55 protein-coding genes and 5 pseudogenes are annotated in these 56,335 nt (G+C 55.5%); 23 read left to right on the plus strand and 37 right to left on the minus strand.

Annotated features, from left to right (window positions below; all coding sequences use genetic code 11):
* Window positions 1-79 (minus strand): annotated as a pseudogene (locus IFT53_RS23760) (carboxymuconolactone decarboxylase family protein); the annotation flags it as partial.
* Between the two features lie 107 nt (window positions 80-186).
* Here IFT53_RS23760 and tnpA point away from each other — a divergent pair.
* From tnpA to IFT53_RS16655, 3 genes and pseudogenes are all read left to right on the plus strand, one after another.
* Complete coding sequence (gene tnpA / locus IFT53_RS16645; protein ID WP_192067624.1) at window positions 187-549, plus strand: IS66-like element accessory protein TnpA; 363 nt, start codon at window positions 187-189, stop codon at window positions 547-549.
* A gap of 36 nt (window positions 550-585) precedes the next feature.
* Entirely contained in the window at window positions 586-1,605 is a 1,020-nt protein-coding gene (locus IFT53_RS16650; RefSeq protein ID WP_192067625.1) for a putative bifunctional diguanylate cyclase/phosphodiesterase, read from the plus strand.
* Window positions 1,606-1,704: 99 nt separating this feature from the next.
* Window positions 1,705-1,899: pseudogene (locus IFT53_RS16655) on the plus strand (Na+/H+ antiporter); the annotation flags it as partial.
* Between the two features lie 53 nt (window positions 1,900-1,952).
* Here IFT53_RS16655 and ligD read toward each other — a convergent pair.
* Complete coding sequence (gene ligD / locus IFT53_RS16660; protein ID WP_192067627.1) at window positions 1,953-3,002, minus strand: non-homologous end-joining DNA ligase; 1,050 nt, start codon at window positions 3,000-3,002, stop codon at window positions 1,953-1,955.
* A gap of 170 nt (window positions 3,003-3,172) precedes the next feature.
* On the minus strand, window positions 3,173-6,778 hold the full coding sequence (traA, locus tag IFT53_RS16665; RefSeq protein ID WP_192067629.1) for a Ti-type conjugative transfer relaxase TraA: 3,606 nt from the start codon (window positions 6,776-6,778) through the stop codon (window positions 3,173-3,175).
* A gap of 573 nt (window positions 6,779-7,351) precedes the next feature.
* On the opposite strand from traA, the gene IFT53_RS16670 reads away from it, so the two are divergent.
* From IFT53_RS16670 to IFT53_RS16685, 4 genes are read left to right on the plus strand one after another with little or no spacing between them, the layout of a single operon-like run.
* On the plus strand, window positions 7,352-8,170 hold the full coding sequence (locus IFT53_RS16670) for an NYN domain-containing protein (protein ID WP_192067630.1): 819 nt from the start codon (window positions 7,352-7,354) through the stop codon (window positions 8,168-8,170).
* 11 nt (window positions 8,171-8,181) lie between these two features.
* Complete coding sequence (locus IFT53_RS16675) at window positions 8,182-8,487, plus strand: mobilization protein (protein WP_192067632.1); 306 nt, start codon at window positions 8,182-8,184, stop codon at window positions 8,485-8,487.
* A complete protein-coding gene (locus IFT53_RS16680; protein ID WP_192067634.1) occupies window positions 8,487-10,151 on the plus strand; it encodes a type IV secretory system conjugative DNA transfer family protein in 1,665 nt (554 codons plus the stop codon). Before IFT53_RS16675 ends, IFT53_RS16680 begins: the two co-directional genes overlap by 1 nt.
* Window positions 10,148-10,507 carry a hypothetical protein gene (locus tag IFT53_RS16685; protein WP_192067635.1) on the plus strand — a complete coding sequence of 120 codons (360 nt, stop codon included), beginning with the start codon at window positions 10,148-10,150 and terminating at the stop codon, window positions 10,505-10,507. Before IFT53_RS16680 ends, IFT53_RS16685 begins: the two co-directional genes overlap by 4 nt.
* Before the next feature lie 45 nt (window positions 10,508-10,552).
* Here the strand turns inward: IFT53_RS16685 and IFT53_RS16690 are convergent, their stop codons facing one another.
* Complete coding sequence (locus tag IFT53_RS16690; RefSeq protein WP_192067743.1) at window positions 10,553-10,792, minus strand: helix-turn-helix domain-containing protein; 240 nt, start codon at window positions 10,790-10,792, stop codon at window positions 10,553-10,555.
* A 136-nt stretch (window positions 10,793-10,928) separates the two neighbouring features.
* Between IFT53_RS16690 and IFT53_RS16695 the strand changes: the two genes are divergently transcribed.
* Window positions 10,929-11,648, plus strand: a complete 720-nt coding sequence (locus IFT53_RS16695; protein ID WP_192067637.1) for a hypothetical protein — start codon at window positions 10,929-10,931, stop codon at window positions 11,646-11,648.
* 1,176 nt (window positions 11,649-12,824) lie between these two features.
* Here IFT53_RS16695 and IFT53_RS16700 read toward each other — a convergent pair.
* The 6 genes and pseudogenes from IFT53_RS16700 to IFT53_RS16725 form a co-directional block, all read right to left on the minus strand.
* On the minus strand, window positions 12,825-13,088 hold the full coding sequence (locus tag IFT53_RS16700) for a sunset domain-containing protein (RefSeq protein ID WP_192067639.1): 264 nt from the start codon (window positions 13,086-13,088) through the stop codon (window positions 12,825-12,827).
* A gap of 226 nt (window positions 13,089-13,314) precedes the next feature.
* On the minus strand, window positions 13,315-13,884 hold the full coding sequence (locus tag IFT53_RS16705) for an adenylate kinase family protein (RefSeq protein WP_244656428.1): 570 nt from the start codon (window positions 13,882-13,884) through the stop codon (window positions 13,315-13,317).
* 62 nt (window positions 13,885-13,946) lie between these two features.
* Window positions 13,947-15,053: pseudogene (locus tag IFT53_RS16710) on the minus strand (transposase); the annotation flags it as partial.
* A 73-nt stretch (window positions 15,054-15,126) separates the two neighbouring features.
* Window positions 15,127-15,564, minus strand: a complete 438-nt coding sequence (locus IFT53_RS16715; RefSeq protein ID WP_192067642.1) for a DUF6678 family protein — start codon at window positions 15,562-15,564, stop codon at window positions 15,127-15,129.
* A gap of 150 nt (window positions 15,565-15,714) precedes the next feature.
* Window positions 15,715-16,446, minus strand: coding sequence for a hypothetical protein (locus tag IFT53_RS16720; protein ID WP_192067644.1), 732 nt, complete (start codon window positions 16,444-16,446; stop codon window positions 15,715-15,717).
* Between the two features lie 81 nt (window positions 16,447-16,527).
* Window positions 16,528-16,779: a hypothetical protein gene (locus tag IFT53_RS16725; protein ID WP_192067645.1), complete on the minus strand. Its 252-nt coding sequence runs from the start codon at window positions 16,777-16,779 to the stop codon at window positions 16,528-16,530.
* 506 nt (window positions 16,780-17,285) lie between these two features.
* On the opposite strand from IFT53_RS16725, the gene IFT53_RS16730 reads away from it, so the two are divergent.
* The 3 genes from IFT53_RS16730 to IFT53_RS16740 all read left to right on the plus strand — a co-directional run bounded on the left by IFT53_RS16730 (window position 17,286) and on the right by IFT53_RS16740 (window position 19,394).
* A complete protein-coding gene (locus IFT53_RS16730; RefSeq protein ID WP_192067647.1) occupies window positions 17,286-17,993 on the plus strand; it encodes a DUF6088 family protein in 708 nt (235 codons plus the stop codon).
* The gene (locus tag IFT53_RS16735) at window positions 17,974-19,065 is read left to right on the plus strand and encodes a nucleotidyl transferase AbiEii/AbiGii toxin family protein (protein WP_192067648.1); all 1,092 of its coding nucleotides are present in this window, start codon (window positions 17,974-17,976) and stop codon (window positions 19,063-19,065) included. The genes IFT53_RS16730 and IFT53_RS16735 overlap by 20 nt, the downstream gene beginning before the upstream one ends.
* A 125-nt stretch (window positions 19,066-19,190) precedes the next feature.
* On the plus strand, window positions 19,191-19,394 hold the full coding sequence (locus IFT53_RS16740; RefSeq protein WP_067653483.1) for a cold-shock protein: 204 nt from the start codon (window positions 19,191-19,193) through the stop codon (window positions 19,392-19,394).
* A 541-nt stretch (window positions 19,395-19,935) separates the two neighbouring features.
* On the opposite strand, the gene IFT53_RS16745 is transcribed toward IFT53_RS16740, so the two are convergent.
* The gene (locus IFT53_RS16745) at window positions 19,936-20,379 is read right to left on the minus strand and encodes a type II toxin-antitoxin system VapC family toxin (RefSeq protein ID WP_192067650.1); all 444 of its coding nucleotides are present in this window, start codon (window positions 20,377-20,379) and stop codon (window positions 19,936-19,938) included.
* On the minus strand, window positions 20,379-20,618 hold the full coding sequence (locus IFT53_RS16750; protein WP_192067652.1) for a type II toxin-antitoxin system VapB family antitoxin: 240 nt from the start codon (window positions 20,616-20,618) through the stop codon (window positions 20,379-20,381). The genes IFT53_RS16745 and IFT53_RS16750 overlap by 1 nt, the downstream gene beginning before the upstream one ends.
* 226 nt (window positions 20,619-20,844) lie before the next feature.
* Here IFT53_RS16750 and IFT53_RS16755 point away from each other — a divergent pair, with 226 nt between their 5' ends.
* Together IFT53_RS16755 and IFT53_RS16760 are read left to right on the plus strand one after the other, a co-directional pair.
* On the plus strand, window positions 20,845-21,123 hold the full coding sequence (locus IFT53_RS16755; protein ID WP_192067653.1) for a type II toxin-antitoxin system prevent-host-death family antitoxin: 279 nt from the start codon (window positions 20,845-20,847) through the stop codon (window positions 21,121-21,123).
* A pseudogene (locus tag IFT53_RS16760) lies at window positions 21,110-21,540 on the plus strand (plasmid maintenance toxin (PemK-like)). Before IFT53_RS16755 ends, IFT53_RS16760 begins: the two are co-directional and overlap by 14 nt.
* Before the next feature lie 635 nt (window positions 21,541-22,175).
* Here the strand turns inward: IFT53_RS16760 and IFT53_RS16765 are convergent.
* The 7 genes from IFT53_RS16765 to repA form a co-directional block, all read right to left on the minus strand.
* On the minus strand, window positions 22,176-22,388 hold the full coding sequence (locus tag IFT53_RS16765; RefSeq protein ID WP_192067655.1) for a hypothetical protein: 213 nt from the start codon (window positions 22,386-22,388) through the stop codon (window positions 22,176-22,178).
* Window positions 22,389-22,611: 223 nt separating this feature from the next.
* Window positions 22,612-23,559: a YiiG family protein gene (locus tag IFT53_RS16770; RefSeq protein WP_192067657.1), complete on the minus strand. Its 948-nt coding sequence runs from the start codon at window positions 23,557-23,559 to the stop codon at window positions 22,612-22,614.
* 225 nt (window positions 23,560-23,784) lie between these two features.
* On the minus strand, window positions 23,785-24,090 hold the full coding sequence (locus IFT53_RS16775) for a helix-turn-helix domain-containing protein (RefSeq protein ID WP_192067659.1): 306 nt from the start codon (window positions 24,088-24,090) through the stop codon (window positions 23,785-23,787).
* On the minus strand, window positions 24,087-24,404 hold the full coding sequence (locus IFT53_RS16780) for an addiction module toxin RelE (RefSeq protein ID WP_197980282.1): 318 nt from the start codon (window positions 24,402-24,404) through the stop codon (window positions 24,087-24,089). The genes IFT53_RS16775 and IFT53_RS16780 overlap by 4 nt, the downstream gene beginning before the upstream one ends.
* An 80-nt stretch (window positions 24,405-24,484) precedes the next feature.
* A complete protein-coding gene (gene repC, locus IFT53_RS16785; protein ID WP_192067661.1) occupies window positions 24,485-25,699 on the minus strand; it encodes a plasmid replication protein RepC in 1,215 nt (404 codons plus the stop codon).
* 152 nt (window positions 25,700-25,851) lie between these two features.
* Window positions 25,852-26,895, minus strand: a complete 1,044-nt coding sequence (gene repB / locus IFT53_RS16790) for a plasmid partitioning protein RepB (protein WP_192067662.1) — start codon at window positions 26,893-26,895, stop codon at window positions 25,852-25,854.
* A 45-nt stretch (window positions 26,896-26,940) separates the two neighbouring features.
* On the minus strand, window positions 26,941-28,155 hold the full coding sequence (repA, locus tag IFT53_RS16795; protein ID WP_192067747.1) for a plasmid partitioning protein RepA: 1,215 nt from the start codon (window positions 28,153-28,155) through the stop codon (window positions 26,941-26,943).
* A 499-nt stretch (window positions 28,156-28,654) separates the two neighbouring features.
* On the opposite strand from repA, the gene IFT53_RS16800 reads away from it, so the two are divergent.
* Window positions 28,655-28,798 carry a helix-turn-helix domain-containing protein gene (locus IFT53_RS16800; protein WP_236728024.1) on the plus strand — a complete coding sequence of 48 codons (144 nt, stop codon included), beginning with the start codon at window positions 28,655-28,657 and terminating at the stop codon, window positions 28,796-28,798.
* 793 nt (window positions 28,799-29,591) lie between these two features.
* Here IFT53_RS16800 and IFT53_RS16805 read toward each other — a convergent pair.
* From IFT53_RS16805 to tssI, 5 genes are all read right to left on the minus strand, one after another.
* On the minus strand, window positions 29,592-30,002 hold the full coding sequence (locus IFT53_RS16805) for a hypothetical protein (protein WP_042619980.1): 411 nt from the start codon (window positions 30,000-30,002) through the stop codon (window positions 29,592-29,594).
* Window positions 30,003-30,007: 5 nt separating this feature from the next.
* Window positions 30,008-34,615, minus strand: a complete 4,608-nt coding sequence (locus tag IFT53_RS16810) for an RHS repeat-associated core domain-containing protein (RefSeq protein ID WP_192067666.1) — start codon at window positions 34,613-34,615, stop codon at window positions 30,008-30,010.
* 88 nt (window positions 34,616-34,703) lie between these two features.
* On the minus strand, window positions 34,704-35,117 hold the full coding sequence (locus IFT53_RS24160) for a PAAR-like domain-containing protein (protein WP_192067668.1): 414 nt from the start codon (window positions 35,115-35,117) through the stop codon (window positions 34,704-34,706).
* Between the two features lie 22 nt (window positions 35,118-35,139).
* Window positions 35,140-36,246 carry a DUF2169 family type VI secretion system accessory protein gene (locus IFT53_RS16820; RefSeq protein WP_192067669.1) on the minus strand — a complete coding sequence of 369 codons (1,107 nt, stop codon included), beginning with the start codon at window positions 36,244-36,246 and terminating at the stop codon, window positions 35,140-35,142.
* A 7-nt stretch (window positions 36,247-36,253) separates the two neighbouring features.
* Window positions 36,254-38,668 (minus strand): type VI secretion system tip protein TssI/VgrG, encoded by a 2,415-nt coding sequence (gene tssI / locus IFT53_RS16825; protein ID WP_192067671.1) that lies wholly within the window; start codon window positions 38,666-38,668, stop codon window positions 36,254-36,256.
* Window positions 38,669-38,865: 197 nt separating this feature from the next.
* Here tssI and IFT53_RS16830 point away from each other — a divergent pair, with 197 nt between their 5' ends.
* Window positions 38,866-39,819, plus strand: a complete 954-nt coding sequence (locus IFT53_RS16830; RefSeq protein WP_244656426.1) for a hypothetical protein — start codon at window positions 38,866-38,868, stop codon at window positions 39,817-39,819.
* 292 nt (window positions 39,820-40,111) lie between these two features.
* Here IFT53_RS16830 and IFT53_RS16835 read toward each other — a convergent pair whose 3' ends face one another.
* Window positions 40,112-40,570: an Rrf2 family transcriptional regulator gene (locus tag IFT53_RS16835; RefSeq protein ID WP_192067673.1), complete on the minus strand. Its 459-nt coding sequence runs from the start codon at window positions 40,568-40,570 to the stop codon at window positions 40,112-40,114.
* Between the two features lie 131 nt (window positions 40,571-40,701).
* Between IFT53_RS16835 and IFT53_RS16840 the strand changes: the two genes are divergently transcribed.
* Entirely contained in the window at window positions 40,702-41,625 is a 924-nt protein-coding gene (locus IFT53_RS16840) for an NAD(P)/FAD-dependent oxidoreductase (RefSeq protein ID WP_192067674.1), read from the plus strand.
* On the plus strand, window positions 41,618-42,283 hold the full coding sequence (locus tag IFT53_RS16845) for a class I SAM-dependent methyltransferase (RefSeq protein ID WP_244656427.1): 666 nt from the start codon (window positions 41,618-41,620) through the stop codon (window positions 42,281-42,283). The genes IFT53_RS16840 and IFT53_RS16845 overlap by 8 nt, the downstream gene beginning before the upstream one ends.
* Before the next feature lie 52 nt (window positions 42,284-42,335).
* On the opposite strand, the gene IFT53_RS16850 is transcribed toward IFT53_RS16845, so the two are convergent.
* The gene (locus tag IFT53_RS16850; RefSeq protein WP_192067676.1) at window positions 42,336-43,544 is read right to left on the minus strand and encodes an MFS transporter; all 1,209 of its coding nucleotides are present in this window, start codon (window positions 43,542-43,544) and stop codon (window positions 42,336-42,338) included.
* A gap of 60 nt (window positions 43,545-43,604) precedes the next feature.
* Window positions 43,605-44,594, minus strand: a complete 990-nt coding sequence (locus IFT53_RS16855) for an AraC family transcriptional regulator (protein WP_192067678.1) — start codon at window positions 44,592-44,594, stop codon at window positions 43,605-43,607.
* Window positions 44,595-44,892: 298 nt separating this feature from the next.
* Between IFT53_RS16855 and IFT53_RS16860 the strand changes: the two are divergent.
* Window positions 44,893-45,086, plus strand: a pseudogene (locus IFT53_RS16860) (DDE-type integrase/transposase/recombinase); the annotation flags it as partial.
* Between the two features lie 311 nt (window positions 45,087-45,397).
* Here IFT53_RS16860 and IFT53_RS16865 read toward each other — a convergent pair.
* The 4 genes from IFT53_RS16865 to IFT53_RS16880 all read right to left on the minus strand — a co-directional run bounded on the left by IFT53_RS16865 (window position 45,398) and on the right by IFT53_RS16880 (window position 48,942).
* On the minus strand, window positions 45,398-46,501 hold the full coding sequence (locus tag IFT53_RS16865; RefSeq protein WP_192067680.1) for a hypothetical protein: 1,104 nt from the start codon (window positions 46,499-46,501) through the stop codon (window positions 45,398-45,400).
* Window positions 46,502-46,506: 5 nt separating this feature from the next.
* Entirely contained in the window at window positions 46,507-47,367 is an 861-nt protein-coding gene (locus tag IFT53_RS16870) for a hypothetical protein (RefSeq protein WP_192067681.1), read from the minus strand.
* Window positions 47,368-47,582: 215 nt separating this feature from the next.
* Window positions 47,583-47,765: a hypothetical protein gene (locus IFT53_RS16875; protein ID WP_192067683.1), complete on the minus strand. Its 183-nt coding sequence runs from the start codon at window positions 47,763-47,765 to the stop codon at window positions 47,583-47,585.
* Between the two features lie 283 nt (window positions 47,766-48,048).
* Window positions 48,049-48,942, minus strand: a complete 894-nt coding sequence (locus IFT53_RS16880) for a hypothetical protein (protein ID WP_192067756.1) — start codon at window positions 48,940-48,942, stop codon at window positions 48,049-48,051.
* 50 nt (window positions 48,943-48,992) lie between these two features.
* Between IFT53_RS16880 and IFT53_RS16885 the strand changes: the two genes are divergently transcribed.
* The gene (locus IFT53_RS16885) at window positions 48,993-49,631 is read left to right on the plus strand and encodes a hypothetical protein (protein ID WP_192067685.1); all 639 of its coding nucleotides are present in this window, start codon (window positions 48,993-48,995) and stop codon (window positions 49,629-49,631) included.
* A 219-nt stretch (window positions 49,632-49,850) separates the two neighbouring features.
* Here IFT53_RS16885 and IFT53_RS16890 read toward each other — a convergent pair whose 3' ends face one another.
* The 6 genes from IFT53_RS16890 to IFT53_RS16915 form a co-directional block, all read right to left on the minus strand.
* The gene (locus tag IFT53_RS16890) at window positions 49,851-50,297 is read right to left on the minus strand and encodes a hypothetical protein (RefSeq protein ID WP_192067687.1); all 447 of its coding nucleotides are present in this window, start codon (window positions 50,295-50,297) and stop codon (window positions 49,851-49,853) included.
* Between the two features lie 23 nt (window positions 50,298-50,320).
* Window positions 50,321-51,448 (minus strand): site-specific integrase, encoded by a 1,128-nt coding sequence (locus IFT53_RS16895; protein WP_192067689.1) that lies wholly within the window; start codon window positions 51,446-51,448, stop codon window positions 50,321-50,323.
* The gene (locus IFT53_RS16900; protein WP_192067691.1) at window positions 51,445-51,693 is read right to left on the minus strand and encodes a type II toxin-antitoxin system Phd/YefM family antitoxin; all 249 of its coding nucleotides are present in this window, start codon (window positions 51,691-51,693) and stop codon (window positions 51,445-51,447) included. Before IFT53_RS16900 ends, IFT53_RS16895 begins: the two co-directional genes overlap by 4 nt.
* Window positions 51,694-51,700: 7 nt before the next feature.
* Window positions 51,701-52,078 carry a type II toxin-antitoxin system VapC family toxin gene (locus IFT53_RS16905; RefSeq protein WP_192067693.1) on the minus strand — a complete coding sequence of 126 codons (378 nt, stop codon included), beginning with the start codon at window positions 52,076-52,078 and terminating at the stop codon, window positions 51,701-51,703.
* Window positions 52,075-52,362 (minus strand): type II toxin-antitoxin system Phd/YefM family antitoxin, encoded by a 288-nt coding sequence (locus IFT53_RS16910; RefSeq protein WP_192067694.1) that lies wholly within the window; start codon window positions 52,360-52,362, stop codon window positions 52,075-52,077. The genes IFT53_RS16905 and IFT53_RS16910 overlap by 4 nt, the downstream gene beginning before the upstream one ends.
* A 347-nt stretch (window positions 52,363-52,709) precedes the next feature.
* Window positions 52,710-53,843 carry a site-specific integrase gene (locus IFT53_RS16915; RefSeq protein ID WP_192067696.1) on the minus strand — a complete coding sequence of 378 codons (1,134 nt, stop codon included), beginning with the start codon at window positions 53,841-53,843 and terminating at the stop codon, window positions 52,710-52,712.
* A 123-nt stretch (window positions 53,844-53,966) separates the two neighbouring features.
* Between IFT53_RS16915 and IFT53_RS16920 the strand changes: the two genes are divergently transcribed.
* Genes IFT53_RS16920 through IFT53_RS16935 form a run of 4 tightly spaced genes read left to right on the plus strand, consistent with a single transcriptional unit; the run spans window position 53,967 to window position 56,293 of the window.
* On the plus strand, window positions 53,967-54,920 hold the full coding sequence (locus tag IFT53_RS16920) for a DUF1403 family protein (protein ID WP_062450658.1): 954 nt from the start codon (window positions 53,967-53,969) through the stop codon (window positions 54,918-54,920).
* Between the two features lie 2 nt (window positions 54,921-54,922).
* Complete coding sequence (gene scpB / locus IFT53_RS16925) at window positions 54,923-55,609, plus strand: SMC-Scp complex subunit ScpB (RefSeq protein ID WP_062450609.1); 687 nt, start codon at window positions 54,923-54,925, stop codon at window positions 55,607-55,609.
* Window positions 55,610-55,664: 55 nt separating this feature from the next.
* Window positions 55,665-55,859 carry a fluoride efflux transporter FluC gene (locus IFT53_RS16930; RefSeq protein ID WP_052496826.1) on the plus strand — a complete coding sequence of 65 codons (195 nt, stop codon included), beginning with the start codon at window positions 55,665-55,667 and terminating at the stop codon, window positions 55,857-55,859.
* Window positions 55,856-56,293 carry an EamA family transporter gene (locus tag IFT53_RS16935; RefSeq protein ID WP_065700825.1) on the plus strand — a complete coding sequence of 146 codons (438 nt, stop codon included), beginning with the start codon at window positions 55,856-55,858 and terminating at the stop codon, window positions 56,291-56,293. The genes IFT53_RS16930 and IFT53_RS16935 overlap by 4 nt, the downstream gene beginning before the upstream one ends.
* Window positions 56,294-56,335: the final 42 nt, after the last annotated feature.

Consider the following 56,335-nt stretch of genomic DNA (forward strand, 5'->3'; position numbering starts at 1 on the left):
CACGGGCTGAATAGGTCAGTGCCCCGCCAGCGTTGAGAGCAATTGCCGTTCCCAAGGCTTCAGCGATTTCTTCTCGAGTAACGTGAGCGTCCGGTGAACTGTTTTTGCTGATCGGGAAAATCAGGCGATGTTCTGGCATTAGAACCAGCATTAGTGCTGACATTAATACCAGAGCAAAGAGGTTTCATGGCCCGCATGGAGATCATGTCCGGTACCGAGCGCAGACGGCGCTGGTCGGATGAGGCGAAGCTGAGGATACTGGCGGAAGCTGATGAGCCGGGTGCTCGCATTGGTGACGTGGCGCGCCGGCATGACGTTCATCCTGGCCAGATCCGCTGGTGGCGGAAGTCGTTCAACTATGTTGATCGACCGACGGTGTTCCTTCCAGTGGAAATCATGGGGGAGTTTGGCGTAGGTCAGGCGTCTACCACGGCAACGAGGCCGGCGATCGTCGAGATCTTGCTTCGAAACGGTCGGAGTTTGAAGGTTCCTGTTGACGTCGAGTTGAAACTGCTCGGCCCGCTCGTCGCTTGCGTGGAGGCGGCATGATCGGGCCGTCAGGGACCCGACCAGATCGCTGATCAGTTGATAGCGGCGATTGGCCAGCCTTTTAAAGGATTCGATGCCGGTCGTGTTGGTGTTAGTATAGGTATTCACCAGACGCGAGATCGCATCGGCTTTTCTGAAATGATGATTTGTGCAGATAGTGCTCTCTATGCTGCCAAAAGCGCTGGTCGCAATCGACATTACATATTCGACGAACAGCTCCATAACCGCTTGAAAATGAAGCGCGACGTCGAGCGTGACCTGCCCAACGCTCTGGCAAATGAGCAACTGTATATGGCATTCCAGCCGATCATGGGCCAGGGCGGTCGCCGACTAACAAATTTCGAGGCGTTGCTGCGATGGGATCATGGCAAACACGGCCCGGTTCCACCAGTAGATATCGTTGAATCCGCAGCTATACTCGGCCTTTCGGAAGCTCTCATGCAGTTTGTGCTAAAACAAGCTGGACTTCTGATCCAGCAACTCAAGGGGCTTGGGCAAGATGACCTTTGGGTGGCTATTAATGTTTCCCCGCGCGAAATGTCACGCGTTCCCGTCGACGATCTTGTGCTTCAAGCCTTGAAGCAATGGAACGTTCCAAGCTCAATGCTGGAAATCGAGATCACGGAAGAAACCGCCATCGATATGAGCGCGGTGCAAGGCAAGCTCACCGTGTTGAGACAGGCTGGGGTTCGTCTCGCAATCGACGACTTCGGCGTAGGCTATTCATCACTATCATCCTTGCGACATCTCCAGGTGGACCGTATCAAAATCGATAAATCCTTTGTCACCGGCCTCACGGATTCGGCAGCCGATCAGGTCATGGTACAGGCCATTATCAATCTAGGCCGCTCGCTGAAATTGGACGTCGTTGCAGAAGGCGTGGAAAGCGAGGAAATACAGCTCATGCTACAAGCCTTAGGCTGCAACACCATGCAGGGCTACCACCTTGGGCTACCATGCTCCCTTCGACAGGTCGTCGAGCTCATCACAAATGCGAGGACCGGGCCTGCGCGAGAAGTTGATATCGGGTACTTGGCAGAGCAGACCAGCAAGTAGAGGAAGTTGTGCCATTTTATCAATAGGCATGAGCGCCTCCCAACAGCATGTCGTAGCGGGCACAATTGGCGAGAGGCTCAATGGTCAGGCGTAATCGGTCGTTACGCCAAGCGCACGGAACATTCTTCGCCGCTGCTTCACGCCCATTTCGACGTCGTTTTGGAAGCCGTTGCTGCGGGCAGGCGGGAGCTCATCAGGCTCCACCGTGCCGGACAGATCGATGATGAATCGCTCCGGGAACTCGAACATGATCTCGATCTTGAAGAACTGAGCGCGATATCGGCGAAGTCTTGACCGGCTCTAGTCTTTGGGAAGTACCGCCCGAGCCGGGCGGGTGGGTTCGGACTTTAAGCAAGGTTGAACACGTCAGCATTGTCTTGCCGTTCCCGCAGGCCTTTATACGCAGCATGACGCAGCTTGCCATCGGCGGTCCACGCCCTGAACTCGATTTCTGCAATCAAGGTCGGATGAACCCAGACGATATCGCTCTTTCCAACGTCATCCACTGGTGGACGTTTCTGTTTCCACCGGAGCATGTCGAGCGTCTTTCGAAGCTTGAGGGCCTGGGTTTCTTTGAAACCCGTGCCGACGTTGCCAACATAGACAAGTCGGTCACCGTTGTATGCGGCCAGCGCCAAAGATGCGAGGCCACCAGAATCTGTTGAGGTCTCATAGCCCGCGATGAAAAATGCTTCACTCTGGACGCATTTGAGTTTCACCCAGTCCCCGGTTCGTCCTGATCGATAAGGTTGTTCGAGATCCTTGCCGACGATGCCTTCGAGACCAAGGCTGCGCGCGTGCTTAAGTAGGGCGACGGGTTCAGCGTCGATCGTTTCCGAGAGCCGGATGGCGCCGTTCTGGTCCTTCAGGGTGTCCTCTAGCAGATGCCGACGCGATCGGTATTCGATACCGCGCAGATCATGCCCATCGAGGTAAAGAAGATCAAACGCGTAGAGGATGGCATTCGAGGCCCGATTGCCCGCGGCTTTGCCTGAGGCACCAAGCGATTGCTGCAGCAGCCCGAAATCCGAGCGACCTTCCGCGTCGAGTATGACGGCCTCGCCGTCGATGATCATCGTCGCCGGTCCAAGCGCTCGTGCCGCTTGTTCAATGGCTGGGAACCGGTGTGTCCAGTCATGGCCACCGCGTGTCAGAATTCGCACGCCCTGCGGTTCGATATGAACGGCAAGGCGGTATCCGTCCCATTTTACCTCCCAGGACCAGTCGGGCCCTTGAGGTGGCTTTGCCTTTAATTGCGCGAGTGTCGGCTCAACGCGGTCGGGCATGGGATCGAAAAGCAACTGCGGCTGAGCCGGGTTACGCTTGCGGCGCGGCTTTGAGCGGATCGAGGCTTCTGTCTCACGAAGGAGCGGCTTTGATCTGGGAGGCTTCGTCATCGCGACAGTTCACCAGAAAAACCTTAACAACATTGTGACGACGGGCATGTTGTCCCCCCTATTCACCGACCAAGGGCCACGCGCACGGCAACAACACCATGCTGTTCAGCCAACTCTTTAATCCGCGCTCTGGTCGCTCCCTTGGAGCTGTTCATGGACATGATGCCCTCCTATCGGCTCAACCCAAGCCCCTGCGACCGGGTGAGCTGCTGTTTCAGCGTGTGGTCACGGTTCAGCTCGGCCATGCGGGTGCGCTCGACGGCACGGGCCACAGACTTGATCTGCTCGGCCAGCTTCGCAAGCTCTGGACGCTTATCAAGCTCCTTGGCAAAGTTACGAGGATCCGAATGGCCGAAACGCTGCTGGAGAGCGTTTGCGACCAGTTTGGCTTCCTCGAGTGCGGCCTGACCATCGGGGGTCGATCGCAGCTCATCGATGAGCTGATGCCGCTCATTCATTGACACCTTGTCGACGCGATCAAGAATCTCGGCGCTGCGCGGGGTGAGGCCGGGAACCTCGACGGCATCTCGTTTTTCGCGCTGCCATTGCTCCGACTTCCGTTCCTCACCAAGCCGGCGTTCCCAGTGGTCGGACGCATAACCGATATGGGAGGCGACAACCCTGGCATAATGCAGCGCCGCCTTCCGTTCCTTGTTGTCACCGAACAGGCCGGATTTGCCGCGCAGCTCCCCAAACTGCTCAGGCCGCTCGACCATCGCCTTCGCCATCACCTTGCCATTACCCTCCTTCTCAGTGATCGCTGCGCGCAATCGGTCCGCCACCTCGGCCGGATCGCGGAAGACGTGCCGGGCCACCGACTCCACCGCTTCAAATCCATGATCGATTGCCGGCATGGCCTTTTCGCGGGCCACGTCCTCAATGCTACGGTCATGCCGTGTGATCGCCGGCACAAGCGGTGCGGGCTTCTCGGCTGGCCGCAGGCGCTGATCGCCGCCAATCTCCTGCATGAGATCCTGCTTGGTATCCTCGCGGCGAACAGGACCGGCCAGATCGCCGGCACGTTCCTCGTAAACCCGCTGGCGATCGAATGGCCGGTCCTGTTGCTCCCGTACCGGAGGGGCCGCACGGGACAAAATCTTCTGACGCTGCTTTTGGGCAGGAGCAAGATCGATCTCACTTTTGACCCCGAATTGTTCCGCAATCCCTCGCCGTTCGGCAAAGTCCCTGACATAATCCAGCGTCGTTTCCTTGGCGCCGGAACGCGACAGGCGGTGTTCAAGCTGACTATAGGCCAGTTCCCCACCCTCGACCACACGCCACGCATTGCGCTGCGTCTGCGTGCCATCAGGAAGGGTGACAGGGGTGGCCCCTTCATGCTGCAAGGCGATCCTGTCACCGATCTGCGGCGAGGCTTCCTGCAGGGCGCGCTTGAGATCGACGCCCCAGACCGTGCGCTGCTCTCCCTTGTCGTTTTCCAGCATCACGAAATAGCTCTCACGCGCTTTCGGATTATGCTCGTAGGGCGCGGCCCCATGGTCGACCAACCGCCCCGCATTGGTGAATTCCTGGCTGTCGGCATAAAGCTGCACGCCGTCGCGATGCCGGGTCATGGCGACATAGGTCAGATGCTGGTCCATGCTGGTGGAGGCCAGCACGAAGGCACGGTCGACCGTCGCTCCCTGATTTTTATGGACGGTGGTCGCATAGCCGTGGTCGATCGCCTGGTAGCTGTCCATCGGAATGCTGACGCTATCCCCGGCTCCCTTGCCGCCTGGGCCGTCGAGCTGCGCGATGATCATGGGGCCGGCACCCGATGTTCCCGCCTCGACATGCTCGACGGTGGCTAACATGCCGTTCTTCACACCCAGCTCGCGGCTGTTCTCAAGGAATACGATCCGGTCGCCCGGCGCGAATTCTCTGGCGCCGTCATTGGTCTGGAACGTAAGTTCCCCGCCCTCTTCTCCACGCGCCAATTCCCCTCTTTGCTGAAGGCCGGACCGGATGTCTTGATTGATCGCCCGCACATCGGCACGGCGATGTGCCATGGCGACCCGGGTGCCGTCCGGACGCTGCTCGCGGTCGGCAAGGTAATCCTGCACGATCGCGGCCCGCGCCTCATCGCCGCTCGTGCTGAAACTGATGTTCCCGTTATCGCGATAGGCGGCCAGCCCCTCGGCTGTGCGATGCGTGGCAAAGGCGACCGACGCCTCCCGCTGCCAGCCCTCGCGCTGCCGGCGGATCTCGGACAGTTCGACATGGCCGAGACGTTCGGCAAGGATGCGGAACGGTGCGCCGGCAGAAATCGCCTGGAGCTGCTGATGGTCGCCGACAAGCACGATCTTCGCCCCGCGCTGTTCGGCCTCGCCAATGAAGTGGGCAAGCTGGCGGCTTCCCACCATGCCGGCCTCGTCGATGACGAACACATCGCTGCGGCCGATCGTGTCCCTATTGTTCTCCCAGCTGCGGGACCACGACGCCAATGTGCGGCTCTGGATGCCAGAGCTTTCCTCCAGCCCCTCGGCCGCCTTGCCCGCAAGTGCTGCGCCATGAACCTTATACCCTTGAGCCTCCCACGCCTCACGGGCGGCGGCTAACATGGTCGACTTGCCAGCACCGGCAAAGCCGACGACTGCGGCGATGCGCTCGCGACCCGTGACATACGCGATTGCCTGTCGCTGCTCGTCTGAAAGACGGGCCGAAACATCGCTGGAACTTTTTTGAATTGTCTCGTCCTGCCGTGCGATGGCGCGGGCAACATATCGCCGATCGACGCCATGGTTCCGCGCCTGGTGCAGCCGCTCGGCCGCCTGCATCATACCGCTCTCGGTATCGACCATTTCCCGCGTCGAATAGCGCGCCTTCAAAACCTCCCCGGTCTCCTGATCCTTGCGCTCGGCCTGAAGCTGCACCAGTGCCGGCGAGGCCATGACGGACGCAAACGCATTCTGGTAGGCCTGCGCGTCATCGTTGATGTAGCGATGCAGTGTACGGGCAATGTCATGCCGATCGAACACGCTCTTTTCGGCGGTGATCAATGTCAGAACCTGCTCGGGTTTTTCCCGGATCAACTCGGCATTGCGTTTGGCTGCATCCTCGTCCAGCCGCGCCCGCTCGACATCCATGCCCTGCCGCTGCATCTGCGTGGTATGAACGCCCATATGCTCGGTCGGCTCGATCTCAAGTCCACGTTCGGAATGCGAACGATGGTCGATGCGAATATCCAGTCCCTCGCGCATCAACTGCCTGTTGGCGATCTGCTCCCACGACTGGCGAATGTCGCGAAGCTGCATGTCGGTCGTGGCAATCCCCTCCCCCAGCAGCCAACTGTTCTTGCGCTCAAGATTGGTCTTGTCGCCCAAACCATCTTCGGTCACCGCCCGCGTCGTTGTCATCAAATGCGCGTGGATGTTGCGAACGTCGCCCTTCTCATGCGGCGCATGGATCGCGAAATCCACCGCGACGCCATAGCGGTTTGCCAGATGCTGCGCGAACTCTCGTGTTGCCTCAAGTCGCGCCCCGACCGAAAGCTCATGCGGAAGCGCAATCTCGAATTCGCGGGCGACACGCGAATTGATCTGCCGCTCCGCTCGCTCGGCTGCATTCCACAAGGCCGAGCGATCCTTGGCCCAATCGGCGGATACGCCTTCCGGCAAGACAATCTCGCAATGCTCAACGCCCTGCTTGCGTGTGAAGTCATGCGTCAGCCCATCGCGCTCATTGGTCAGGCGAACGGCACAGCGGTAAGCCGCCGATGCAACAGCGCTACGGCCGGAAGAGCGCGAGATAGGCTTCAAACTCAGATGGTAGATCGCCAATTCGCAAACCTCCTTTCCGCTTCCATTGCCGCGCAGATCGCATTGACCTTGCGCAGCAAGGTCGTAAGTGCGCCCTTAGTAACCTCAATCGCTTCGCTCAATCGGCCACGGGATAGCCTCTGCGTTTGATGTCTGAGTGAAATGATTGAGCGTCAAAGAACCACAAATCGGCACGATTTTCAATATCGCAGGTTGCATTTCCACTTGAGCAATCACACCGTTTTGGTATGCTGGGTCGATTGCATGGCTTCGGACACGAGCATGTTAAAGGAGATCACTCCGATGAAAGCCTACCTTCCGTTTATAACCGGTTGTTTCATCGGGGCTCTTATCGCCTTCGCCGCCACAATCATTTTCGATATAAGGGGGCCTGTAACCGCATTGATCTTCGCTTTCACAACGCCATTGGCGGGAGGCGTGACTGAGCGCCTTTGGCGGCGAAGGTGAACCAATAGTTCATCGGTTCGATATTCGAGAAATTCGATCAAGCATGACAGTCATCAACCGGAAGCAAAGTTACTGATCGCATCGACTGCGGACAACAATGCGTTCACCAGATGAAAGAATTTCGCTATGAGTTCCGATACCCTCGCTCTGCTGATAGACGGTGACAACGCCACGCCCAGGATTGTCAAAGGGCTTCTGGCCGAGATTGCCAACTATGGGACATCAAGTGTTAAACGCATCTATGGCGACTGGACCAAACCCAATCTGAATGGATGGAAAGAATGCCTTCTCGAACACTCCATCCAGCCGGTCCAGCAGTTCGCCTATACAACCGGTAAGAATGCCACGGATGGCGCGATGATCATCGACGCCATGGACCTGCTTTACACCGGGCGTTTCTCCGGATTTTGCATCGTGTCCAGCGACAGCGACTTTGCTAGACTGGCGGCCCGCATCCGCGAACAGGGCGTCACAGTCTACGGTTTTGGAGAACGAAAGACCCCTCGCCCTTTCATCACGGCCTGCGACAAATTCGTCTATTTCGACGTCCTTAATGCGTCGGTCGAAGAACCTGCAACCGCCGAACCAACTTCGGCACGAGGGGTAATCGAGAAAACCGCCACGAAGGAAATTTCAGGTCTGGCCACAAGGGCAGCAACCGTCGAGCCGACCGTACCCCAGAAGAGCAAAATCGACAAAGCCCTGATCGGCATGCTGAGCAAAGCAGTCATCGCGACCGCTGACGAAGACGGCTGGGTCAATCTCGGCGCGGTCGGCTCTCATGTTGCAAAGCAATCGCCGGAATTCGATTCCAGAAACTACGGCTTTGCCCGTCTCAGCGATCTCGTCGAGGCCACGGAGAAATTTGACATCGACCGATCCGGCAAGACGCAGAAAGGCGTCCTCATCCATCTCAAGACGGTGCCCACCGCGACGAAAAAGTGAAAGGATCAACCGTGGCAAGAAAATCGATCGAGCAGCGCCTGGCTGAGTTGGAGGCTCAGCGCTCGGCCCTCAAGGCACGCCTTTCGAAACAGGACCGCGCAAACGATACCCGTCGCAAGGTTTTGCTCGGTGCGCTCGTCCTGCATCGGTTGGAAAACGCCAATGATCCGGAGTTCACCAAACGCCTGGGCGACTGGTTGCGCCGCGAGCTGCCCGGTTTTCTCACCCGCGACAATGACAAGGCGCTCTTTGCCGATTTGCTCGGACCAGGGCCGGTCAAAGCGACAGAGAACAGCAACGGCACGGAGGCTGGCTGATGAGCCGAGCGACGCTTGCATGGGCCGCGTTCAAGAATATGTTGCGCGCCGCTGCGCGCGATCCGCTTTGGGCGTTCGCCTCGCTGTTGACAGCTCCGTTCAGAATCTGGAAGCCGCTACTGGGCGTTCTCTTTCTCCTCGCAATAGTGCTATTCGTCGTCGGCGTCGGTGGCCGCTTTGCGCTTGCGCAAATGGGCTTTGGCGTCGGCAGCTTTCCGCTCATCGCGCTCGATCTTGTGACGCTGCTGGTTCTTGTCTGGATCGTTTTCCGCGTCATTACCAATCCGCTGATTATCCACTTCGGGGATATGGCCAACGATACCCACGGCTCGGCGCGCTTCGCTACAACCAAGGAAATGGCTCCCCTCACCCGATCCGATACCGGCTTGCTCATTGGTCGCGATCCGAAGTCGAAAAACCTCATCCGTTATGATGGCCCCGCGCATCTCCTGACCATGGCCCCGACGAGAACCGGCAAGGGTGTCGGAACCATCATTCCAAATCTGCTGACCACTGAGCGCTCCGTGATCTGCATCGATCCCAAAGGGGAGAATGCAAAAATCGCCGGCCGCGCGCGTGAACAGTTCGGACCGGTCCATGTTCTCGATCCCTTTGGCGTCACCGGCATGCGCTCGGCCGCGTTCAATCCGCTCGATACGCTCGATCCCGCCAGCCTCGATGTTGCGGAAGACGCCAGCACGCTTGCCGACGCCCTCGTGTTCGATGAGCCGGGCATGGCAGGTGAGGCGCATTGGAATGAGGAAGCCAAGGCCCTCATATCTGGTCTGTTGCTAAAGATCGTCGCGGTGGAATCTCCTGGCCGTCGTCACCTCGGCACGCTGCGCGAATATCTCACTGTCGCTCCAGAAACGTTTGCTGCCCTGCTCAAGCGGATGCAGGAATGCGATGAGGCGGGTGGCCTGATCGCCCGTGCCGCAAACCGTCACCTCGGCAAGTCCGATCGCGAGGCCGCAGGCGTTCTCTCGGCCGCGCAGCGCCACACCCATTTCCTCGACAGCCCGCGCATGACGACGGTTCTCGGTCGATCGGATTTCCGGTTTGCCGATCTCAAGCACGGCAACGTGACGGTGTTCCTCGTCCTGCCGCCCGATCGCCTGTCCACATATTCACGCTGGCTCCGCCTGCTTGTCAGCCAGAGCCTGCTCGATATGGCACGCGATTCCGCAAAGCCAGCCATGCCAGTCCTCTACCTGCTCGATGAGTTCGCCGCCCTTGGCCATCTGGCTCCCATAGAGCGCGCCATGGGCCTGATGGCAGGCTATGGCGTCCAGCTCTGGCCGATCTTGCAAGATGTCCACCAGCTACGCGCTACGTACGGACAACGCGCCGGCACCTTCCTGTCGAATGCTGGCGTGCTTCAGGTCTTCGGCGTCAACGATCATGATAGCGCACGCCTCGTCTCCGATCTGCTTGGACAGGAAACGGTCGTCTTCCAGACCATGGCCCGCGCGCTCGATTCCGAAAAGTCCGGGATCTCCTTCAGCCAGCACCATACCGCCAGGCCCCTGCTCACCCCCGACGAGGTGCGCAATCTGCCGCCTCACGGACAACTGCTGTTCCTCGCGGGACAACGGCCTATCATCGCTGGCAAGCTCAGCTATTACGCCGATCCCGAGTTCAAGGGAGCATTCGATCCGGTATGAGTGACGATGCCATCAAAGAAGCCGAAGCCATGTTCAAAACGTTCGAATGGACCATCGGCATGATAACCCAAAGCGGTCCGGAAGAACGTCGACACATAGCCGATGCCTACCAGGAGGCACAAAAACTAATTGCCAGTATTCCAAAGGACGCTGGCGATGCACGTCCCCGGATCGTGGCCTGTTTCGAGCGCTCTGATCGCTATCGAGCAGTGAATGACAGCGCTTGCGTCGGCTGGGCGCTATCTGCGATCCAGGAAAGGGTGAATGAGAAGGATTTGCCCGACTGGAGAAAGTTTCAGAAGCTGGTCAGAATGGCGGTCAAAATGCTGGCGGTTTCGAAACCAACGCTGCATTGAACATATTGATTAAAGTTCCAACGCGTCAACGGGCCGATAGTGGGGTCAAACGTCACGGCGCCTGTTCTTTAGGCGGATCCCAACGCCGCCATCGCGGTTTTCTGGAATGAACTCTATCCCAGAATCCTCAAGCACTTTTCGAATGCTGTCTAAAGTACCAACACGAAGTTGCTCGCCGGCCTCAAGACGACTGATAGTCTGGGTCGAAACATTGGCTGCAAGCGCGAGATCTCTCACGCCCCAGCCCAACGCAACGCGCGCAAGCCTGCACTGGATAGAGTTCATTTCAAAACACTGTTGTGATTTATCTTGCCAATTTTGAACCGCAACTGTAACCTCGCAATCTGTAAAATCGGCTGCCCATGGTGTTCGTACCACCACGAGCAGCCTGACCACAATCTAGCTTATAGGAGCTTGGATCATGGCTGATTCTGAGACTAGCAGAAATTTGCCCAAAACAACCCGTAGAAAACGCCAAAATTCCATCGGAGACAGGCCACAGCTTCCGTCAAGGATCGACCGAAAGAACCTTTTGGGCGCTGTTGCTAAAATCTTGGTACCGCTTGTTTCTGAATTGGAAAAGGCTCCCGATCGAAAGGTGCCCGGGCCAACATCAACAGCGCGACTGTGGTTGAACTGGTACGAGGTCCATCAGCGGCTCGTTCACATTACCAGATACCAGCAGAAGACGGAGTCGAAGGTGCTCGCGATGGCAGGCGCATTCCCGGTCGTGCAAATCGAAATCTCTCCGAGTGAGAGACCAGTGACCGTTTACACCATTGCTGAACTTAACCGGCTGAAATCACGCGTGGACCCGGCTCAGTTGGCATCTGCACGATCTTTGCTGCGGAAGCGTCGCGAGCGATGGAATGAGGCAGATAGAAAGCTTGGATACAGCCCTGCTCTCGCCTTCGAGCACGATCTGGCGGAGCAGGAAGGAAGGTTGTCGCGCATATTATTCTTATCAAAACCGAAAACCATTGTTGAAACGACTGCAAAACTGCACTGCCTGATGAGCACGCAAGATCCGGGAAACAAGGGAAAGGATGCCCCTTGGCCTCAACTGAGGAAGATACTGCTTGATCTGGTTGAGGTGGAGCTGTCCGGCAATGGCAAAAATCCCCTGAATGAAATAACTTAGCGAGACCTTGTGAAGCTGACGATTGCTCCCGGACGGCAAAGCTGAGATAAATTTTCGAGCGTAGCAGTTTTGTCTGTTGTGGATAAAACCACAGAATTGCGCTCGTTTCTCGCCGTTGTGTAGTAGAGCGTGATGCCTGTGAACTGAAGCGCATTCGGCCCCATTTCGTTACGCGCGGGGCTGTTTGCCTCTTGCGGGACTGAGAATCAAACAAAAGAGAGTTGGGAAGATAAGTGTCTGCGCGCCAACAGCGCGAGATAACAAGATAGCCGGCTGACTTAGAAGATTTCTTGCTACCAGAAATTTACTGGGCGTTCACTTTTGCCGTGCAATTTCGACACCAAGCGCGAAATGTATTCAGTACGCGCGTCATTCTCAACTTCGCCCGCCGACTTGGCGGGTTTTGTTTTGGTTCACGGCTGCCGATCTGGGATGATCCACCAGAACAGCTGGACGAGGTCTCGCCACGTTCTGACCATGTCGTCCCAGGCAAGGACGGCCTGCCGGTAGCCATAGATGGGGTCGGTTCAGGCTGAGGGCGAAATGACACTGTAGGCCACCGCTCTGCTGTCCCAATTGAACCATTGTGAATTTTGGTGCCGGAAAGCCTTGTTTTGCATGGCCTCGTTGCCGTCCCAAACAGGCTTCAGTTCATCTGGGACAGCTCGCATTTGGCAGCTTTGCGCCAGAAGCGGTCATTGCAGATTTCACTCCTCGTATCGGTTCGCCACGACCAAAGTCTGGTCTATATTGGTCACAAGATCGACACGTCCACCCCTTTTGAAGCTCTCTGGATAGACAGAGTACCGTAGCGCCGCCTCGAAAGATGGACCCACCTTTGCGTCCGTACCGTAATCTCTTCCGTCACCGGAGACACTGTTACTCGTGAACTGCCATCCGCTCACGAGACTTTGAAAGTCATCAGAGTCAATTCTAAACGCGCAAGTTACGATTAGGTCGGTGATGGCAGTTGCTGAATACTCGATATCTCGAACCGACCGTGGCAGTTCCTTGATGTTCATAATGAAGGCAACCCGTGCCGGGTCCTTGCGGTCGTCAGTAGCGATTAGATAACAAAGGTAAGCAAAAGGAAGCCTGACGGTTAACGCGCCAACGACTGCATACCTGCAAAAACGTCCTCTTACAAAGCTCACCCGCATCCCCACATACTGTCGCTCACCTGCCAGCCTTTCGCCAGCCAGCGGCACGGGCATCGGCTTCTGAACAGAACCAACGCTCGCCATATTCCGTCCTGATCGTGGTGGAGGCGTAGTCGAGCTGGCCGGGAACGTGGTAAATTCGCTCCTGGGAATTGATGCTGACATTGCCTTTAATGTTGCAAGCAGAATCCCAAAGCTCGCGCGGCACCAACGTATGTCCGCCCGTGGCTAGAAATACGACGCTAGATGAAGCTATCACGACCAGTCCGAAGTTGCTCATGCTTAGCGGTATAAGGAAGTAATCTTCAAATAGCTTTGTTTGGAACGTTAAAATCCGCCTTATGCAGCCTGATTTTCTATTGAGGCAGCAGCCCTGCATTGATTGCGGACCTTGATACGGTGCCTGTCCGTATCCTCCTCAACAGAGATGCGCCGACTGCAGAAGATAAATGACGGCAGGCTCTTTGAGCTAATCGAAGCTCTAGGCAAGAAAAGAATCCGGCCGTTCAGGTTGATAAGGTAGCGACGCCCGCTGCGATCTTTGCAGCGACATCCGTACGAGAGAGATTGGCGTTTACACGGAGATTTTTTCCGATGTTCTCGTAAAAATCCATAAGCGGACCTATCGCTAGCTTGAAATGATCGAAATTGATTTTCAGCGTCGATAGTCTCGCGCCTATAGGAACTCTATCGGCTGCATCGTGCTGCGCTGCCCGACTAATCATGACTTCGAATTCGAGATCGAAAAAAACCGCGAGATCAAGAGTTTTTCCGATAAGTGCAAGCATATCTTGCAGCGCTTCGGCCTGGGTGATTGTTCTCGGAATTCCGGCTAGAATGTATCCTTTGCTAGTTGGTTGAAGAGTCAGCCGCTGTTGGACAAGTCCAATAACTACGTTGTCGGGAATAGCTCGCCCGGAATCAATGGCTTGCCGAGCCTGCCGTCCGAGTTCAGTATCTGCGGCGAATGCGTCGTTAATCAGCGATTGGTAGGATATGTAAATTGCTCCGCTGGCACTTTCCAGCAGGGTAGCTTGGGTTGCCTTACCCGCGTATGGAGGCCCGAAGAATATCATATTCACCACAAAGGCGCTCCAGTGTGCAGAATGCCGCAGCGTTAAAGCCGTAATATCAAGATAGGCGTCTTGGGGCAACAACGCTGCTTCAGGTCACAGACATCACAGCCCTTTTTGCTGGCACGATAAATCCGTGTTCCTTCGGCCGTGATCCCCGATCTTGGCGTATCGTAAGTGCGGTGGAACTGCTTCAGTTCGTTCCCGGTCGGACAGATGTATCGCTCGTTCCCGGCTTCCCAGGTGAAGTCCGAACGTGAGAAAGTGCCGTCTGTCCGGTTGGACTTGTCAAAGACCGGAATGTGCGGCGCGATCTTCTTCTCCTTGACCAGCCACGCCAAGTTGTCGGCGGAACCATAAGCGCTGTCAGCGGCCACATAGTCTGGCCTCAAGCCAAAGCGGTTCTCGGTCCTTTCGAGCATAGTGCGGGATGCTCCGACTTCTGCCTGGCGGATCGCACGCGTCGCCTCCACATCGACAATGACACCATGATCGGTGTCTATCAGATAATTGGTGGCGTAGGCGAAGAAGGCATGGCCTTTGTGAGCGCCGGTCCATTGGGCGGCAGGATCAGACGGGGAGATGAACTTCGGTGTCACTGGCGATGCAGCACCGAAAGCGGCATCATCGAGAACGGCTAGATACTCTTGTACCGAGCGGCCAGCGTCCTCCTTTGCTTCCCACTCAGCTCCCGGTACCGAACGCTGCTTGTTGGCATCCGCTGCAATAAGGCTGGCATCGACGGCAAATCCTTCCGCACCCACCAATCCTTGCGCGAGGCATCGCTCCACTACCGTTTCAAACATATGTCGCAGGATATCGCTCTGCCGAAACCGGCCATGGCGATTCTTCGAGAAGCTGGAGTGATCAGGCACCTTGCCGTTCAGTCCGAGGCGGCAGAACCAGCGATAGGCGAGGTTGAGATGGACCTCTTCACACAGCCGCCGCTCAGACCGAATGCCCATGGCGTAACCGACAATCAGCATCCGCATCATCAGTTCGGGATCGACCGAGGGACGGCCAGTGCTGCTATAGAAAGGCTTCAAATGCTCTCGAACGCTATCGAGTGCGAGATGACGGTCTATTCCGCGCAACAGGTGCTCGGCGGGGACGTGATCATCAATGCAGAAGTCATAAAAGAGCTGCGCCGGAGCTGCCTGACATCCCATCATCGCTCAGTCCTCCGCAAATCAATGAGAGCACTGAATCACGCGCGCTCCCCGCAAGCAATGGACGGCGGTCTCTTTACCTCACGTGCCCGACGATCCGAATTGCGTCCTCGGAAGCCTCAAGAGGAAAGAGTTTTCCGGTGTTCTGAATAACAGCCCGGATCGCATCTATGTCTTGTGGCACAAGCTTACCCGGAAGATTGTTATCCCTCCGGTATCTTACAATACGCCTAAACTCGATCCATTCAATTTCGACGAGCGGATAGACGTTAAGCGGCCACAGATCGACATAGGCGTGAGGCGGATACAGCCCCGGATGAACCGCTATCTCGAATCCCTTGTCGTCGCCAATAAACTTTACCGAACATGCGGCATCGATACCCGCTTCTTCGAGCGCGCTGAAAAGCGCGCGCCACTTGGTGTTAGACATCAAGGACGCTGCGTAGTTCTCCGCCGCAAACTTCTTCGCCTTCAACCGAAGCGCCATCATATCGACAGGTTGGCTCTTCCGCATGCCGCATCTCCAAGCGTGACCGAACAAGGTTTCAGTCTTCATCTATAGCACAGTGGACGAATGGCATGAAAACGATGAAGGTGCGTCCCAAGGGATCGCAACCGAGTTTTTCAACAGTATCCGCCAACTGCGGACATCCCAGTTCGCCGGTCAATGAAGGCGCTGTTGAACCAGCTCTTCTTGTCTAGCTATCGCTTTTTCAAGAAGCCAACCATCCTCTGAGCGTGTCCGAAGGCTCACGGACAGGAGCAACGACCGTGTTTGCTCGCTGAGCAGCCAGGAACGAGTTTCGTTCACAGTCTTCTCGGGCACATTCTCCCAATAGGCCCGCTCGGATGGATCGCTGGCAAAAAGATTGTCTGATAGCAGTAGGTTGGCGACCTGGAGCGCGCAACAGTCATCATTTAATGCGAGGACGTCGGTCCGCAAGCGACCAAGGTCGATGTTCAGTATCGCAAGGCTCACGAGCCACTTACCCGCAAGGTAATCATCCGTATGCTGCTTGAAAGCATCCACGCAGGCGTGGACGAAAATCTCTTCGAGGGATTGCTGCTCGTTTTTCGGCCACGCCCGCCATTCTGCCGACTTCAGCTTCAGAGCAATCATCTCAGGCTCAACGACACCAGACTCCGTTGCAAGGTCAAGGAGCCGTGGCAGGAAGTGCTTGTAATCCTCGACGGTACCGACGGTCGTTAATGCTGCAGATGCATATTCTTGAACATCTCCAAGGTCGAGAAGCCTTATAGGCTTGGCGGTCAGTTGCTTCAGGAGCATTTCTGGATCGCGCAGCGGCGAAGCGTTAAGAACCAGTGGACGGCGGTATCGAGCAAACGCATCGTACGCAACGTCAAGCTTTCGACGTAAATTGAGGGAGTCAGGCACAGGCAATCCTATTTATCAGTTTCGCTTTTAACAGCGTAGGTGGTCGCCAGCCATGGTCAATCCCGCTTTGCGTCAAGGGCGCTAGGCCCGTCGAGGGGAGAAGGAAATCAACTTCTGCTTCGCATCCGCTAACGCATCGGAAAACGTCTCGAAATCGATGACGAGAGGGGCAGTGGCGGGATCGCTGTCCCGATAGCAAGAATAAATGCTTACCTCAAACTGATCCGAAGATCGCTCCTGGCTCACCACCACCAGTTCGCCATTGTCGAATAGGATTTCAGCAACTAATTCTTCATATGCCGTGTCTGAGGTTATCGCAATTTTGTAGCTCAATTGAATCGCTCCGGTCTATTGGCTTCCTCGGAAGACGACGATAATCAGCCACCGGGATAGCTGCAATGGGCCAAATGCCGTCATGGCACGGATGAGCCAAGGCGGCCATCCGGCTCCGGTTAAAGGTATTAAAACTCCTTTTCACGACAGCGAAGCGCATCCACGATTATGGAAAACACACGGAGGTTGGCTGGCGACGGCTTGGATAGTAGAGGTGATAGCCACAAAGACCCACGTTGTATCGAACGCGTGAGGGAGAACTCAGAAGGAAGCAGGCCTGCGTGCCTAGGCTTTTGCGCACCCAGCACCCCCGCCCGACAGGGCGACGTCACCCATTACTGTGGAGGCCTAGGTCTCTCCGGTGTGCAGCGGTGGAAACAACATCTGCCCCATCCTATATTCATCCTACTGACCAAAGTTTCGCTCTAAAATTTGGTCAGTACGAGAGCATCGATTGCTAGTGACCAAAATTTGTATATAATATTCGGTCAAAAGGTTGAATCACTATGCCGGACCCTACATCGAACACTCTTGAGCGCATTCACGATCGCATAGCTGCCGCGTCGCCTGGCGGCGTATGGTCGCGTGACGACTTCCTCGATATCGGAACACCTAATGCGGTGGAAAAGGCGCTACAGAGGCTCACGACACGCGGAGATATCCGGCGCCCGTATCGGGGCTTCTACGACAAGCCAGGCATTAGCCAGTTGACTGGTAAGATGGTATTCCCGCCGCGCGCCGCATTTATCGATGCAATAGCGCGACGTGACAAGTTGAGGGTTCTGGTTGACGGCATGACCGCCGCCAACGACCTTGGCTTGACGACAGCTGTGCCTGCCCGCTCGACGATCCACGCAGATACCTACCCCCGCACGATAGAGATCGAAGTCAACTCTGGCGATCCGAACGCAACGAAGCCGGTCATCTACCGGCTCGACTTCAAGAGAATTGCGGCAAAGACGGCTTTCTGGGCCGGGCGGCCTGCCATGCGGATCATCCAGGCCCTGAGCTGGTTTCGGGATGAACGATTAAATTTCGAAACCGTCGTTGATGGTATCGTCCTACATCTTGCACAAAGCTCGCAACGGCGATCAATCGTTGAAGATTTGCGCGATAACATTCGCGCAGTTCCAGCCTGGATGTATCCAGTGGTCGAGACAATAACGCGCGACACTCGCGTCACAGAGGAAGAAAATGCGGCAGGGCTTCATTAATGTGCTTCGCAGTAGCGCCGATGAGCGCAGGGCCTTGTTTGAAACGGTGGCGTCCGACCTGCAGACTCGGGCTGAGAATATCGAAAAGGATCTCTATGTCTGCTGGGTCCTTGACTTCCTGTTCAATGGGCGAGCCGATGATCAGATCGGACTTTATTTCAAAGGTGGCACCAGCCTTAGCAAAGCCTACGGCCTGATCAATCGCTTCTCTGAGGATATCGATATCGGCATTTACAAAGCCGATCTCAAAGTGCCGACTGAGAGTGAAATCGCAGCTCTCTCTTCGGTGACCAAGCAGCAAAAAACACTTGCGGAAGTGGTCGATGAGGCCGCGCGCCAGTACATATCTGGGCCCCTGAGAGAAAGTCTTAGCCAGGAGATTGCCTCGGTTGAGACCGAGACCGGCCAAACCGGACATTTCTCTCTCCGTTTCGGCTACGACATCTACAGGAAGAAAGAGGCTCTCGACATTCTTGTGCTCCGATACGAGAGCGTTTTCGATACCAGCGGAGGCTATGTCGAGGCCGCAGTGCGCATTGAAGGCGGAGCACGCCCGGACCCATTGCCAACAGAAGCGCGCGCCATTGTTGCCTACGTCGCCAGGGAAATGGGGGAAAGCGATTTCACCGTCGAAAACGTTACGACCGTCAAGCCGGAGAGGACATTTTGGGAGAAGGTCCTCATCCTACACGCGATGACGGAAACGACAGAAAAGCGCAGCGCTGAAGATAATCCGGAACGAAGGGTTCCCGATCTCAATCGGTATTCACGCCACTACTACGACGTCCACCAGATTTGGAGCCACCCAGACTACGGCATGGCAACGGCTTCAATGCGTGAACTCGCCGAGGCGTGCCGACAGCATAAGGAACTGATGTTCCGATCGCCGGACCACCGATACGATCGGGCCGTGCCAGGCACCTATCGCTTGGTGCCGACACTCGGTATGCGCAAGAAACTCGCCGTTGACTACAATAGAATGTCAGCGATGATCTTTGCAAACCCACCTGGTTTCGATGCGGTCATGGCGAGTATTGAAGCACTCGAGGAGGCTGTCAACGCGGCCAAGTAGTCGATCAGCGGCCTGCAAAAAATCTCGGTGCCACTATCATGGTATTGGAGGTTGCCGGTCAGGCAAACGAACGGTAAAAAGCCTACTGCGGGTCAAGTGGCTGCAGGACATTAAAAGGAATTCTTATGCCTACCGGTACAGTAAAATTTTTCAATGACGACAAGGGATTTGGCTTCATTACGCCTGAAAATGGTGGAACGGACGTGTTCGTTCACGTATCTGCCTTGCAACAAGGTGGGTCGCTGAGAGAAGGTGACAAGGTCACTTTCGAAGTTGGCCAGGACCGGAAAACCGGAAAATCGAAGGCTGAGAACGTTAGCGTGCTCTGACCTGCGGGCCGCGAGGTCAGCCTGACCGCTAAATAGCGGCAAGCTGGTCTCGCTCTCTACGGGGCTCATTGAAAATTCCGGCTTTTCACCTTGAGCGTGTCGATGTGCAGATCCCTCACTTATCCCGAGCCCGATACTATGCCGAGCGCCTTCCCCAAGGCCCGAGATTTCCGGTAAGCGCCTGTACGGACGTCAGCACGCGTCGTCGAACTCGCGCATGGTCTGCTTATCGATCGCACCGGACTCGTGGAAGCCTTCTATCATTTAATGGATCGCGGCCATCGCTTCGCTTTTGTAAGTCTTACTCATCAAATTTCACCTTTCAGCGTTCAGGCCAGAAGATATTGCGGGCCACGCTTCCTGCAATGCTCGGGTGCTTTATTGAACCGCTTTTGGGAAGTTTATTCGGACCTGCCAACAAACCGAAAAACGAAACGGAGAGGACGGTGATCCGGGCCATGATCCCGTTCGGCATCCTATTCCTGGTCGGTATGCTGGTTTTCACAATCTAAACCCGCAACGGCACGCCGCGATAAATTGCTCAATGATATTGCCATCCAATATCCGTGTGCACGAAATCTTCGCCCTTGTAAGCGATCTTCGTTCTATATGCCTTTGCGCACGCATAAGCGAAGCAGTCACCCATGTTGAGCTTTGCCGGATGATTCATGATCTTGCCGAACTGTAGGGCAGCATCGAGCGCTTTATTGCCAACGTCTGCGGAAATCATTGCGTCCTTGCAATCCAGATCGGAAGCAAATTGATCGACCATGCGACGTGCGGCTTCCATCATTTCCGGCGTGGCGGGCTTGTCTTTGCCGGTGGCCTCCGCCAGTCGGCGGGTCAATGAAAGCGTTGCTTCAACACGCACGACCGGCGAGACATAAAAGGGCCCGCCGTCCTGCTCCAGTCGGTCAATCAAAGACGATCCGTCTTCTTCTTCAGAGAGAATGGCGACGATCACCGAGGCATCAATAAGAAGCATTATTCCTCGCCCCACATTTCATCCATTTCGCGCTTGTGATCGCCGGGGGCAAAGGGGCCAGCCTCCCGCGCCATCATAAGGGACTTTGCCAAGCGCTCGCGGATCGGCAATCTCTCTTTACGATTGGCGATCTCCCGTATGAGTGCGTTCTTGACCGCATCGACCTTGCTCGTTTTCGTGAGGCCAATCAGTTCATCGGTAAGTCGGTCTACTTCGGGGTCTTTGATATAAAGCGGCATCGCATATCCTTTCGAGGATATTACAATATCCTATTTTACATATCCTTGCTACAGAAATATGGTGGGGACACAGATGTCGGAAAGGGTCGCGATCAGTCAGGTTAGGTAGAAAGTCCGACGCGCTCGCGCTGCAAAATTGAGCGACACGGAAGATTGATAATAGAAGCTTCTACTTCCTACTGGATCTGCAAATCATGTTTCATCTCACACCGCCAATCTCTGTCGCGTGTTTGCTACTGTCACCGCTGCGGCGGTTTCGAAAAATTTCGGGGCCTATCAGGACGCTGCAGTTCGCGAGCCTGTCATTATCACTAAAAACGGTCGTCCTCGCACCGTTCTGATTGCTTACGAGGACTATGTTCGCCTGGCAAAACGCGATCGACGGGTCGAACTTTCGAGCATGCTCGGCGACGATGACCTCGCCGTCATTGAAGCATCGCGGATGGAGACGGGCCTGGATCATCTCAATGCCGAACTGCTGACAGACAAGCATGCTGCCGACTGAACCGAAGGTCGGCTGGCTGTTCCGATATTCGTATCTCTGGCATTGGCAGCATCTCGAAGGCCGGGAGGAGGACGACAAGGACCGCCCTGTGCTGGTTCTGGCGATTGTTGCCACACTGGAAGGCGGAACGCCGGCGGTGCGGGTTTTGCCTGTCACGCATTCGCCGCCATCGATCCGCAAGACGCTGTTGAAATCCCGACTGCCACCAAAAGGCGGCTGGGACTCGATGACGAGCGCTCGTGGATTGTTCTGACAGAAAGTAACCGTTTTGTATGGCCCGGACCCGACGTCAGGCCGACGGACGGTGAAACCGGCTATTACGGCGTGTTCCCACCAGCCCTGTTTGACGAAGTTAAGCGCCGGTTTGTCGAACTGGCGCGGGCGCAGCGCCATTCTGCCGCGGCACGAAGCGAGTAGCCGTCGCGCGGCAAGGCCTACATTGTACCGCTTTTGTGTCTTGCCCATTTCCCATGCTGTTTTTGGTCGCTGAGACCGTCATTTGCTACGACTTTACAGCGTCCGGAAGTCGAAATCTTTCACTATCGATACTTGAATAGAGACGCAGGATGCTCAGGCATTTTCTAAAGCCCTGTTCGGAATGCGGATGGCTGGCGAGATCGGCGATGATCAACCCCTACGTCTGCGGCCCATCGCAGGACGCTCCGGCGTCTAAGGGCAAACAGCAACCTGAAACTCCACCGCATAGCCAATTTGGGCAGGGCTCCACAAGACTTTGACTGCTTAGCGCCGATTTCGTTGAAAAACTCGCTTAATTGGCTGCTCATCCGTCTATGTCAGTCTTTCTTGGCGGAGTACCAACGCGTTTGCGCCCCGCTTCTCGGCACAGGGTCTCAATTCATGCCGCTCTCATGCGGCAATGACGCCATATGGCGTCGTTTGCGGCCTGAGTTTGACCAACCCCTTAGATTTTGTGCGGTCGCTGCAAGCAGGAATCGTCTCGTGCACCACACGGTCCCCGAAGTGTTAGCCTGACTTTCTTCAAATCTGCAAAAATCAGGATATTCGCGAGGGCCACCAAAGCTATGGGTTGCTTATAGCTTGGATCGGTCCCTGTCCCGCCGCCATTGGATGAGGTAGCCAAAACCTGGACCGATCAGCACTCCGCCGATAATCCAATGGATCAATGTCAGCGGCTTTTCGTCAGGATCATGCCCTGTCATGAAAAGGAAGAGAAAAAACGCGGCGACACCAGCTAACATCAGAGTAATCGGAAATAATATGCTTTTACGGAAGCCGTGCGTCATTGGTCTCTCCTATCGTTCGAGCCACGGATTGGCTGGCCCTGGTTCTTCAGAGGTTGGCTGACACCACGAACGTAGACCATAGCCTGTTGCAAATATCACGATTAAAATTTCGATATTGCGCATGGATATTTGCGACGCAAACACCGGCACCTTCGATCATCAAAATCCATACTCTGCTTTTGTTCGTCAAGTTGACCAAAATCCCACGTTCAAGCGACTGGGCCTAGTCCTTGGCAAAGGTTGTCGCTGTCTCGGCCGTGCTCACCATCGTATTGTAGGTTGACACCAGCCACTGCAAATCCTCGCCCGCCCCTCTGCGAGCGTCGCCTTTTGCCTTCTCCAGCTTTTCGTCGAAATCACGCAGCTTCGATAAGAGCGACGCCGGCTGTGATTCAAAAACGTGGAACGAATCGGGATGCTCCAGCGCGTAATCATCGAACTCCCGGACTGCGCCCGAATAATCATCCAGTGCTTGCTTGAAGTCGGTCATCTTCACGACTGGACGATCGTTTGTCGGCATCAGATCCATCACCGCTTCTGCTCGAAACATCACGTTGCGGACATGCCAGCGAGACTTCTTGCCCTCACTTTGTTCCAGCGCGGCCAGTGATGCCAGATCCGCTTTTACCTTCTCCGTGCGGAGCGCAGCATCTACCGTCTTGCGACGCTCCTCAAATGCGGGAGCAAGAGACGCTATGCCTTTATGGAAGCCCTTACCGGCCTCCATCTTATCGCTCTTGTAGTCCTGTCTCTCGTAATATTTGTTGGCGCGCTCAATGACGGGCGCAAGCTGCTGGTACGTCTCGACATAGGCGGCCATTGCAGCATCAAGCTCTGGCATCTTGGGGGCTGCCTGCGTAGCGGCAACCACGGCAGAAGCTTCATCTCGGACATCATAAAGCGAGTACAGGCCGTAGATGATTCTTTCTTTGCCAGTGGGCCCTTTTTTCATATCCACCCAACTGTCGTACCGCTCAAGCGACTCTGATGCTCTAAGCGTCCGGTTCAGGAATTCAACATAGGTGTTCAGCTTGGCTGTGACCTCTTCAGATACCGCCGCTTCCGAAGCAGTCTGTGAAAATGCCGGACGAGACACAAACCCGACTGCGAGCGGATTTTGCAAAACGAGAGCAAGCGCTGTAGCGGCGATGAACTTCTTGAAAAACGGCATCAAAATATCCTTGCAACCATGGTCTTATCTTTGTTTTCAAAGGCACCAGGTCAATAGCTGTTGCCCAACGTGGCGTATCTTCCCACATGGGCGCTTAAAGGTGTGTCGATCCGTGAACGAACGCAATAATTCATCGGATAACGATCCAGAGCGATAAGGGATCCCTTGTTATGCCTTTGTGTGCTGCGATCCGTTATTCTGACTAAGAGCGCACTGGATGCATCGTCAACCGGACAGCGCTCGCAGCACTGCCTCGGGCTCCTTCTCCATCACACGCAGAAGCGTTCGAGCAGCGCCTGAGGGCTGACGAGCCCCCTGCTCCCATTTTTTGTATCCCGATGGGCTTGTCCCGAGGAAAGCCGCCATTTCATCTTGTGTCAGATGCAGCTTTTGGCGGATCGCCTTCGCGTCAACAGTTTCCAGATCAACGGCAGTGACACGCATGCCCGCAGGGTCGCTGCCCTGCGCATGACCAAGAGCTTCGGTCATAGCCTGAATCAAATCCTCGCCGAATTTTGCCGTCTCGCTCATGGTCTGCTCCTGTACGTCGCTTTGATCGCCTTTGCGAACGCAGCAACCGCCTTGGCCTCTTCCGGCTTCAAATCAGTATTTTCGTTCTTTCCGTAAACGAGAAGCGCATAGAGGGGCGCATCGTCGCTGTAACAGTCATAGATAACGAGGCCGCCACCCCGTTTGCCTTTACCCTTGGCCCCAAATCTCAGCTTACGGACACCACCTGCACCCGGTATTTCATCACCGGCCTGTGGATGGGTTGCCAGGAAACCGATCAGATCCCTGCGCTCGTCGTCCGTGAACAGAGCCGTTGCCTGTTTGACGAAGAGCAATGTTTCAGCAAATGTTGCCTCTTGGCTTATAACCCATCGGGGTAGTTAGGGCGATCGAACTCGTTTCTGTCAATGATCATTCAGGCTGACCGCTTCCCAACGTCCCCGTTCAACCGCAGCAGTGCCATCACCATCGGCCCGAGCGAAAACTCGCCACGTGCTGCCCGATTGGTGAGATCACGCAGATAGCCACCAGCGGAATTGATATGCCCTGCCCTCTCCAGGATACAGGCAATCGCAACCGCTGCATTTTCGGGCCCCATCGTTTCGCAGGCCTCCTGATAGGCCGACGGGCTGACGCCCAGCATCGATCTCACCACGACCGCGGCCGACATGAGATCGCGCCACCCACCCACAGCGCCGGCCGGACCATAGTCGATAATCTGCGGGCATGCCTTCAGCACAACTCCCAAAGGAAAGGCCTTCAGCGTCTCAGTTTGAGGTTCGCGTCTCTTGCTCGGCTTTTCGCCCTGCTCTTTTTCAGAGCTAGGTTCAAAGTCATGGAAGAATTCTGGTTTTGAATTCTGTATGTGCTGCTCAATATGAGCATCATTGGTGCTATTAAATTCTGAATTTGACTGCGTATCCAACAGATTAAGGATTTCCTCGCGTAGAAGCTCGAGTTCATCGAGGATGCTGGCAACGTCAATGATGGTCGGGGAGCGTGGAATACGGGAAACGAGGTCGATGTACATGGCCTCGATCGACATCCAGTCGCCGTCAGCCCCCTCTTCTATCGCTGCAGTGATGAGCTTGCGGACATCCCGGCGGCAGATAGTCAGGTTCTCTTTCGCCTTGCGGAACGCTGAGCGCGCCGCGACGACCTTTTGCGCGATCACAGCGAGCTCTTCAGACCGGGCAAGGATTGGCGAGAGGTCGAAGCCAAACGCATTCTCGATCTCGCCGGCACCGTTCTTCCTCGCGTAGCGCTTGCCGTTGGCACTGTCCTTGCGAACGATGAGACCAGCGTCTACCAGAAGCGCGAGATGACGGCGCAGTGTGGCCCCTGCCATGCCATGGGCTCGAAGGATCAGTTGTGCGTTTGAGGGAAACACGACAAGCTGCGCGTCCTGGCGCAATTCGTTTTCCGGGTAGAAGCTCAGAAGCGCATCGAGCACAGCCAGGCTGTTCGACTGCAAGCCGAGCTCTTCCCTCGCTTCCGAGGCATCACGGAAGACTTTCCATTTCTCAACGGTTTTGCCAGCCTTGATATCATTTGTGGCCACTTGCCGCTTCACCAAGGCGAGCGTCATAGGCCGCCGCCCAAAGGGCGTCGTCACACTTCCTGTCTGCATTTCTTTCACCCTCTAATAGGCAAAGGAAAATTGCTCGCCAAAACGATGCCAAGACTCTTGACTGTGATTCGAGGAAATGCGATTCTCTGTCTTGCTAGAGATCGAGAAGGGCTTCCACGGTTTACCGTTTGGGGGCCTTTTTCTTTTGCGGTTCAGTCTCCACTCTGCTGTTGATCGTTTTCGAAAGCCTCGTAGAGCTTGTCGAGATTATTGGCGAGATAGGCGCCGAACGCGGCGGCCTGGTCCGAATTTTTGGGAGACTTCAGAGCAATAGTCACGCGCTTCCCGTCGCCTTTGATAGATGCTCGAACCAAGCTTCTTTCGCTTTCCCACGTTTGGACCGGGGATTTGTCTGCTGAGTTTACTGAGGTAAACTTTTCTCTCGGGACCAACCGCTCCAACATCTCGAAACGAGCATCGGGAGCAGAAGCGATAAAATCAGGTTCGCGAAGAACAGACCGTACCTTGTCGGCCATGGCTTCTTCTGACACTGCCCCACCAAGAGAATACCAACGGTCGCGGCCTGGCGCCCTCGCCGCCTTCACAGTGTCGAGAATATCGGCAGGAAATCGCTCGATAGCAGACAGCATCTTCGAGATTGTTGTCTTGTCAGCTCCAAGCGCCAACATGATAGTGTCTCGTCCGAACCCGCCTGTTTCCAGATTGTGTGCAAACATCGCTTTCTCGATGAAAGACAGGTCGGATCGCTGCGAATTCTCTTGTCCTTGGGCAATGACGTGATCACGGTCTTCCAGCGCCTTGACGACGGCACGAACAGGAATTCCGATCTCGCGGGCGGCTCGAACGCGGCGGTGACCAAATACGGTCTGATAGTGTCCTGTCCTTGTGGGGTGCGGACGAACCAATATCGGGGTGTCCTGACCTCGGGCGCGTATAGCCTCGACAAGTTCTTGAAAGTCCGCTTCATCCATCGCAACGCGATCCGTGACGAACGAGCTATCGATCAACCCCGTATCGAGCTTGATTACAGTCTCACCCTCGGCCAGACGTCTCTCGATCTCCTGTGCGGCATCTGCACGCGCTGCGAGTTCGTCAATGCTTCTGGTTACGGCACCAAGAGCACCCATTCCCCGCGTGGTCGTGCGGAAGCTCTCTTGAGGTTTTTCCTCGATACCGCCGGGGCTGGTATGCTTGTCTTCGTTCATAATTCCAGACAAGATGTTTTTACGAGCCATGGTGCGCTCCCTGCCGAAAGTTTACTGCGGTAAACTCAATACACATCAGTTCCGGCCCCATGCTTTGTATATCAAATCCAGCACTTCGGCATTTACAGCGTCCATTGCTTCAATAGCCCGGTCATATGTTGAACGGGTGAATGCGGCACGCTCAACTTCGTAAAGTGTCTGGTTCGTCATCGCGGCGTCTGAGATCGCGACACTTCGCAACATAGGGTTCAATAGGACATGGTTTTTAAACATGGAACGCATGAACGCCACCATCTGCGTCTGTGGCCCATCTTGCGGATCGTATCGAGTGACAAGATACCGAAGCCAGTCCAGATTCATGTTACCGCCCACATTCTTAAGCGTGCTGAGAATGTCGCCCAGCATCTGCAGGAATTGGCACATAGACATGACGTCCAGCATCTGCGGGTGAACTGTAATCAGGACCGCAGTCGCTGCACAGATCGCGCTCATCGTCAGAAAGCCAAGCTGGGGAGGGCAGTCGATAATCACCACGTCGTAATCGTCTGCTACGGACGATAGAGCCTCATCAAGACGAGCGAAGAAAATCCGTCCGTAGTCCTTGCCTTTGCCTTGGGCTAGAACACGTGGGGTATCGTGCTCAAACTCCATCAGTTCAAGATTTCCAGGCACAAGATCGAGTTTGGGGAAATTGGTCTTGCGAATGATCTCGCTAAGCGGGCGCTGCTGTTCGTCATAGCGGATCGCTCCATAAAGGGTCTCGTTCTCATGCACATCGAACTCAGGCTGCAAGCCATGGATTGCGGAGAGGGAGGCCTGCGGATCGAGATCGACAGCGAGCACGCGATGACCGGACAACGCCAGATACTGCGCCAAGTGTGCAGCACTTGTTGTCTTGCCACTACCACCTTTAAAGTTGACGACCGCGATTACCTGTAGCTTCTCGCCGTCACGACGGTGAGGGACATAATGTGTTCCGGCTCTGCCGCTGTGCTCTAGAAAATGACGCATCGCTTCCATCTGCGTCGCGGTATAAGACCGGCGACCGGAAGGGGTAACCTGGGGCTGCGGCCCTTTGCCTTCGAGGGACAGGTTCTTCAGGTAGCCACTTGTTACTCCGACAAAACGTGCAGCCTCTGCAAGCTGAAACTCGCGCAGGTCCTTCATCGCCCGTGGAGGATACATCTCCAAGCGATGCTGCTTCAATTTTTCCGACAACTCTTGCGCCTGACCAATGATAAGTTGATCGACGTCAGAAATTGCCGTTTTATCGATATGAGCGATATTCATCGCGAAAAACCCTAAATGCGTTTTCAAGCTCACACGAGCCATGTAACCGCATTTAGACCCGATTCTATGAGTCTGGCAAGGAAAACAAAGTTAACAAGAAGTTAACTGGAAAACTATGGCGCATAGCGAGTTTACCGCAGTAAACTTTTGGGGTCATTTACAAAGCGTATTGGAAAACATCGCATAAAGGCGGGTCCCAATAGTCGTAGGACCTGGGCTGCATCCTTCGTCTGCCGCGCCAGCCGCCAGAGACGTAACGAAATCCCCTGATCGCATCGTGAGCCTACCGTCTGCGAAAGAGATTCAGATCCACCGCGTGTTGGGAAGGCCAAAGAGTAGAACTCAGCGTGTCTTCGACTAGGGCGTTTTGGGGCCGCCGATAGATTGGCCATGATTTTCTCGCGCGCTTTTCGGCTGCTTTATACAGTTAAGGAAAACGGGAGAAAATGACCAGTTGCAAAAGTGTTTTATAAGGTAAATGCACTCCATCCGTCTCGAAATGCGACGTCGAACTGACGTCGACATCCGCAGGCGGATCAATGCTGGCGCGACCAAAGCCGCCGTTTCTCGTAACCTGAACATTTCCAAGATGACTGTCTACCGCGCCTTGGAAGGCCAAGCTTCACCGTCAGACACTATGTGATCAAGAGTTCTCTACCTGTTCTTTGCGTTGGCCAAAATCGCAGCTTCGGGCCGACTGGGTCTAGTAGCCAAAATCCCAACCTGACCCCGCAACTCACTCCAAGACTTGCCCCAAGCTGAGGTAAACAGGCTTTACGCCCAAATATGAAAGTAGCGGGCACACTCAGAGGGCATGATAACCTGAGAGGGCGTCAAGTAACTGGTTTCCAAGCTGAGAGTCCGTCGGCCATTCATCGACGATCATGCGCCGGATGCCCGATACACGGTTCGCTTTCTGAGGCAACGTCCCACTTCGCAGCACCTCAACGATCGCCTGCATTTCCTCCCTAATATTCACTAGTTGTGGCGAGGGAGGAGCCGGGGGTGTTAATTGAATCTCCTCGTCAAGAAGAGTGACCGCGTGCTCTAAGAATTTTAAAGTTTTATCCACCTGTACCTTCTACCCGAGAAGTGGTGACCGAGGATGACGCAACTGCGAGACTATGCGCTGTAACAACATACCGGAGGTGGCTTCAGTGTCGTCAACAGGCCGTTGTAGTAACTGACGTTTACCCCAGAGTGTTCGTTTTCATATGAGTTTGATCCATTTTTCCGTTTGGTCGTGATCCACTTGCGCCTGATAAAACTGTTGCCAGGCGATTCATACACCGGATCTGCGGGCTAACACGAAATGGAATAACAGGTTATATGTAGCTGAAACCCAACAAAATCATGTTTACGTCGATATTCGGCCTGACCTCCAACATTTGACTTCACGAAATTCGGCACCTCACGCAAATGCCCAAATAATAAGATCAAGTGATTGACGTTGTTTCCGGGAAGATTTTTTTCCACCAGATTTGGTGTTCTGTGAGTGATCCCACGTCGGCCTCAGGGGCAGCATCAAACAAAAAGTATAGTTTTGTTTTGTCAGGCTTATCTAGATGATCACAAGCATATAGCAGAAGCCCGGCGTTAGCATCTCTGACGAGAGGCGACATGTATGCTCGAATGCGAGCACCATTACATAAGAATTTGTATTCACCGTCGACGCGGCTTCTTATTCTATTAAAAGCGCTCCAAAACAAGTTCCCCGTCTTAGCCTCTTCCAGAAATATCTCTCCGGCTATTCGAGCGCTTAACGTAAGATTTTGCACGTCGTAAGTAAACTCACATTCTCCCAGTGATTCACCAAATATATAATTCACTAAGACTGTTTTTTCCATCGACTTTACTTCACATAATTTGGGTTAGGAATGAATGGTCCAAGTCTACCGCCTGGCAGTACAGGGCGGGCACCAATAATATCGCGAGGTAGAATTGCATTTGGTACCGGAACCTCTAGTTCATGTGAATAGAAATCTGCAAAGCTAGGCCCGAGCTCGTCGTAGTCGATCAGCTTCCCACCCACTCGAGAATCAATTTCATATACGTGGTTTCCTTGTCCTGAAAATTCCGGCTTTACTGATATAGCTTCGTCAATGGATGTCGGAATATAGCCAGATTCATTGTTACCCAAAACGTGTTGCCTCAAGTCCATATTTGAACCTTTGGCTTTGAAACCGTCAGCAAAAATCTCAGCTGGTGGGCGGGTATCTCCTCTGAAGCGTTGGCCCTTTGCCCAAGCAGTAAGACCCAAAGGATCAATCCAACCTATCGGGTTTGGAACATAAGAATGAGGTCGACTTCCTCCTGCCAAGCCGATTGGATCCAGAGAGACATACTGCCCTATTAGGGGGTCATAGTGACGGTACCGATTATAATAAAGTCCGGTTTCGGCATCCTCGTACTGGCCGGGGAAACGCCAAGGGCACTGCTGCCCATCTGGCTGACGATCGTGCTTTGGCGCTTCGGCCAATACGCCAAACGTCCGTGCGACACGAACCTCTCCCCACACGTGATAGTCGACTGCCCAGACCAGCGAACCCTTCGCGTCAAACATTTCCTTCGGCGTGCCGAGGTGATCGGAGACGACGGCCAGCATTTCGCCATCTACTTGACGTTTGGCAAGCAAACGGTGGGTGCCCTCTTCGAAATACCAGTGTGTGGACTGGTCCCAGGCGACTTGCCCGTCTAGCCGCAGCGGGGCCTCAGCAACCATGTGGTCGCCATCCCAAAGGTAAGCGATTCCGACATCGGGTAGGTCACGGTCTTCATTCGTTTCTGCATCAATAGGGCGTTTTTCGACAGGGCGCCCACTGTCGCTGACCAGGTCCGGCCACAGCCTGAGGACGCGATCTTTTTCTTCACCGGTAAATCGACGGACCTTTGAGATGCGCCTGCCGAACGGATCGTAGCGGAAGTACCACTCTTCTCCCTCAAGCGTACTGACGCTGACGAGACGGTCATGCACGTCCCAGCCATAACGCCACCGTTGTGGCCGAAAGCCGTCCCGCTCAACCCGGCGCTCGATGAGCCGACCGCAATCGTCATGGGTAAGTTGGATGCGTTCACCCTTCGGCCCACGTGCCATCTGCACGACACCACCAGCAGAGCGTTGCCAGAAGCTAGGAGATGCTGCGGGAATGACGGAGCCGAAGGTCTGGTCGAACGCAGGACCGTAAGGTGTTGCATCATCCGATGTCAGAACCGAAGACGACGCGCCTGCGAGATTGCGCGCGCTGTCATAGGCAAAGCGCTCCGTGCCGGATGCCGCTTCAGCGTCCGTCACCTGGCCGTTGTCGTCATAGGTGAACTGACGCTTGCCCCAGAGGCCATCATCAATGCTGACGGGTGCAAATGCACGGTCGTATTCATAGGTGCGTTGAATGTGGTCGGGTATGGCGCCAGCAGGCTTTGGTCCGGCACCGCGATCGAACCGCCAGCCCAGGCGCGAGACATCGAGGCCGTCTGACATGGCGGGGCCTGCCACCTGCGCAACAAGCTGCCCCGCCGGGTCAAAACGCTGCAGAAGGTTGAAGCCGCCCATGCGCCGGGCTTTTTCCTGCCCGAATATGTCCCGCTCGAAACTGATTTCAGTGTCGTCGGCAACGAGTTTTTCGACCGCCCCGAGTGGATCTCGAACGTAGCCGGTTATCGACCCGCCAAGACCGAGAATTTCGCGGTAAATTCTTTGTCCTATTCCATCATGTTTAGAACGGATGCGTTTGCCGTTCAATGCTTCGCTGATGATACGGCCATTACGATCGCGCGCGAACTCGACGAGCGCTGCATTGTTTTCAGCCCGGATCAGCAATCCGCGACCGTCATACCAGAAGCGTGTTACGTCGTCCGGCTCGCCCTTTGCCGTGATGGATTCTATCCGTCTGACGAGTCCGGTTTTGTCATAGGAATAGGCAAGCCTGGCACCATCCGGCTTCGTGGTTTCCGTGATCCGGCCGGCAGGGTCCCGCTGGTATCGCCAAAGGCGCCCATCAAAGTCTTCTTCAGTGACAACACGCCCGGCAACATCCCGGTCAAAACTGTAAATGCGTCCCGCCGCGTTGGTAACGGAAATCAGCCTTCCTTCGATATCAGTGGCAAGGCTCAGTTCACCTCCCTTAGGGTCCACGATCGCTTCGAGGACTCCGAACGCCCCATAGCGATAGCGCCACACACGGCCCTCACCATCTGTGACAGTGGCGAGTTGACCAGCCCCATCGAAGCTTCGGTTGACTGCCACGCCGTCAGCACGGGTAATTCGGCTCACCGTGTCGAAGCCACCGGCGCCCGCCGAGTAGTATCTGCGCGTCCGTCCGCCGTTCGGGCCGATGGTTACCGCCAGACGGTTGAATTCGTCATACTCGAAGCGGGTCGTGTTGCCCTTGGCATCGGTGATGCTTTCAACGCGGTTATATTTGTCCCATGTCCGGCGCTCAATGGCACCCGTCGCGAAATGCGTTTCGACAACGTGACCAATGTCGTCGCGAACGAGCCGGGTCACGTTTCCTTCGGCATCCTTTTCCGCGATGACATTCGCTTTGTCATCGTGCTCGAAGGTTTTGCGGTTTCCAGCTCCGTCGATGACGATCATCAACTCGCCATTGTCACCCCAGCCGTAGATGGTAGAGCGTCCCTCAGCATCGACGACCTCTTTGACATCGCCGTTGACATCGTAAGACGTGCGGTTGGCATTGCCGTTCTGATCGGTCGTAGTGGTGCGGAAGCCGTAACGATTATAAGAGCGAGCGATCACCCCTCCAAGAGGGTCGATTGTTTCGGTGATGTTCCCGTGTTCGTCGTACCGGAATGTCTGGGCAGATTGCCCATTTCCACCAGGCGCATAGCGTGTTTCACCCTCCGCATACTCGAAGCGGTCGCCGTTCCATATACCGTTCGTGCGTGTATGGGTGACGCGGTCTTGTGCGTCATAGGTGAAATGGGTTTCGGACTGCCTTGCCAGGTTATTCCAGGATACCAGCAAGTCCGCATCGGCTTGCCAGACATATTGGACAGACATGCCAAAGGCGCACTGCGCCACCGTCATCCTGCCTGTGGGATCGTAGGCATAATGGGCGAGCTCTAATTCCGTGCCTTCAAGCCCGATCAAAACTATTCTGGTGCGGCGACCGTGGTCATCGTTTTCTAAACGGAGGGTAAGTCCATCCGGTCCAGTTATCGCCTCAAGCCAGCCATGTTCAGACCTTTGGAAAACCAGGCTGTTCCCATTCAAATCGTCGATCCGCTCAAGGCGGTAGACATCGTCGTCATATTGACGGAAATGCTTGGTGATACCACGGTCTTTGAGTTTGAGCTGTTTTAGCCATGGTGCCCGAAGGTCAAGATTTGGATATCCGGCGTTGTGCGATGGCAGGAAGTTAAACGGCCGATCAAACGGAATAGCTTTGCCGTTTGCATCATGAAAAAGAAGCTTGCCGCGTTCGGGATTTGAAAATACCTCATCGAACATGGAGATCTGGCATTGGCCAAGCGGACTTACATATCGCTCAGGGAGCGCAAGCTTCAGACCCATGTAACGGCTGCCATCGAATGACAAGGTACCCGGAATCAGAAAGTCGCGCCACGTTTCGAGATATTCGCCGTTTGCTACCGAAACAGGTTCACCGACTACGGTCGCCGCTGCGGCACTATCGTCAGCTGCGGCCGCAGCTGGTCTGGCGCCCTTCATGGCACCGCCTGCCAAAGCCGCTCCTTTGGAAATCGCGCCGCCAAGCGCTCCGTCTCCCACTGTTTCTCCCCAGTACCCATCTGCTGCCTGCTTGGCAATGTTTGGCAGGGCAAAAATAATGGCGTTCGCCGCGCCCTTGCCACGTTCCGCCAGGCTATCGCCTGCCTCCTTTGCAAGGCGCTGGCCTTCTGCCATCAATTCGGGATCACCGGTCTGCATCAACTGTCCTGCAGCAGCGCCCTTACCGAGATCAACAATCGTATTTCCAGCACCTTTGACAAGCGCCCATGCACCCTCCACTAGCCGGACCGGCGCTTTAGCGGCCCCGATCAAATTGTCCTTGAAGGTGTAGACGGGATGCCCGTTTTGATATTTCGCAATATCTCGATTGATCATGTCGAGGTGCTGCTGTCGGGACATGGCATCCACAGGGGAGGGGATAGCGTCAGGTCCGGCCAACGCATTGGCAATACCCTGCATACGCTCACTATATTCGGCGTCGGTTTCGCTTTCCAGCTTCTGCTTTATTTCGTTCAGGCGTCCAAGGATTTCGCCGCGCTTTTTGCGGTGCGCCTCATCTTCGTTCACTGAGGTACCAGTGAGGAGGATAGCGTCTCCGTTGTCTTCCTCCTGACTTTCATTCGTGTGCTGCGTTGTCCTTTCCGGTGTCGAAACTCTTCCTGTCTTGGGCACGTTTACAGTTGGAAACATATCCGTAACACGGACATATTCGAGGAAATCGTGGGTTTCGGGTACCGGCTTGTCGCTCATTTATGTCCCACCAACATAGAATTCACCGTGGCTTGGTAATGGATTCTGCCTCGTGAATTCTCACTCTTTCTTGGTCTGAAAAAATTCATCACTCGCCTCTGACGACTATGGGGTCAATCGCTTTGACTGGCTCAACTGGGCCAGGATCCGGCCGGTTAATCCAGGCTGGATCGCGATGGCTACACGTGGCCCAACCTTCAGAGAAGACAAATGGCGCGGCGACTTTAACATGCGCGGGACCGAGATAGCCGGGGACTTTGACGCCTTTTTTTGTTCCTGCTTCGTGACCTTCGGAGCTTCCAGTTCTGGAGTTCAGCTGAAAGTCAAATTTTCCGTTGTTTCGCACTGTGGTCGAATAGCGGACTGTCGTGTCTAGGTATGCAATCGAACTATAACCCACGGCTTCAACTGACGAGCCCACCGGGGTCCAACAAACATCTGGTGCGGTCGAAACGATCACATTGGAAGGGCACTTCCGTGCGGAAACTTTTGCTACAGGCATGTTTGTTCTCCTTTAGCCCGTCTCACGAAACGTTCGTCTCGAAGGTAATCGTTTCGAATTGATCAGGTGGAAATGTCGTTCGCCAAGTCAGGTAGACGCGCCAATCTTTATCGCGCTTGGAGGACACATCGATAAAGACCGTATCGAGATTGAGTTCGATTGTTCCGCCTTGTCCTTCGCCGTCAGAAAATGTTGCAAGCATTTGCTGTGTTGGCAGTCGCAGCGAGGAGCTACCAGAACGGCTCATACCCTCAAGTTTGATATGTTCGCCTCCCACCAGAAATGGTGTTACCGTCATGCCAGGGGCTGCCGAATTGTGATAGGCAAACGAATAGTCTTGAGGCCAGGCAGGCCACACATTCTCCAGCCAGTGTTTATCGAAAGTCCCTCCCAGCGGGCGCCTGGGGAGCCATGCGGGGGGTATCGGACCCAGGTTGACTGGTGCATAACTCTCATAGGGGACGGTCACTGGATCATCGACGCTCTCAATCTGAGGCGCTGGAATAGCAGCTGTATGATTGCTTGTTTCTTGATCGATTTTTCCAATCCCGATCGGATTGTAGTGGTTTGTATCGAACGTTGTGTTGCCTTCGTCATCAAGGCCCGTTTCGACCTCTCCACCAAATCCGTATTCATACCGCAGGGGCAACTCGCTGATAGGATCTGGTTCAGAGAGCTCCCACCGCGCAAAAAGCCGCCGGTGGTCTCGCCAGTTTGTGATTTCTTCATCACGCAACTGTCGTTTCCATACCGGTTTCCACCAACGGGGGCCCGTAACGCGCAGCCTTTTTTCGAGAAGGATATTGGTATTCCGCGCAATAGAGACGCCGCACTCCCAACTTCTCGACGGCTGCCCTCCCGGTGCCCGGGCGACAGCGTTTACGATGATGTCTGTCGTTGGCTTGTACGGGACAAGGTCCGATGGATGCCAAAGCGAAGATACGTTAACCTTGCCATGGCATTTATCGGTAAAGATCATGGGTGCCTGCTCCTCGGCAGCAACCAATGTCCCGTCATCGGCAATCTCGTACGTGGCCTTTACGATCACGATACCGAATTCGCGATTTTCGTTGTCGCGGCTGTAATAACGGAAATTCGGAAACGGGGTCAGATTCTTGAGTTCTGGCATCTCGACCTCAATTGTGGTCGATCATGGCAGAGGTAACCTGCACGTGACTTTCACCCTCAATATAGACCTTGACGCCCTTCAACAGGATCGTGCCGTCGTCTTTCATGATCAGGATTGATTTCGGCGGGATGTCATTGCCATCTGCGTCCTTGCCGCCGCCCACGCCAATAAACAGCTCCTTACCGATCATAATATTTTTGGTATGCCCAACGGTCTGGTTATAAACTTGGCCCACAGTGACGACTTTCGCCACGCCAACCTGTTCAGTCTGGGCAATACCTACGCTAGTGTTCTGCATACGGCTGACAAGCGTGTTGAAGATGCCTTTGCCCAGAAGGGACGCGACTTGTTCACCCATTTTACTGCCGGATGATCGCATCGCATCGCCTGCATCAGAGCGCAGCTCACCGCTCGAGGCGGCGTTAATACCACCGCGTATGGTATCCACAGACGACGCCATCGCGCCGAGACCACCCGTTGCCATCAGTCCAGCGTAACCTGCGGCCGACGATAGAATGTCTTGAGCGCCAGCGTCACTGCCGCTTGCGCTTCCAGCTTGGCCGAGCGCGGCAGTTGCAGCTTCCGAGTTCTTGTTGGCCGAGGAGGGGCTGTCCGCCATGACGGATGATACCAGCGACATAGCCTGCTGCAAAAGTCCTGCGCTTTTTCCAGCGAGACCTGCGAGCAATCCACCTGCGATACCGCTGACCGCACTGCCAACACCGCCGACAACCATGTTCAAGCCACCGCCCACCTGTTGGCTCATATTGGAGCCCACTTCCAAGGATTGATTGGTACCAACCGAGTGGACGGCATTGGCATCAACCCGGCTGGTCTGGTTGTTCAGGACTTTGACGGTCTGATCCCTTTGAGCATGCATGAAGAGATTCTCCTGCCCCTTCTCATCCTCGAAAGTGAGTTCATTATGGCCCTGACCCTTGTGTGTATTGGAACGGATTGCCATGCGCGTCTTGTTAGCGGGCAGATCGTAGGGCACAGAGTTAGCAGGGTTTGGTACCACGCCAACGACGAGCGGCTTGTCCGGATCACCGTCCACGAACGCAACCATCACCTCCATGCCGATGCGTGGAATGACCTGCGCACCCCACGTGCCACCACCCCATGCCTGACTGACCCTTACCCAGCAGGTATCGGTTCCGTCCTTCTTCGCCTTGCGATCCCATGGAAACCATAGCTTGATGCGGCCGTATTGATCCGGGTGGATTTCTTCACCCTCGGGACCCGCGACGATGGCCACCTGAGTGCCTTCAATCTTCGGACGCTTCGTGGTGCGATGTGGGGTGAGCGGAACGCGGGCGGGAATGGCCTCGAAGGTATTGCGGTATTCCGGCTCGTTGCTGTTGGTCTCGTAGGAGCGGTCCACAATGGTGTGGCTGGCCTTGATGATCACATGCTCTTCATATTCATGCTCGGGATGTGCGACCTCGTATGGGGTAAAGCGACGACCAGCTTCCAAAATGCGGGAGGTCGATCCGCCGAAGACGCGGTCGTGGTCGGCTTCGGTGGATTGCGCCCGCAGTTTCTGGGCCCGTTCTGCCTCTTCCACCGTCTTGATGCGGGCGGGGTATTCGTAAAGCTCACGCTTGGTCGCATCCGGCATCTGGACCAGTGATGGCGTCATATTGCCAGGCACCATGCCCGGTGTCTCGAAATTCCAGTCGGCACCCGCGCGCTGGCCCGACACATAGGAAAATCGGCGAGCCCAGTCATTGATGTGGTTGCGATCGGACGAGCCCTGTGCCAATCTCACTCTGCCTTCACCCTGTGCTGAAGGCGACGGTCCAAGCCATCCATTGGCAGTATCGGCCACATGCAGCTTGTGAGAGCCATCCTCATGGCTGAACCAGTAAAATAGACCATCTTCCTCTAAGCGTCTGAGAAGATAGGATAAATCGGTTTCGTTATATTGAACGCTATAGCCCTGCGCAGGCGGTGGTGAAATGACACCCGACGTATCAGGCGCTGGAATGCCGTGCTCGGAAAACAGCGCCTCGACGATATCGACCGACGTCTTGTCCATCCAGATGCGGCAGTCGGAACGGCGGGATAGCAGCCACATCTGCGGGCGGATGGTCATGGCGTAGGAGCGCAGGCCACGGGTGATGGGTGGCCCCTCATGAAGATCCGTCACCAGACCATTGAAAGGGCGGCGGATGCCGCTGCCCTCTTCACCATGGCCCTGTTGAACCTCGATTGACACATCGACCAATCGACCGATCAGCTCTTCCGGCTTGACCGCTTCCTTCTTGGCGCGGACATTGAGCTGTATCTCGAACAGTTGTGATACGCCTTCGTTGATCACCATCCGCTCGGGCAGCAGCTGGTCCTCGCCAAGCGGCGACTTGACCTTCAAAACACGGCTGGCCTGGATGAACTCGGACGACGAAGGCTGGTCGGTCATGGGGAACCCCGGTGATCGGATTGGATAAATATCAATCAGCTGTCAAAATCTGAACGGAATGCAATCAATCATTGTGGCAAAAGGATGGAGTTGCGGCCGTTTGTACAACCATCTCGGTATAAAATGGTTCCGCAGTCCCAAACTCGCCTTAATCTGCCGACTAATTGAAGCAGAGGCTGAGGTCAGGGGACACGGTGATGGCGCTCGTGGATATGGACGGTGGGGCAGGGAATAGCCGCAGGAAGGCACACAGCCCGGGGACGAAGCACGGCGCAGATAACTATGGACTGAAACGCGAGGACGCCAATGAGCGTCGTGGTGCTGGCTGGTGGGTCAGCCTGAGACGACGCGGCCAAAGAATTGTACGCCTGTTCAAGGACAGTGTTTACGGCTGTGATGAAGCAGCGTACACGGCGGCGCGTGCCTATCGCGATGCGATCATCGAAGCCATACCGCCCGCCACCAATCACGAGCAGGCCGTTCTTCTGCGCAAGAACAACCAGAGCGGCATTTCCGGGGTACGCCGGATCGAGACCCGCGAGGGCGACGCGTGGCAGGCCACACTGATGACCAATGACGGCCAGAAGCGGGAGAACTTTACCGTGTCGAAGTTCGGAGAGCTGGCAGCCAAATCCATGGCCATCGCCCAGCGGCGCAAGTGGCTTGCCGATCTACCCGTGACGCATCTTGCCTATGCCCATCACGCCGCCGAAGTGGCGCAGGAGCATTTTGCCGATGATCTCATCCCCGTCAGCGACGTGATGCCCGAAACCCATCTCAAGGATGACGAGATCGAAGCCCGCATCCAGTCGATCAATGATGATTTCGACAGAACGCGTCCTAAGCGGCTGCGAGTCCGCATCAAAAGCTATCACACCGACAAGCTCTCGGTGTTCGTCTCCGATGCTGGCAAGCCCGCAAAACGCAGGCTTGTGCAGATCAACACACGAAAGCTGGGAAAGCCGGAGGTGTTGAGAGAGGCCAAATCAAAGATCTGGGCTTCGATCACCGAGTTCTACGACGCTGACACTGCCAGATGGTTTATGCAGGCGCATGGTGATGCACTGCTCGATGAAGACAGGTTTGATGTGCGGGAGGGCTTCAATGTGCTCGTCATGGCCAATACAGCCAAACCACCGACATCCGACTGACACGCTGCTCAATTCGTATTCTCGGGGTCCGTCCACTTTATTCCATCACAGCAATCTGGCCGCTCGACCGCTGCGGCGTGAGACATTGTGTAGTAGCTGGAAGCTTGCTGGAGAGAACGATGGCGTGATCGTGTGGCTTTATGTATTTCGCTGCACCCAGTGGCAGCATCACGCACCTTCGTCAGGACAATTTCTTTCGCAATCGCGGGATGATCAGTCTGGCCGATGTTTCTCACCTGACAGAAAGCCGGTAGCGGAACCTCACGCAAGCCCGCCCTGGCCTGTAGTGAAATCACTGCGCTTTAGAAGCGCACTGTTTGCCGCCACCATGGTCGGTAGCGATGGGAAAACCGTTGGCCACGTCAGCAAGTGTCACGCCGCCAAGCCTCTTGCGGAGAAGTTCCTCCGCTTCGTTGAAGACGTCTTTCAACACCCCGTTGACTGCCTGCTCTATAAGACAACCCGGCATGTCATAGGCGGGGCCAATCGCAAAGAACGATGGTTCTCCCACCGCATGGTAGATGTCGAGAAGCGTAAGTTCCTCGAGCGAACGTGCCAGCGTCCAGCCGCCACCATGACCCTTGACTGAGCTGACATATCCCTCGTCGCGTAGCCCCGCCATGGTGCGACGGATGACAACAGGATTGGCGTCCAGCATCTGCGCAATCATCTCGGATGTCATGGCTCCATCATGGCGTCCCATATGGATCAAAACGTGGAGCATCCGCGAAAGTCGACTGTCTTGCCTCATGTCCTGTTCCCCACTCAATGGTCGCCCGTCAACATTAGCATGAAGCGCACTCACGATACAATCGGAGTATCATGAGTGTTGACATGCTTCGATCATGGCACTTATGTTGTTACATGAAGCAGGAGAAGTTTATGAGCGACACCATTCACGACGTTATCATCATCGGCGGAAGCTATGCCGGGCTGTCGGCAGCGATGCAGCTTTGTCGTGCCAGGCGCAAGGTTCTGATCATCGATGAAGGCCTCAGACGCAACCGTTTCGCGTCGCACTCGCATGGCTTCATCACGCAAGATGGTGCCGATCCCGCCGCCATTGCCGCAGAGGCGCGCGAACAAGTCATGAAGTACAGCACGGTCGAATGGCTGGCTGGGCGCGCCGACTCTGTCGAACGAAAAGGCGAGGCGGGTTCGCAAGCCTTTTCCTTTGCTGTCACGGTTGGAAAGACCCGTCATCTGTCCCGGCTTCTGATCCTGGCTCTCGGTGTGAAAGACAAGCTTCCTGACATCGATGGCCTGGCGGAGCGCTGGGGCAAGTCTGTGTTTCACTGCCCATATTGCCATGGTTATGAGCTGAACCAGGGTAAGATTGGGGTTATCGCGGGCTCTGCGCTTTCCATGCACCATGCGTTGATGTTGCCTGATTGGGGGCCAACAACCCTGCTCTTCAACGATGCATTCGAGCCCAGCCCGGACCAGCTTGGAGCTCTGGCAGCTCGTGGCGTGATCGTCGAGAAAGGCCGTGTCGAGGCGATCACTGGGCACGCTGATGTCCAACTTGCCAACGGTGGGGTCTTTTCCTTTTCAGGCTTGTTTGCGCTGGCTCCCATTGAGATTGCAACGCCGATCCCGCAGCAGCTTGGCCTTGAAATGGAGCCGGGACCGCTCGGCGCAACGATCAAAACCGATGCCATGAAGGAAACCTCCATCCCCGGTGTCTTTGCCTGTGGAGACGCGGCACGTGCTATGGCCTCCGTTGCGCTTGCTGTCGGTGATGGCAGTCTGGCTGGCGTCAATGCACACAGGACGTTGATGTCAGGGGCGCGCTTTCATGGGTAAATTCGATGGAGATCAGGCGGGGTATGCAGAGTCTGCACGGCGTAACGTTCCGGGTCTTGATGACCTCCACCGCATGACGGGGCTGCTTCTGGCAGAACGTGTTCCGGCGAATGGACAGGTGCTTGTTGTTGGAGCAGGTGGTGGCCTTGAACTGAATGCGCTGGCTGAGCACCATCCGGGATGGTTGTTTGATGGGGTCGATACTTCAACCAGTATGCTCATCCTGGCAAGGGAAACGGCAGCCCGTGCAGCAGATCGTATCCGTTTTCACCTTGGCGATATTTCAGCTGCCCCCGATGGTCCCTTCAACGGTGCTGTTTGCCTTCTGGTCTTCCATCACATCTCATTTGACGAACGCGCAGCAACGCTCCGAGGTATCCGCCAACGTCTGCACCAGGGATCACCTTTCGTGCTTGCCCATATCAGCATTCCCGAGCACGAACCGGACCGCACGCTCTGGATTGATCGGCACATCGACTTTGGCGCGATGGCGCAATTCGATAGTGAAAAGAGCGGTGAGGCAAGAATTGCCATGAAAGAGCGTCTCTCCATATGCTCACCAGAAGAAGATGAGGCCCATCTGCGACAAGCGGGGTTCACCGCAATTGCGCAATTCTACCAGGCCTTCAGCTTCAGAGGGTGGGTAGCTTATGCATGATCCCCATCAGCACACGCGTCCTGATGGGGATTGATTGCCTTGGTTCAAGCCTTCAATCGCGAGGCTGGATGAGCGCCAGTGCAAGGGTCGTGGCGGCCAGTATGGCCGTCAGGGTCAGCGGCCCTGCGGCACCATAGTTGTCCACAACGTAGCCGCCGACAACGGCACCAATGCTGATGGCGACCTGGAAAGAGACTACCATCAGGCTGCCGGTAGCTTCGAGGGCGTCCGGCGCGCTGCGGGAAAGATTGGTTGGAAGCACGACCGGTGCCATGCCAAAGGCGAAGCCCCAGAGCGCGACCAGCGTGAATGCAATGGCCGCATAAGCTCCGCCGAGAACCAGAATAAGCGCCGCAGATGCCATCAGGCCAGCGGTCACGGCAAGAGCCATCGTAACACTCGCGTCGGCCATCCGTCCGCCAGCGACATTGCCGATGACGGAGGCAATGCCGAAACCAAGCAGGGCAAGAGCGATCGACTGCGTATCAAGCAACGTCACCTGCTCCAGAAAGGGCCGTACGTAAATCGAACCTGCGAAATGTCCGGTCATCAGCAAGAGAATGGCCAGCATGCCGAGCTGAATGCCCCTGCGCCGTGTCAGCTTGAACACGTCGGTCAGGCTGTTGCTGGTGCTTGCAGGCAGAGTGGGCAGGCTGATGGCCTGCATCAGCATGGCGATCAGCGCAAGCCCGGCCGTCATCGCCATGGCCGTGCGCCATCCCAGCCAATCGCTGATCAATGCGCCCATGGAGGGTGCGGCAATCGTTGCCAGCGAGACGCCAAGGGTCACAATGGCCATGCCGCGCCCGGTTGCATTGGTACCAACCAGCCTTGCGACGACGGCAACGGAAAGTGCCCAGAAACCGCTGAGTGCAATGCCCAATCCGGCGCGGCCGACGAGCAACAACCAGAATTCGCTGGCCGTGGCGGCGAGAACGTTGGAGCCGACGGCAAGCGCAGTCAGAGCAACCAGCACCGTCTTGCGGTTCAGTTTGCCGATCAGCACGTTACTGAACAAAGCCGTAATGGCACCAACGGAAGCTGTGGCCGTCACGACCTGTCCCGCAGTGCCCTCACTGATTCCCATATCGCGCGCCATGGGCGTCAAAAGTCCAGCTGGCAAAAACTCGGCAGACACCAGAGCAAAGCTGGTCGCGGCCATGGAAAGCACGGCAAGCCAGGTCGCCGCTGTCCACGCGGTGTCTTCCGCCGCTTCAATATCGCTGATGGGCTCATCGAGCTGTAAAGTTGTGTCCGTCATCTCTGTATGTCTCCTACATTGCAGACATCTATAGCCGGACCAGCCAGGATGATATGTAACTCAAAATCCTAAATTCATGTCCATTCGTCCGGAATTGCTGCGACGCACAATGCCGGGTGATGAGTGGGTCACGCGCTTGAACGCCCGCGCGAATGAGGCTTCCGACTCATATCCCAACCGGGTTGCCACTTCCGCCACAGACATGCCGTTTCGAGACAGCATCTCCCGAGCAAGCTCCATGCGCAGGCGCGCGAGATAACGCGCCGGGCCTTCGCCGAGAACTGCGCTGAACCGCTCGGCAAAGATCGACCGTGACTGACCCGCTACGACAGCGAGGCTCTCCAGTGTCCAGTGCTGGCCGGGCTCCCGGTGAATGGCTGATAGCACGCGCCCAATATGCGGGTCACGAATGGCGGCAAGCCAGCCGGTGGTCGAAGCGCCACTGCAATTGACCCAGCAGCGAATAAGCCGGGCCGTCAACAAATCCGCCATCCGCGAAAGAACCGTCGCGCTGCCCATTTGCGGCTGAGATGCCTCCACTGACATGGCGGCCAGCAAAGGCCCGATGAGTGGGTCATTCCCCGCCACATCACAGCCCCGGATGATGGGCGGCATCAAGGAAATCAAAGGATGAAGCGCGTGCTCGCCCAAAGCCATGGAACCGCAGAACAGGGTGGCGGTGGCCCCCGTTCCCTCCCGCACAACTTCACAAACGCTGCTTTCCAATTTCGTAATCTGGCAAGATTCGCGACAATCGCCCTTAACATCCGGCGCACTCGCCAGGCGATGCGCAATGCCCTGTGGCAACAGCACCAGATCGCCCTCGTTCAGCGCTTCCCACCCCTGAGCCTCGGTGTAAATCCAGCAAGGCCCCTGGCTGACGAAGTGAAAGCGTAAAAGCGGCTGTTGAGGAAACGCGATGTTCCACGGATGCCGCAGCTCACAGCGCCCATAATTGACACCGCTCAGGCGAAAGTCCCGCAAGACTTCGCTGAGCGCGTCCATGGGCAGATCTGTCGATGGAGTTTTTTGGGACGAATGATCAAGCATTCCGGCAATCTATAGGCAAATCGTCTGGCTTTCAATCAGGATATTCGCGACGTTGTATGTCTTCGATCCTGGAATTCGAGGTGCACACGGTTCGTGACTGATCGCTTTGCAAAACGGCCCAGTCGGCCCGAAGCTGCGATTTTACCCAACTCGAAGAACCTTTTGGGAACATAGCCTGCAGGATTGACCCGCGACGCGCCTGTTCGTGACATTGCGTTCCAATTTGAGGAGCGTTTTGATGGGTACGGGTATTTCGAGTTTGGATTTTGTCGGCCAATGGAGCCTGAGCTACGCCGACAACCATGTCTGGGCGATGGACTTCGTTCATGACCAACTGGCAACGGGTCGCAAGATCAGGGTTTTGACGGTCGTTGATACCTTCTCGCGTTTCTCGCCGGCGGTCGATGCCCGCTTCAGTAGGGCGAGGATGTGGTTCAGACGCTTGAACGGGTTTGTTGGCAAGTTGGTTACCCGGCCACTATTCGGGTGGATATCAAACCTCGGCGCCCGGCTGTTGAGACGGGAGTCACAGCGGATGTTTCCTCCATCGCTGGCTCTCAACCTCAAACGTTGAGCTTTCGGGCACCTCTTGCCGGACTGGCGACCGCGCTCGCCGCAAGGCACTTACCGACCGCACCCAGTTCATGGTGCAAAACCAAATGGGCAAGTCGAATCCTGATCGCCACGCCCGGCAGGGTCTCGTCGGTATGAGCTTCAGCGGTAGCCAGGATGTGGATACCATGTCCGCAACTCCCGCGGCTTCAGCCGCATCTTGTAATCCAGCCTCACCTCTACTGAGAATATCAGCTTGTTGATAGGACCATAGCAGATCGCAAGCCACTCATTACGCTGCCCGCTGACACCAGAAAGGTGTTTTCTTGGGCTGCGGAAGCCTCTGCGTGATCTACACTAAATATACTCGGAAATGATCGCGCTGAACGCGCCAAGATGATTGCAAGGCATCCATAGGCAGCACCAACATCACCGAATTCCAATGCCGGATAAACAGGTGAAAGACCCTCCTGCAAGCAGGCTGCGTTAAGGCGGTGAATGGCGAAAGACAACTCGGTGGCACGGTAGCGACTGTTGTTCCAGTCCGCAATCCAAGCACTGATTGATCTTTCGTTGCTACTCTTTAGGGCCATTTCAGTGGCTGTAAACGCAGCTTCGCTGAGGGCGGTAAAGACACTGTCAGCCTCTTGATCTTCCTTGACGGATTCCACCATATGTCCCGCTCCGAGGACCTGCAAAGATGACGTCGTGGCCGTCTTCCTCTTGAACAGAAGAATGCCGGCTGCCTCACCCGGAACGAAGCCGAATTGGTTCTGCTTGGTGAAGAGGCGTTTCTGATCGTTGAGCCGGTTGAGGCGCTGTCGGTCATTGTAGCTGTCCACTGCCGCAACCAGAACTATATCGGCGAGCTCAGGCGATGGCTCGATGAGGTGGTCGGCAACTGCAGATCCGACACCTGCGTGGCCGGCAGCCCGGATCACAGTTTCCGAGATGATAAGGCCTAAATCATTGGACAAGCTACTGCACATTTCATCAATCAAGTCTCGACCCAGAGATGAAAGCGAAATCCTGTCGAGCCCGCTTGCATCATCGATTTCCGGAAGGACAATGACCAACTTTGCTCTTCGGCCGTACAAATCTGATGAAATCGCATCAAGCGCGGAAATGCGCGCTACCAGGTCGGCAGTCGCCTCCTGCACCAACTCACGCAAGCGAGGTGCAAATTCCCCGATTCGGCTGTTATCCCTGAAGGCGCAAAGCTGGGGTTGAAAGTCGCTGCCAATGAACGTTTCGTACCGAAAAAGGACGGATTTCTCCTCCACTATTGCGGCTTGCGTCGCATCCATACCGGAAGCAAAGGCAGTTGAGAGACCACATTCGAGAAGCGTCAACATCGGCATCAACCGTCATCGCGTACGACTAGGCGGTTGATATCACCGCCGGACACCACATTCAAAAATTCTATCACGCCATATTTCTGATGCTGGTAATCGCCGAAAAGCAGCTCCATCACTTCACTACGCTTACGTTTGAAGATCTCCGCTTCGTCGTCGCGAAGTCGTCGGTCCAGCTTGTCTATGGAGGTAAAGACGCCGCTGTCGACCAGGCGGAGAAAATAGTCCTCTATCTTCTTGAGGTTTTTGGGTGGAAATGCCTCATCCGTCGGCGACGTTATAATTACCCGTTCCAATTCCATAGCGTCACTGTCTTGAAAATCCTCGTTCACAGCTCCTTGCAGCGGCGCGTAGCTAGGAAAGATTATTCCCTCTTCGACGTAGCTAAGGACATCTTGCGTAGTCACGGTGCGCTGGTCGATGGCATCGATCTCCGATATGACAAGTGAAGTCACATTTTCGCGAAATGTAATGGGCTTTGGCAAAGCGTCTATATCATCACCGAGCAATGTTTTCAGCGATTCATATGTAGCATGATTGGAGTGGTGGAGATTGATGATCAACCGAAGTGTGGCCACCAGCGCGTTGTAATGCAGGCTATCGCCTGAAACATTGACGGTCATATGACTATCTGCGTTCCACGCTAGCGTCACATCCGCCGCTTCGCGGTTAGGGAAATAATCCCAGCAGAAAAAACCCAGATGGATGGCATTCTGCAACTCTGAAAAAGCCTCTTCAATGGTCTCCTGCCGCTCATCGTCAGGAAACATCCCTGCGCAATAATGCACGTCAATCCGGAAAGACCGGAGATAGAGCGGCGTGGAGCCCGATTGTAATTTTATGACTTCGTTGATGACGCTGGACATGGATACCCTTAGTTTTGTGGAGCAGAATCAATCGAAACGTTTCAGATAAGCTTCGACCTTGTCCTTGTGTTCCGGCGTTTCGTTGCCACCGAAGCCAAAGGCTTCCAAAGCGCTATGAGGCATACGAACAGGAGCAAGATAACGTGCAGACGTCTTGTAGGCACCAATATCTTCACCCTTGTTGACGTCACCCCAGATCGGGCGCTCGCCAGCGGTTATGCAAAGAACGCTATCGATTTTTCTATTTCTACATTCGGCGTTTCATTTAATTCCGTTTGATCGGGCAGACGATCCCAGAACTCGGCGCCCACAAACGTCCGCCAGCCGATATCGCCAATTCCCGGTTGCTCGCCTGGCTGCCAGCGATAGGCTGAGCCTTCCTTACGAATGCCGTCCATTAGCATATCCGGCGTGACGTCGATCACAGCTCTATACCGAGCTGTCGTGCCGCCTATTCTAGGGTCCGTCCACTTTATTCCATCATAGCATTCTGGCCGCTCGACCGATGCGACGTGTGGTATTGTTATAATAGCTAAAAGCTTGCTGGAGAGAACGATGACGTAATTGTTCCATAGCCTTGGGCAGGGGAATGTCACTCACAATGGTCTCCCTGCCTTTCGGTCTGAGTGATTTCATATGAAGGACCGAAAACGGCGTCTGCATGCCGAAGGACAATCAGGGTTATTTAGTTCCGCTTACAAGATGGTTGAGGCTTTCGTTCTTCCATCGTGAAAGTTCATCTAATAGCTCGACCGCAGATCTTTTTTCTTCGTCTGTGAGTGTCTCTTGTTGGTTAGCGAGATCTGTCACGCCGCCGAAGATAATCGCAGTTTGTTCACCAAACTCACGGACACCGACATCCCAGGTCATGGATCCGGCTGGGCCTTCGATACGATTTGCGCGCATTTCAATCTGTTCGAACAAGAAACCTTGCAAATTTTCGGATTTAATACTTGAAAGCTCTAGATGCAGATTTGGCCCTCCGCCTGCTTTGGCTAACATTTCGATCAACTGGCGCCGTGCTGCGGAATATTTCTGTGCTTCTACCACCGGATAAAAAATCAATGCGCCAGCGAAAGCGATCCTATCACCAGAGTCACTATCGGTGAAGATGTAGACCTTCCCGCACATATCCTCGGTAGAGACGATGTTTTGCGTGGAGTATGGAGGCATGGCAATTTCAAGCTCAGACTTGTCGCATATAGGCGTCGCTTTGAACGCGTCCTCTTCTCCAACCCACTTAGACATGTCAGTTGCTTTCGCCGTTCCGGTACCAAATATCAGTGGCAACATTAAAACAGTTGCGTAACATCCTTGGGCGGTTTGACTAATCATCGGGCGGTCTTTCCTCCTTCGGTAGACCCGCCGAGGCGAGGGTCCACCCGCTCCAACGGCCACATGACATTTCCCACCAAGCTTCCATTTAGCATTTTTCTCAAAACTGCCCTCATCCACGAAGGCCTCAATGAAACGGACCGGGTTGTCCTGCCCCACGTAATCATCCCCCGCCTCCGGCAGAGGCAGCAATTGCGAGCGGTCCGTTCCTGAAAGATGCGTCATAGCAATGTATAACATCAACCGCTATCTTCAGGAATCGACGAGGAGTTTTCATACCGGAGAACTGCATGGGACATTTTAAGCTTGTTTATCAGAGCTATCCGCTCGACCTTAAAGTCCAGGAACCGCGCATCACCTTGCGAGCCACAAGTGGATCTTGGCCTGGTCAGAAACTGGAGGAGGACTACGTCGGCCTGAATTTAGAAGTGAAATCTCCGAAATTCTTCTTCGATCCCAACAATGACCCCGAGGATGACGTCTCGCAGTGGTTGAACCCGGGTTTGGATACACAGTGGCTAAAAATTCCGCTGAAGCGCTTTGAGAATCGTGATTATCGCAGTCTCCAAGAAATTCGGGCAGACTTCCAAGGCGAAGGAACTCGAAACGCTTTGACCGGGGAGGATTGGTGGGAAGCCCCCGGCCTTATCTCCACTTACAGCGACGAGTTCTTCGCTCGTGCGGAAATCTCCATGCGTCACCATGGTGGCGGCACGTTTTTGGTTCAGCTTTCAGGCACCACCCAGTTCAACACGGCCTTTGACATAGCCTTCAGTGCCCCCCTGACTGTCAAGCTGGTCGGCTATCGCAACTCGTCGACCACCGATGATCTTTTAGGCTGGTTCGACCGCTTTCTCAGAAAAGACGATTTCACTTTCACGCGGCTGCAACGAGGTGAAGATCTCTATCTCGATGGTTCGGTCAAGTAACAGCTGCGCCAATCGTGCTGAGCGCTTCGAGTTCGAGGATGATCGGCGCAGATCCACAGATCATATGACGGTCGAATCGGGATTATTAGGCAGCATGAAGTTTTCGGACGCTCTGCCCAATTAAAGCGACACTTGTCTTCCTGACTTTTGCAACGTCGCAGGATAGAGAACTTTTGCGCCAGCCGCGATGTCCGGTATTGGCGCAAAATTGATTGGCCATCACTGGGGTGTAATGGGTTTGTTCTCGAAGCGAATTCTAAAGTTGCGACGTTGGAAATCTTCTTTGAAACAGACGAAAATCAGTTCGAGATCTTGGAGAGCGTCTTTCCGTCCCAGGAGGCTTAACGAAGCGACGACGACGCCGTTATATCCGCGTGTGATACGAAACGCTGCATTGCGTATCGCGATGGCATCAGGATCTCCACGATCCTCTCGACGGTCATAGACAACCCAAAACCTAGCTGCTTTCCACGTCACTTCCAGCATTTCTCGGACGTTTGCGAGAAATTCTTCACCGCTCATTGAGGGACCCCACGACAGAGGCGTCTCCCCGTCATCGTCCGCGACACTGAAATAGCCGTCGTATTCGCGGCCGGTATCCAGCGCTGCCTCGATCTTTGCAAATGCCTGGTCTTCAGTGATCGTCGTTTTGAACAAGATTGTCATGGACTAAGTTCCGAGCCTCTCGATCACAGCATTCTTGCAGCGCGACCGCTGCGCCGCGTGGCATTGTTGTAGTAGCTGGATGCTTGCTGAACGGAACGGTGCCGTGATTGCTCCATAGCTTCGGGGAGGGGAATGCCACGGTTCGCAGCCTCCGTCAGATATCCGGATCGCAATCCGTGAGCGGAAAACTCCCCCGGCTCCAGCCCGGCCATAACCACACGCTGTTTCAGGATCGCGTTGATGGCGCCCGGTTCCAGCGCATGTTTGGACAGATTTCCCCATCGATCGATCTTACGGAAAATGCTTCCGCTATCGATGCGCGCGGCCGTCATCCATGCATTCAATGCATCGACTGGTCGGCCCGTTAGATAAACAACGTCATCGTTTTCACTTCCCGACGTCTTTGTCCGCCCGAGGTGAATCGAAAGCGAGAGGAGGGGAGTGGCGTTGTCGCCCGCTATCGGCGCCTCGACGGTCAACTGCTCTTTGCGCAGTCCAGCGATTTCGCTGCGCCGACGACCACCGGAGGCAAACGCCACCATCAAAATTGCCCGGTCACGGACGTCACGCAGGCTATCGGTGCTACAAGTCGCAAGGAGCTTTGCCAGGACGTCACCGGTCACGGCCTTGGCGCTTTTGCGTTTTCGTGGACGCGGCGTGGCGCGGACCGCCAGCCGGATCGCCTGCTTGAGGGCAGAGGAGGAGAATACCCCTTGATGGCCGCGCCACTTCGTCAGCGTCGACCAACTTGCCAACCGTCTGCGGACCGTATCAGGTGCGTGAGGCCCAACAGATTTTAGAAACCCTTGCTCGCGCAGGAGATGATCGACGTTCTGCGGCATTCCGTGCCCCAGATCACTGATACGCTTTTCGAGATCCCACAGATGATGGGCAACGAATTTGAGCAGGAGAGCTTCAGGTGCCGGCCAGGGGAGGGAGGCTCCGGTTGCTGCAATGGACCAGGCCTGCAGATAGGCAAGGTCTGATGTCAGTGCCCGCAGCGTGTTGGCACCCATCCCCTCGTTGACCAGATGTCGAAGCGTTTCGATATCCTGATCGGTCAAAAGCTCCGCAAGTTCATCCCGACGCTCGAGCGGCAAGACCGCTGCAATCGTGTCGAGCTCATGCAAGCGGCGATCAAGACCACTCATATCGGCAATCCATGCTCATCATAAAAGTCGTCGTGGTTGGATGTGGCCCCGACTGGAACGTTCTTGCGACCTTCAGCGGCAAGTGCCAGGAACCTGTCCATCGCCTTTTCTTTTTCATCGATCGGAGCCAAGGAGGCAGTCGGCGTCCCGTCTCTACAGATCACGATCTCATCTCCAAGGAGCGCCCGCTCAATCAAATCTTCAAGCCGTTCAGCCGCCTCTGCTATCTCGACAAACACTTCCATCCGTGCCTCACCAGATCCGTTCGTGCAGCACTGTGTCGAACACAACATCGGTTGAGATCAGGACGCAATGTTCCAGTCTCGTCTGTGCTGCAAGAATGCGATCCCAAGGATCACGATGGTCCCAGTCAAAGCTTGCTGCCAGCTCGGCGTGCAGATCGGTTATGGCAAGGGTTTGCAGGCCACTGGCTGTCACGGCTGCCCGCAACTCCTGTGGCTTCAGGTCAAGCTTCTTCAGCCGCATCTTGTTATCCAGCTCATAGAACGAAACGGCACTGACCAGAACGACATTCGTCTTGTCCTCGATCAGTGCGCGTGCCCGCACAGAAAGCCTTTCGCTACCTATTGCCCACCAGTAGATCGCATGACTATCGAGCAGAACCTTCATTGCCCGGTTTCGCCAGACTTGTTCTGCCAGACACCGGTCTCGTCGCTCCACTCGCCCGCGTCGATCGCGGCCTGCTCGGCGTCAACAGTATCGAACAGGTCGTCGGGAAGACCACGATGACGCAAAAGCCCAAAAGGACGCTTGTTGCCATCAATGGCGGGTCCAATGCGGGCATAGACCTCGTTGCCGCGCATAATGACAATTTCCTCGCCCTGATTGGCACGATCGAGGACTTCCGCAAAATTCTTGCGAGCCTCACTGATTTTGTAGCTGGTCTGGGGCATAGCGACCTCCGAGTTCGGGATGGGAGCGACTATACCATGGGATATCAAAGTGTACAATCAGAACGTACACATAAGGCTCGATAAGAGGTACTTATCGATGGTTATAACGCCAGCTAAAAAGCATACAATGTGAGGAACTCTAATATTCAACTGGAGTTCCTTTAGCAAATCATTTATTATGATTTCAATGGCTTACGATATCGCGAAAATCAGCATGACAGCCCTGATGCGACCGGCTTTCGACGCCGGTGTGGCTTTTAGCTCCCAATTTCAATTGAAGCGCTAATCGAGAATTCCGACAACAAAATTTCCGCTTACCATTTCATGCGGAGGAGGGGAGGGGCCAGCTAAAGCCCTGAAGCCTTGGTCAAATTCACGCGGAAGCGATCACGCCGACGTTGATATCTGCGGGTCATCTCTGCGGACGCGTGCCCTAGTTGCTTCTGGACATATCGCTCATCGACCTCGGCAGACGAGGCAAGGCCAGCACGAAGGGAATGACCGGAGAATTTGAACGCGCGCTCGATCTCGCTGAGATCGCCGCGGACGCCGGCCGCCATCGCGGCACGCTTCACCAGGCGTGCCACTTCCTTTTCATTCAGCCGTTCTGGCCCAACCGCTTTGCCGTGCCCCGTGACCCGACGGAAGAGTGGTCCATGAGCCAGCTTGGCGAACTTGATCCAGGTCTCGATCGCGACGACAGGACAGGTGGCGTCGGATGAGCCGCGACCGACTTCGACCTCTCGCCATCCAGTTTTACCACGCAGGGTGATAAGCATGCCTTTGTCGAGGATCTCGATCCAGCCGCGACCGTCTTCCGTTTGATCGGTCTTCAAATCGAGTCCGACGATCTCGGAGCGGCGAAGACCACCGGCAAAGCCGATGAGCAGCATGGCACGGTCGCGCAGGCCGCGCAGCGAACCGCGGTCGAGCGTCTCGACCATGGCGATGATATCCTCTGCCATGACCGCCTCCTTCTGCACCGGCGGCCTGGCATGGCTGTTGCGAATCCCGGCCATAACAGTTGCGATGTGCCGGTCCCTACGATCGAGGGCGAGCCCGCGCTGCGCATAATTCCATGATAGGGAGGAAAGGCGGCGCTCGATTGTGGAAACGGAATTGGTCTTGGCTCCTCTCTCTGCCGTCCCGGAGGCGCAGGCGGTAATATAGAGCCCAACGGTTTGCGGGTGTGGCGGGAGCGGAGCCAGATTGGACCGTCGACACCAAGCAGCAAAATGTTTCCAGTCCGAGGCATAAGCCTTGCGGGTATTGGCGGAACTGGCGGCTTCGACATAACCCCGGGCGCGATCAGCAAGGCCTGCGAGATGAGCTGGCGTCTGATCCTCGCCGACGAGAGAGGGGAGGGGGCTGTCGCCCGACGCCTCCGGCGCGGAACCATTACGCCCAGGCGCCATGCTGAGAGATGGCGCTGAGGTCTCTTCGACGTGAGTTTCGGTGTTTTGGTCGATGATTTGGGCCATTTCTCTATAATGCGCATTACGTCCGATAATGCAAGATTATCGGACGTTTTATCTTCGCGATAGGCTGTGCGGTTTATAACGAAAAAGTAGCACAAACTGCACATCTGATTTATGCTGCTGCGTATGGATTCGATCACATCTTCGTTCTCTGCAACCTCCACATGGACCGGCTACCTCCCAAGCTGGGCGCTGGCGCGTGGCCGTGACATTGACGAGCGGGATGCTGCTTTTGCCGCAGGTATCGCGCTGAAATCACTCGACGATTTAATCCGTTCGGATACACCATGGATAGGCTGCTGGCGCGATCGTCTTGCTCTCAAGTCAGCCGCCGTCGCGGCCAGGATGCTCGGTCGCAACGAGGAAGAGCCCGCGCTGCGGGACGCCGTTTTGTTGACGCCCGTGGACGGTGATCCCGGTCCTGCCGGGAAGCTGTTTTTGGCCACACGAATGCTGTCCCGCCGGATCGGCATGGCGGGCACATCGTTTACTAAGGAATTGGCCACGCTTCTATCGATCCGTTGGGACGACGATCTTGCCTTGGTCCCAGATCTTGTCGATTCTGCCATCCAATCCGGACGTTCGGCACCTTTCGCGGTGGCGGACCTTATAATGGCGATTTCTGCGGCTCGCCCGGACACAGAAGTGTTGGCACTTGGTCTTGGCGAGATGGTGCTGGCTCAGAAGCTGAACTGGTCGCAACCGGTTCCCCTGTTGCTACCCGAGCGCTTTGGCCCAGCTTTCCGCACCATCGGTGGCCGGGGTCGCGTGAAGCCGGGTGAGTCAGCCTATTCGAAAGCAATCTGCATGGCGATTGTCGATGGCGCCGAACTGGCACTGCGTTCCGCTGCGGAGATCGATCGCCGCGCTAGCCGCTTGTTGGCCATCGCAGCCAAAGTCAGGACCAGAGGAGCTGAACCAGTCATCCGTCGGCTGTTGAACGAAGACGCTGTATCCGCTTCGGCAGCCGGGGCCAGCCTGTCACGATGGGCGGCAAACCGGCTGTTCGAGCGGCTCGAAGGCTTTGAGGCGATACGCGAGCTCTCGGGCCGGTCCTCCTTCCGAATATTTGGATTGTGACAATGGCAGGAGCGAGCGCAGCTAAACCCCGCCGTCAAGCCGGAGGACGCAAGCAAGAGCTCCTGTATGATCGCGAGCTACTGGACTTGCCGTCGGAAATGCGCTGGCGGGAATGGATGATGCGCGTCGAGGCGGTCATTTTTGCGTCCGCCGAGCCGGTCAGCCGCGAGACTCTGGCGCGGGTGGTCGGCAAAGACTGCAGCGTCGATCTGCTGATCGACGACTTGGTCGGAGAGCTGCGAGATCGCCCTTATGAACTGATCTCGGTCGCAGGCGGGTGGCAACACCGGACCCGACCAAGGTTTGCCGAGACGATCCGCGCTTCGTTCGCGCCTACGCGAGGCGGTGTGGCGGCGTTGTCTGAATTTGAGGCGATGGTGCTGATAGCTGTCGGATATTTCCAGCCGATCACGCGCGGTGAGTTGTCAAAGTTATTTGGCAAGGAAGTCAGCCGCGATACGATCGGCGGTTTGCGTGGTGCAGGTTTTATCGGCTCCGGCCCACGGAGCCCCACGCCGGGCGCGCCATATACCTATGTCACGACGCCATATTTCCTCTCGGCCTTTGGCATGGAGACCTTGCGGGACCTGCCAAACATCGAGGCGCTGGAAGACGCTGGTCTCTTGAGTAAACAGGGTAGCGCCGTGGATACTGACCCGGCCGCCGGAGACGACATGTTGGAAGATTGACAGGTTTGGGCTTGGCGCCGCGGTAGCGCACATCGGGCTGCCGCAAGAACTGCGGTTGTTTTTGACAACCGGCATTCTTGGCGGTTTTACGACCTTCTCGACGTTTTCGCTGGATGCTGTAGGGCTTTGGGAAAGGGGAGAGGCTAGCGCCGCCATCCTCTACGCCAGCGCTTCTGTCATCCTGGCATTCATTGCAATGTTCGCTGGCATGGTGCTGGTGCGTGGTATGGCTGGAGGTCAAACGGCATGAAAAGTATTTTTCTCGGCTGGCCCTTCTGGGCGCTATTATCGGCTGGCTTTGCGGCAATGACGGCTATCTTCGCAAAAGTCGGGGTCGAAAACGTCAATTCCGATTTCGCGACTTTCATTCGCACGATCGTCATTCTGGCGGCCGCCGGGATGATGGTCTATGTCACCGGAAATTGGCAATCGCCGGGTACGGTGTCCGGCCGTAGCTGGGTATTCCTTGTTCTATCAGGCCTGGCAACCGGCGCGTCGTGGATCTGCTATTTCCGGGCGTTGAAACTCGGTGATGCCGCACGCGTTGCGCCGATCGACAAGCTCAGTGTCGTCTTCGTCGCAATCTTCGCCGTACTCTTTCTAGGGGAGCGTCTGTCGCTTCCCAATTGGCTTGGCGTCTGCCTGATTGCCTGCGGCGCTATCCTCGTCGCTTACCGAGCCTAGAGCAGATCCGATGTCGAACCCACTTTGCCTCCCGATATGGCA

Origin of the sequence: Rhizobium sp. CFBP 13644 (assembly GCF_014842165.1) — a bacterium.
GTDB lineage: Bacteria > Pseudomonadota > Alphaproteobacteria > Rhizobiales > Rhizobiaceae > Agrobacterium > Agrobacterium tumefaciens_C.

Coding starts and splice junctions, on each gene's coding strand:
- tnpA (WP_192067624.1), top strand. CDS start 187: ATGGCCCGCATGGAGATCATGTCCGGTACCGAGCGCAGACGGCGCTGG.
- ligD (WP_192067627.1), bottom strand. CDS start 3,002: ATGACGAAGCCTCCCAGATCAAAGCCGCTCCTTCGTGAGACAGAAGCC.
- IFT53_RS16670 (WP_192067630.1), top strand. CDS start 7,352: ATGAGTTCCGATACCCTCGCTCTGCTGATAGACGGTGACAACGCCACG.
- IFT53_RS16680 (WP_192067634.1), top strand. CDS start 8,487: ATGAGCCGAGCGACGCTTGCATGGGCCGCGTTCAAGAATATGTTGCGC.
- IFT53_RS16685 (WP_192067635.1), top strand. CDS start 10,148: ATGAGTGACGATGCCATCAAAGAAGCCGAAGCCATGTTCAAAACGTTC.
- IFT53_RS16690 (WP_192067743.1), bottom strand. CDS start 10,792: ATGAACTCTATCCAGTGCAGGCTTGCGCGCGTTGCGTTGGGCTGGGGC.
- IFT53_RS16695 (WP_192067637.1), top strand. CDS start 10,929: ATGGCTGATTCTGAGACTAGCAGAAATTTGCCCAAAACAACCCGTAGA.
- IFT53_RS16700 (WP_192067639.1), bottom strand. CDS start 13,088: ATGAGCAACTTCGGACTGGTCGTGATAGCTTCATCTAGCGTCGTATTT.
- IFT53_RS16705 (WP_244656428.1), bottom strand. CDS start 13,884: ATGATATTCTTCGGGCCTCCATACGCGGGTAAGGCAACCCAAGCTACC.
- IFT53_RS16715 (WP_192067642.1), bottom strand. CDS start 15,564: ATGCGGAAGAGCCAACCTGTCGATATGATGGCGCTTCGGTTGAAGGCG.
- IFT53_RS16730 (WP_192067647.1), top strand. CDS start 17,286: ATGCCGGACCCTACATCGAACACTCTTGAGCGCATTCACGATCGCATA.
- IFT53_RS16735 (WP_192067648.1), top strand. CDS start 17,974: ATGCGGCAGGGCTTCATTAATGTGCTTCGCAGTAGCGCCGATGAGCGC.
- IFT53_RS16740 (WP_067653483.1), top strand. CDS start 19,191: ATGCCTACCGGTACAGTAAAATTTTTCAATGACGACAAGGGATTTGGC.
- IFT53_RS16745 (WP_192067650.1), bottom strand. CDS start 20,379: ATGCTTCTTATTGATGCCTCGGTGATCGTCGCCATTCTCTCTGAAGAA.
- IFT53_RS16750 (WP_192067652.1), bottom strand. CDS start 20,618: ATGCCGCTTTATATCAAAGACCCCGAAGTAGACCGACTTACCGATGAA.
- IFT53_RS16765 (WP_192067655.1), bottom strand. CDS start 22,388: ATGACGCACGGCTTCCGTAAAAGCATATTATTTCCGATTACTCTGATG.
- IFT53_RS16770 (WP_192067657.1), bottom strand. CDS start 23,559: ATGCCGTTTTTCAAGAAGTTCATCGCCGCTACAGCGCTTGCTCTCGTT.
- IFT53_RS16775 (WP_192067659.1), bottom strand. CDS start 24,090: ATGAGCGAGACGGCAAAATTCGGCGAGGATTTGATTCAGGCTATGACC.
- repC (WP_192067661.1), bottom strand. CDS start 25,699: ATGCAGACAGGAAGTGTGACGACGCCCTTTGGGCGGCGGCCTATGACG.
- repB (WP_192067662.1), bottom strand. CDS start 26,895: ATGGCTCGTAAAAACATCTTGTCTGGAATTATGAACGAAGACAAGCAT.
- repA (WP_192067747.1), bottom strand. CDS start 28,155: ATGAATATCGCTCATATCGATAAAACGGCAATTTCTGACGTCGATCAA.
- IFT53_RS16800 (WP_236728024.1), top strand. CDS start 28,655: ATGCGACGTCGAACTGACGTCGACATCCGCAGGCGGATCAATGCTGGC.
- IFT53_RS16805 (WP_042619980.1), bottom strand. CDS start 30,002: ATGGAAAAAACAGTCTTAGTGAATTATATATTTGGTGAATCACTGGGA.
- IFT53_RS16810 (WP_192067666.1), bottom strand. CDS start 34,615: ATGAGCGACAAGCCGGTACCCGAAACCCACGATTTCCTCGAATATGTC.
- IFT53_RS24160 (WP_192067668.1), bottom strand. CDS start 35,117: ATGCCTGTAGCAAAAGTTTCCGCACGGAAGTGCCCTTCCAATGTGATC.
- IFT53_RS16820 (WP_192067669.1), bottom strand. CDS start 36,246: ATGCCAGAACTCAAGAATCTGACCCCGTTTCCGAATTTCCGTTATTAC.
- tssI (WP_192067671.1), bottom strand. CDS start 38,668: ATGACCGACCAGCCTTCGTCGTCCGAGTTCATCCAGGCCAGCCGTGTT.
- IFT53_RS16830 (WP_244656426.1), top strand. CDS start 38,866: ATGGCGCTCGTGGATATGGACGGTGGGGCAGGGAATAGCCGCAGGAAG.
- IFT53_RS16835 (WP_192067673.1), bottom strand. CDS start 40,570: ATGAGGCAAGACAGTCGACTTTCGCGGATGCTCCACGTTTTGATCCAT.
- IFT53_RS16840 (WP_192067674.1), top strand. CDS start 40,702: ATGAGCGACACCATTCACGACGTTATCATCATCGGCGGAAGCTATGCC.
- IFT53_RS16845 (WP_244656427.1), top strand. CDS start 41,618: ATGGGTAAATTCGATGGAGATCAGGCGGGGTATGCAGAGTCTGCACGG.
- IFT53_RS16850 (WP_192067676.1), bottom strand. CDS start 43,544: ATGACGGACACAACTTTACAGCTCGATGAGCCCATCAGCGATATTGAA.
- IFT53_RS16855 (WP_192067678.1), bottom strand. CDS start 44,594: ATGCTTGATCATTCGTCCCAAAAAACTCCATCGACAGATCTGCCCATG.
- IFT53_RS16865 (WP_192067680.1), bottom strand. CDS start 46,501: ATGTTGACGCTTCTCGAATGTGGTCTCTCAACTGCCTTTGCTTCCGGT.
- IFT53_RS16870 (WP_192067681.1), bottom strand. CDS start 47,367: ATGTCCAGCGTCATCAACGAAGTCATAAAATTACAATCGGGCTCCACG.
- IFT53_RS16875 (WP_192067683.1), bottom strand. CDS start 47,765: ATGGACGGCATTCGTAAGGAAGGCTCAGCCTATCGCTGGCAGCCAGGC.
- IFT53_RS16880 (WP_192067756.1), bottom strand. CDS start 48,942: ATGTTATACATTGCTATGACGCATCTTTCAGGAACGGACCGCTCGCAA.
- IFT53_RS16885 (WP_192067685.1), top strand. CDS start 48,993: ATGGGACATTTTAAGCTTGTTTATCAGAGCTATCCGCTCGACCTTAAA.
- IFT53_RS16890 (WP_192067687.1), bottom strand. CDS start 50,297: ATGACAATCTTGTTCAAAACGACGATCACTGAAGACCAGGCATTTGCA.
- IFT53_RS16895 (WP_192067689.1), bottom strand. CDS start 51,448: ATGAGTGGTCTTGATCGCCGCTTGCATGAGCTCGACACGATTGCAGCG.
- IFT53_RS16900 (WP_192067691.1), bottom strand. CDS start 51,693: ATGGAAGTGTTTGTCGAGATAGCAGAGGCGGCTGAACGGCTTGAAGAT.
- IFT53_RS16905 (WP_192067693.1), bottom strand. CDS start 52,078: ATGAAGGTTCTGCTCGATAGTCATGCGATCTACTGGTGGGCAATAGGT.
- IFT53_RS16910 (WP_192067694.1), bottom strand. CDS start 52,362: ATGCCCCAGACCAGCTACAAAATCAGTGAGGCTCGCAAGAATTTTGCG.
- IFT53_RS16915 (WP_192067696.1), bottom strand. CDS start 53,843: ATGGCCCAAATCATCGACCAAAACACCGAAACTCACGTCGAAGAGACC.
- IFT53_RS16920 (WP_062450658.1), top strand. CDS start 53,967: ATGGATTCGATCACATCTTCGTTCTCTGCAACCTCCACATGGACCGGC.
- scpB (WP_062450609.1), top strand. CDS start 54,923: ATGGCAGGAGCGAGCGCAGCTAAACCCCGCCGTCAAGCCGGAGGACGC.
- IFT53_RS16935 (WP_065700825.1), top strand. CDS start 55,856: ATGAAAAGTATTTTTCTCGGCTGGCCCTTCTGGGCGCTATTATCGGCT.